We start from the raw sequence: 57671 nt of genomic DNA, 5'->3' as shown, positions 1-57671 counted from the left end.
CTTCTGGCTGGTCAAGCCCAAGGCCGCAAGCCTCAGGTCGCTGTTGTCCAGCACCATTGCCAACCCGCAATAAATGCCCGAGCGGGTGAGGTTTACGCCGTGCTGTGCACGCATAAAACCGCCCGCGCTATTTCAGAATTTGTTTGCAGCTTGGGCTTAGCGCTTGAAGCTGCGCCGTGAGGCGACCCAACATGTCCGAACGCTTGAGTAACGACTTCCAATTTATCGATGTCGGCCGCAAGGACCCCAAGAAAAAGACCCTGCGCCAGCGCAAAAAGGGCTTCGTGGAGATCTACGAGCCGCTCAAGCCGCAACAGGCGGGGGAGCAATCGCACCGCTGCCTGGGCTGCGGCAACCCGTACTGTGAATGGAAGTGCCCGGTCCATAACTACATTCCAAACTGGCTCAAGCTGGTGTCGGAAGGCAACATTCTGGCCGCGGCTGAACTGGCCCACCAAACCAACACGCTGCCTGAAGTGTGCGGGCGTGTTTGCCCACAGGATCGCCTCTGCGAGGGCGCTTGCACCCTCAACGACGGCTTTGGCGCGGTAACCATCGGCTCGGTAGAGAAGTACATTGCCGACACAGCGTTCGCCATGGGCTGGCGCCCAGACATGTCGAATGTCAAGCCGACCGGAAAGCGTGTCGCGATCATTGGTGCCGGGCCCGCTGGGCTGGGCTGTGCCGACGTGCTGGTGCGCGGTGGTGTGACCCCCGTAGTGTTCGACCGTAATCCGGAAATCGGCGGCCTGCTGACCTTTGGCATTCCTGAGTTCAAGCTCGAAAAAACCGTGCTGAGCAACCGCCGCGAAGTGTTTACCGGGATGGGGATTGAGTTCCGCCTCAACACTGAGGTGGGCAAGGACGTTACCCTTGAGCAACTGCTGGCCGACTACGATGCCGTGTTCATGGGTATGGGCACCTACACCTATATGAAGGGCGGCTTCCCCGGTGAAGACCTGCCTGGCGTACACGATGCACTCGATTTCCTGATTGCCAACGTCAACCGCAATTTGGGGTTCGAGAAGGCCCCGGAAGATTTTATTGACATGAAGGGCAAGCGCGTTGTCGTGCTGGGTGGTGGGGACACCGCCATGGATTGCAACCGCACCTCCATTCGCCAGGGCGCCCATATGGTGACCTGTGCCTACCGCCGTGACGAAGCCAACATGCCCGGTTCTCGACGGGAAGTGAAGAATGCCAAGGAGGAGGGCGTTAAGTTTTTGTATAACCGTCAGCCTATCGCCATTGTGGGCGAAGACAAGGTAGAAGGCGTGAAGGTGGTAGAGACTCGCCTGGGTGAGCCCGACGCCCGCGGGCGGCGTAGCCCAGAGCCTATTCCAGGCTCTGAGCAGATTCTGCCTGCCGATGCCGTAGTCATCGCGTTCGGCTTCCGCCCTAGCCCGGCGAGCTGGTTCGATGATCACAGCATCGCCCTGGATAGCCAGGGCCGTGTGGTGGCACCTGCCCAAGGTGGTACCTTCCGCCATCAGACCAGCCATCCGAAGATCTTCGCGGGTGGCGACATGGTGCGGGGTTCAGACCTTGTGGTAACCGCGATCTATGAAGGGCGCACTGCCGCTGAAGGGATCATGGATTACCTCCAGCTGTAAATTGGCTATCGGCTAAATAGGGCCGATAGATAAAAGGCACGGTGCAACGCCGTGCCTTTTGGCCCTGTGTCTGAGAAAATGCCCGCACTTTTCCTGCGGATGCACCCATGACTGTCCTGAAGAATGACCGTTTTCTGCGCGCCTTGCTCAAGCAGCCGGTAGACGTAACACCTGTATGGATGATGCGTCAGGCCGGGCGTTACCTGCCGGAATACCGGGCTAGCCGCGCCAAGGCCGGGGACTTCATGAGCTTGTGTAAGAATCCAGGGTTCGCGTGCGAAGTCACGCTGCAACCACTGGAGCGTTACCCACTGGACGCCGCCATCCTGTTCTCTGACATCCTGACTATCCCGGATGCCATGGGCCAGGGGCTGTACTTCGAAACCGGTGAAGGGCCTCGATTCCGCAAGGTGATTCATACTGCGGCAGACATCGATGCACTGCCCATCCCCGACCCGCACAAAGACCTGGGCTATGTGATGGATGCCGTGAGTACCATCCGTGGCGCGCTCAATGGCCGCGTGCCGCTGATTGGCTTCTCGGGTAGCCCCTGGACACTCGCCACTTATATGGTCGAGGGTGGTTCGTCAAAAGACTTCCGCAAGACCAAGGCCATGCTGTATGACCAGCCGGAGGCCATGCACCGGTTGCTGGATAAGCTGGCTAAATCAGTGATTGGTTACCTGAACGGGCAGATCGAGGCAGGCGCCCAAGCGGTGCAGATTTTCGATACTTGGGGCGGCAACCTGTCTTCGGATGCCTATCAAAGCTTCTCGCTGGCCTATATGAAGCAGATCGTGAACGGTTTGATCCGCGAGCGCGAGGGCCGCAAGGTGCCCGTTATTTTGTTCACTAAAAACGGCGGCCAGTGGCTTGAATCCATTGCCGAGGCCGGTGCCGACGCACTGGGCCTGGATTGGACGTGCGACATTGGCCAGGCGCGCCAGCGAGTAGGCGGCAAGGTGGCACTACAGGGCAATATGGACCCATCCGTGTTGTATGCAAAGCCTGCGGCGATCCGTCAGGAAGTAGCGCGCATCCTGGCCAGTTACGGGCATGGTGCCGGCCATGTGTTCAACTTGGGCCACGGCATCACACCCGAAGTCGACCCTGCTCATGCGGGCGCGTTTATCGAGGCCGTGCACGAGTTGTCCGCGCAATACCACTGCTAAGTCTGGCGACAGCGTCAGCGTAAAATTTGTTTCGGAGAAAGCCCTAGAGAAGTCAGGCGTACAAGAATTTAGAGTGCGCCTCCTCTGGCGGGACTGTCCGCTCGGAGCACTATGACGTCCGAGGACTTTTTTCATGAAAGGAATTTTGAAGCCCACTCAACTCGCGTTGGCCATCTGTGCCAGCATGGTTGCCGGGCAGGTAGTGGCGCACGGCTATTTGTCTTATCCACCTTCGCGCGCTGCGTTATGCCAGCAAGGCTTGAACGCCAATTGCGGGCCCGCTCAGTGGGAGCCGCAAAGCGTTGGCGAAACGGCCAAAGGGTTCCCGGCTTCGGGGCCCGCTGATGGTCAACTGGCTAGCGGCGGTAAATCCCTTGGCGCGGCGCTTGACGTTCAATCGGCTGAGCGTTGGACCAAGACTGAGCTTGCCGACCGTAATGTCACCTTCGATTGGCAGTTCCTGGCGGCCCATCCGGCTACCCGCTTTGAATACTACATCACCCGCCAGGGCTGGAATCCCAATGAGCCGCTAACCCGTGCGGCGCTGGACGCCGAGCCGTTCTGCAGCTTTGAAACCAATAACGTGATACCGATTGACGGTGCTGCCGGTGGCGTCGGTCCGCTCCAGCACAAGCATGCATGCACGCTGCCCGCCGACCGTTCTGGTTACCATGCGCTCTATGCCATCTGGACCGTGGGCGACACGGACAACGCGTTTTACAACGTAGCTGACATTGATATCACCGCTGAAACAGGCCCGGCGCCTATCGATGGATGGCAGGGCGTTGCCAACATCCCGGCTGTTCAGCTGTTGTTACCCGGCGATAAGGTAACGGCCCGTGCTTTCCGCAGCGGTACTGAAAGCCCCGAACATAGCGTAATGCTGGACATCCAGTCAGCCGAGCAGGGCCAACCTGCCAATTGGGCATTCGACTTGGCCACTAAGATCAATGCCACTCAGGCGCAGATCCGTGCGGGCGCACGTACCAGTGAAGGCCAAATCGAGCCCGTGCGCGGCGCTAACAGCATCTATGCCAAGGCGGACTCTGGCGTCACCAACTACCAGATGGCCTTCGAACTCAAGCCTGATACCGAGGCGCGGCTTTCGCTACAAAACCTGCAACCGTCCTATGAGTTAGTGAAAGGCCAAGCGGAACTGGGCTTAACGGTGCGCACCAACCGCCGCCTTAACATCGAAGCTGGCTTGTATGACGCCAACCATAAGGCGGTCGGCAGTGTTCGGCAGACTGTAGAACCTGGTGACAGCGTGATCAACCTTGAGGCACGCGGCATGCCAGGGGACTACAGCCTAAACATGATCGGCAGTACTGAAGATGGCCGTGCCAACCTTCAGGTCAGCGAGCCGGTTCAGCTTACTGGCGAGGGTGCTGCGGACTACGACCAAGTGTTCCCTAGCGGGCTAGGTACCTACAAGGCCGGTACGCGTGTTCTACAGCCCAAAGACGAGCGTGTGTACGAGTGCAAACCCTTCCCCGCAGAGGGCTGGTGCAACATTTACGACCTGAACGCTACCCAGTATGAGCCGGGTACCGGCAGTCACTGGGAAGACGCCTGGATCGCTCGCTAACAGCGGCCATAGCGAGGCTACCCCGGTGCATCTTGCCGGGTTAGCCGAAGGAAAGCTTCATGACTACTGAACCGTACTCGCAGGCTCAGAAGCTGCTTCACTGGCTCTCGGCCGCCGTTATCTTATGGACGCTATCTACCGGATTTTATGTGGCGCTTGTGGCCGTCGATCCAGACATCAAAGCCTGGGTTGGGTGGGTTAACGTCTCGCTGACTACCTTGTTCATCCCCCTGTTCATCTGGCGGTGCTGGTTGGCTTGGAGGCATCGAGTGACGCTGGTGGCACAGCGCCGCGCACCCATGGCTCGCTTGGCGAAAGTAGTGCACGCCATTATTTATCTGACCGTAGGGGTGGTGTTGCTAACCGGCGTGCTAATGATGGAACGCTCCATCGTGGTGTTTGATTGGTTCGCCCTGCCGCAGCCTTTGCAGGACCCTGCCCTTATCGGGCTGTTCCATACGGTGCACAGTGCTAGTTGCGCAGTGCTAGCTGTGCTGGTTGGGCTGCATATTGCCGCAGTCATCAAGCATGCGCTCAAGGGCCAGTCGGTACTGGGCCGTATGCTATGAGTAGCTTCAGCCCTTACGTGCTGTGGGTATTGCCGATCATTACGGTAATGGGTGGCGGTTGGGCTGTTCGCAATGCCTGGCAGATGCCGTTACCAGAAACGCCCGCCCCGCCGGTTGCCGCCCAGGCCGTATCAGAAGCGCCTATATTATCGCCTCACGCGCTCGTACGGTTATTCGATCTGCCTTCGACTTTGCCACCCGCGCAAGCGCAAACGGCGCTAAAGCTAAAAGCCAGTGTTGTGGCTGGGGCAGATTCCCGAATTCTTGTAGAGCACGCAAGCCAGGTACACGGGTACCAGGTGGGTGACACGCTCCCAGACGGCAGCCAGCTCCGCGAGGTGAATGCGCAGGGCGCGGTGTTGTGGCGGCGCGGCGAGGCAGTGTTACTGCCTTTTTCAAAAGCGACTGCCAGCCCTTTATATTTGAAAGCAATTGAAGGGCAGCCAGCCGCAGGCACAAAGCACCATCTGCGCCCCAGCCCCCTGGTAGATATCCAATCATGAAACCTGACAGGCTTGTGTTAGCCCTGGTGCTGGCCGCCCCGCTTCTGTTTAGCGCCTCGGGTTTGCGTGCCGATACCTGGATGCTTTCCATGGAAGATGCCGACGTTGCAGATGTTGCAACCGAAGTTGCCAGCATTCTCGGCCTGACTGCTATCGTCGATCCCAAGGCCAAGGCGCGTCTGACCGTGCGCTCAGACCAAGCGCTGGACCGGCACCAGGTGCGCGAACTCTTTTACACCGTACTCGAAAGCAGAGGGCTGGCAGCGGTGGAAGAAGAGGGGCATCTTTTAGTGGTCCCCGCCGCTGACGCTAAGGCGCGCGCCGCCAGCCGCACCGACTTGGGTATAACAACCCAAGTGTTGGCGCTCCATAGCGCACAAGCCAGTGATCTGGCGGCATTGCTTAAGCCTTTGGCCTCGGCCCAAGGCTACGTAGGGCCTTCTGCGTCTGCCAATGCACTGGTTATTACCGATACGGCAGCCAATGCACGCCGTCTTGCCAACCTGGCGCAAGCATTGGACAACGGTGAGCAAGCAGGCCATGACGTCCTAGCCCTGAAGTACGCCGACGCCAGCGAGCTGGCCACCTTGCTTGACCAGGCCAGCCATCGCAAGGGCGACGACACTCCCCGTGTCATTGCCGACCCTGCTGGCCGCAAGCTCGTACTGCTCGGCCCTCCGGCGCTGCGTGAGCGGCTGAAAGCGCTGGCCTTGAACCTGGACGTGCCACGAGCGACTGACCGTAATGCGGCAGTGATTCACCTTAGGCACGGCGATGCCAGGCAATTGGCTGAGGTACTTGACCCGTTAAGCCAGCAGGCAGGCGAGCCGGTTGATGGGTTGCCCCAGCAGCGTGGAGGGGCGGTGCAATCGGCGACGGTGCGCGCCGACGAAAGTCAAAACGCGCTGGTCATGATCGGGCCGTCCAAAGCTATTCGCACGTTGCAAGCCTTGGTTCATCAGCTCGACCAACCTCGCGCGCAGGTGATGATCGAGGCCGCCATCGTTGAAATCAGTGGCGATACCAGCGAGGCGTTGGGTGCACAGTGGGGGCTGCAGCGTGGAGACCTAGGCGGCTCGGCCAGCTTCCCCGGTACCGGCATCGCTCCGCTCGGTAGGCTGGCCGACGAGATCGAGTTACCTGACGGCGGTTTGCTGCGCCTGGGTAATGATCGTTTCAGGCTGCTGATATCAGCCCTCGCCAGTAATGTGAACAGCAACCTGTTGTCCACGCCCAGCCTGATGACCTTGGACAATCAGGAGGCGGAGATTCTGGTAGGCCAGAACGTTCCTTTCCTGACCGGGAGCTATGCCACCGGTAACAATGGTTCGGATAATCCATTCACCACGGTGGAGCGTCGGGATGTCGGGATCAAGCTCAAGATCCGCCCACATATCAACGACGGCGATGCCATGCGCCTGGAGATCGAGCAGGAGAACTCGGAGGTTGCGCCTACTACGGACCCCGCTGTGAAAGACCTGATCACCAACAAGCGCAGCCTGAAAAGCACCATCCTGGCTCGGGACGGGCAGATAATCGTACTGGGTGGCTTGATCAAAGACAGTGTCCGCCAGACTGAAAGCGGTGTGCCAGGGCTCAAGCGCCTGCCTTGGGTCGGCCGCCTGTTCACCTGGCGGCGTGATACTCAGGTCAAAACCAACCTGATGGTGTTCCTGCGGCCAACGGTAATGCGCGAGCCAGCAAGCCTGAGCGGTTTGGCTGAGCGGCAGCTGCAGCGGGCACGGCAGACCGAAACCGAAGTGATTGACGACCCACGTGGGCGCCGCGTGCCTAACGCTGCGCAAGCACTCTTCGAGGAGGCAAGGGGCGCTGATGAGTGAGCTGTTATTGCCTCAAGTACCGTTCCGCTACGCCTCGCACACGGGTGTTTTGCTTGAGGGCACTGCGAAATCGCCCATCCTGGTCTGCCGTGGCCAGCCCGCCTGGGAGGTTTGCGCGGAGGCCCGCCGCTGGCTAGGGCGCGAGCCTGGCCTGCACATCGTTGACGAAAGCACCTTTGCACAACGTTTGGCACATCATTATCAAGGCGACGATCAAGACGCGTTGCAAGTGGCTGAGCGCTTGAACGAAGACCAGGACCTTAATCGTTTGGCAGTGGAGCTGCCGCACAACTTGGATGTGCTTGAAGACCAGGCAGAGGCCCCGATAATCCGGCTGATCAACGCGCTGTTGGCGCAGGCAGTACGGGAGCGGGCATCCGACATCCATTTGGATACCGAGGAGCATGCCGTTGTAGTACGCCTTCGCGTAGATGGGCACCTTCGCGAGGTGTTACGTACGCGCCGTGAGGCCTCCTCGTCGCTCGTGTCCCGGCTGAAGGTAATGGCTGGGCTGGATATCGCGGAAAAGCGTATCCCGCAAGATGGGCGTATTGCCTTGCGCCTGGCAGGCCATGACATTGATATTCGGTTATCTACGCTGCCGTGTGTGCAGGGGGAACGGGTGGTGTTGCGGCTGTTGGACCGCAACGCAGTACCGGTCAGCCTCGCACACATCATGCCTGCCGGCCCTACCTTGGAGCGGCTACACCGAGTACTCGCAAAGCCACATGGTATTTTCTTGGTAACCGGGCCCACCGGCTCGGGCAAAACCACCAGCCTTTACGCGGCATTAGCTAGCCTGCGGGAGCAGGCGCGCAACATTCTCACCGTGGAAGACCCCGTGGAGTATCACCTGCCCGGGATTGGCCAGTCGCCCGTGAACACGGCAGCCGGCATGACCTTCGCGCGGGGGCTGCGCGCGATTCTCCGGCAGGATCCCGATGTGGTGATGGTGGGTGAAATTCGAGACAGGGAGACAGCCGAGGTGGCAATCCAGGCCGCGCTTACAGGCCATCTGGTTTTGTCTACCTTGCACACTAACAGCGCGGTAGGAGCGGTTATCAGGCTGCTGGACATGGGCGTGGATACGTATTTGCTAGCATCCAGCCTGACAGCCTTGCAATCCCAACGCTTGGTGAGGTTGTTGTGCCCGCACTGCAAACAGCCCGGTCAGAAGGGAGGGTTTGAGCCGGTAGGTTGCGAACACTGCCGCCATGGCTATCGTGGGCGTATGGCCCTGTACGAACTGGTAGAGGTTGACTCATCGCTCACGCTGGCTATCCATGATGCCGCCAGTGAGCAGCACCTTGAACAGCTGGCCCGCCAGCAAGCACCAGGCCTGGCAGCTGCAGGGTTAGAGGCAGTAGCGGCAGGCCTCACTAGCCTGACTGAAGTGCGCCGTGTGGTGCAGGTTGGGTCATGAATCGCTACCGCTTTCGCGCCGAAGACGCGCAGGGTCACACGCACCAAGGCGTAGAAAGCGCCGTCAGCCCGGCGGCATTACGCCAACAGCTGCGCTCACGCGGTTGGGTGCCCCGTCATATAGCGGCCGCTACTCGTAGCGCACGCACAAGGAAGGTTGCAGGAGCGGAGCTCGCTCTCGCGACTCGCCAACTCGCTACCTTGCTTCAAGCAGCGGTTCCACTGGCGGATGCCTTGGGAGCCGTGGTTAGGCAAGTGCCCGGCACCCCTATGGGCCGTGTATTCCAGGCGGTGCTCGGCGCGGTGATAGAAGGGCGCAGCCTCGCCTCGGCCATGGCCGCTGAGCCTGGGGTGTTTTCTAACCTTTACCGCACCACCGTGGAGGCGGGTGAGCAGTCAGGCCACCTTGGCCAGGTGCTAGAGCAACTCGCTGACCACTTGGAAGCACGCCAGCTTACGCGCCAGCGCCTCATTACAGCGCTGGTATACCCCGTGCTATTGCTGCTAGTGAGTGCACTGATCGTGGCGTTTTTGCTGGGTTACGTAGTGCCGGATATCCTTGCGCTGTTTACCGGAAGTGGGCAAGCACTGCCGTGGCCAACGCGGGTGTTAATGAGCTTTACAGGTTTTTTGGACAAGGCATGGCCCTGGCTCGCTGGGCTGTTGGCGTTTGCGGCTTTTACTACCCCAATCCTCTTGCGCAGGCCCAACGTGCAGCTTCGCGTAGATACCTTGTGCCTGCGGCTCCCCCTGCTGGGCTCGACCCTGCAAAATGCCGAGGCTGCTCGGTATATCAGCACGTTGGCGATCATGCTCGGCAGTGGAGTGCCGTTATTGGCGGCGTTGCGGATTGCAAACGCCGTGTTGGGCAATACCGCGCTTCGTATTCGCTTGGCCGGCGTGGCCGAACGTGTGGCCGAAGGCGGCGCACTGGCATCGGCACTTCAAGCGACCGGAACCCTCAGTGCCTTGATGCTGCAATTGATCACGAGTGGCGAGCAGTCCGGCAACCTCGCCGTCATGATGCACCGCGCCGCCGACCAGCAAGAAAAACTCCTTGCCAATCGCCTCGCCGTAATCCTCAGCCTCTTCGAGCCCCTGATGCTGGTCGGGATGGGGCTCGTGGTCATGTTTATCGTAATGGGCGTATTGCTGCCCATCCTCAGCCTTAACCAACTGGTAACTTGAATGCGCATAGTGCATCGGCACCTCGCTGCTCAGCGGGGCTTCACCCTGATCGAAATCATGATTGTGGTTGTAATCATTGGCGTGCTGGGCGCCTTGATCGTGCCCCAATTCATGGGCCGGCCCGAACAAGCCAAAATCACGGCGGCCCGCAGCGATCTCAAAGCCATCACCACAGCGATCGAAATGTACCGGCTGGATAACGGCCATTACCCCAGTACCGAACAAGGGCTGGCAGCGTTGGTAACACGGCCCCAAGGCGAGCCGCCGGCCATGAACTGGAGCCCCCAAGGTTACTTGCGGCAAGTGCCCGTGGACCCATGGGGCACACCCTACCAGTACGCTTTGGCCGGCAGTGTGTTCACGCTGCGTTCATTCGGTGCAGACAAACAACCGGGCGGTATCGACGGGGCTGCAGATATTGACGCGTGGGCGCCTTGAGTCGAGGCGCTCAACGCGGCTTTACGCTGCTTGAGCTTCTGGTAGTCATGGCTGTGATAGGCGCAGTGCTCGCTACGGCAAGCCTCGTTGTAGGCCCTGACCCTCAACGCCAAGGCCGTCACACGCTGATGGAGCTAGGGGCCCGCTTGAGTGCGCTGCGCGAGCAAGCGGTGTTGCTTGACCGCCACTATGGCGTTGCATTGAGTGAAGGGCGATGGCAGGCAATGGGGCTGCACGAAGGGGCGTGGGTGGCGCTTGAGCCTACAGGCGTTTTGGTTGACAACCTTGCCTGGCAGCTAAGGGTAGGTGGTCAGCCCGTGCCGCTGCCCACCACAGTGCCCGGCGCCCCTCAGCTACTGGCATTGGCCAGCGATGAGCTGAGCGAATTCGAGCTGAGCCTGCAAATGAACGCAGAGCGCATTGGGGTGCTGCACAGTGACGGTGCCCGTGACCCGGAGGTGAAACCTTGAAGGGGCAGCAAGGGTTTACCCTGCTGGAATTGCTGGTCGCTCTGGCGGTGTTTGCCACCCTGGCGGCGGCAGGGGTATCAGCTGCGAATTGGAGCGTGCTCAGTCAGCAGCGGTTGGAGGCACGCTGGTTCGCCAGCATTGCGCTAGATAACCACCTTCATCTCCTGAGTCTGGAGCCCGAATCTCTACGTGCCAACAGCATCGCGCTGACCTTTGCCGGTAACCAGTGGCGGCTGGAGCAACGCCTCGAAGCCTCTGGGGCTCACACCCTGAGTGTGAGTGAGGCGTCTAATGGCGAACGCCTGGCCTATTGGTCGAGCCACGCTGATGAGTAATAACCAGGCGGGTTTTACCTTGGTGGAGTTACTGATCGCCGTTGCCTTGTTTGCAGTGTTAGGCATCGCCTGTGCACGCCTTTTCGACATGATTTGGCGGGTAGAGCAAGGAGTATCTGCCCGCAGTCAGACACTACGTGAAGTACAGCGCACCTTCACCGCCGTGGAGCATGATGTTACGCATGCCGTCACCTGGTATGCGCCGTTTTATCTGGATCAGCAGCAACTGACTTTCGCCAGCGCAGGGTGGCGCAACCCTTTGGACCTGCCGCGCAGTGAATTGCAACAGGTGAGCTATCGGGTCGAAGGTAGTGAACTCTGGCGCCATGCACGAGGGGATAACGGTGCAGCTACTCAACGCCGGCTACTCGGTGAGCTTTTAAGTGCTCGCTGGCAGGTGTTGGCTGCCGACGGCCAGTGGTTGGACACGTGTGAAGCACACTGCCGCCCTCTCGCACTGCGCCTGACCCTTGAGCACAGCTTGTATGGTTCACTGACCCGCGTACTACGTTGGCCAGGGGCTGGTCATTGAGCCAACAGCGAGGAATGGCGCTGCTCAGCGTGCTGTTGATACTCACCCTGGTCCTGCTGCTGGTAGGAGGATTAATGCGCCAGCAGCGCGTGACCGTGGCGGCCACTGTCATGCAATTGGACACCCTGCAGCTACGCCAGGCCCTGCTGGAAGGGGAGGCGCGTCTATTGAAGCAGCTTCCCCGATGGGAGCGCGCACGGGCCGGGCCTGTCCACCTCGACGCGCCTTGGGCCCAACCGCGCACCTGGACATTAGAAAACGGTACGCGTTTACAGGGCAAAATCGTCGACTTGACGGGCCGCTTCAATCTGGCCTGGCTGGCACGTCCGACGGGTTCAGAACAGTTCCGACGCCTACTGCACGTGCTGGACCTGACGGAGGTCGCCCTGCCCGAGACGCCTCTGCCAGCCTGGCGTGATCTTAGCCAGGCCCGTCTTTTGCCCGGCGTCACACGGCCTTGGCTGGCGCGGCTGGATCCGCACGTTGCCTGGATGCCGACCGCTGCGCGGATCAACGTAAACACAGCCGAGGCGCCCTTGCTGGCAAGCCTGGGCGTACCCTTTGACATTGCAGTGCGCTTGGTAGGCGAGCGCCCACCGGGCGGATTTTCGACGGTACAGGCATGGCGCGACCAGCCTGGACTGCAAGGTGTTCCCTTGCAAGCTGGTGACCTGGCTGTGAATAGCCGTTGGTTTCGCCTGGAGGTAACTGCCCAATACCAGCAGCGAGGCCTGAGTTTGCGTTCGGATGTGGAATTGGCCACTGCTAACGGGCGCCCGCAGGTGCTTAGGCGCTGGATACGTGCCATCCATGAAGAGGCCTCAACCCCATGACCACCTGGCTGTATGTGCTACCGCAGCAAGCCTCTGACCTGGACGCTCAGCCGTGCTGGCTGATACGTGACACTGGCGAGGTGACCAACATCGTACTGGCTGACTGTACCCGCAAGCTTAAGGGCGAGCCGGTACAGGTACTTTTGCCGATGGAGCGCTTTGGCGTTCACCGCTGCGCGCCATGGCGGCACCGCCGTAAGCCAAGTGTCGAAACCCTGCTGTTTGAGCTAGAAGAGCATTTGCTGCAACCGCTCGAACAGCTTAAGGGCTGGCGCGGCAGTAAGGATGCAAGCGGCTGTTATGACGTATGGGTAACAGATGCAGAACACTACGACGCGATAGTGAGTTACCTGAGAGAGGTTTTACCTGGCATGGTCGGCGTGTACATCGATGCAGAGGCATGCACCCCTGCTCAACCAGGCGCCATGTGGCTGGGTGACCGCTGGCTGGTGGGCGGTGAGGGCTTGCCCAGGCTCGCTGCCAGTGATCCTTGGTTAAGCGCCCTAGAACAGGCTGGCGATCAACCTATCCCGCGGCTAGCGACGCCTTCTTCCTTATGGCAACTGTTAGAGCGTTCCAAGGGCCTGAACCTGCTCGACAGCCGCCGTAAACCGAGCGCATGGCCTTGGGCAGCCACGTGCGTGATAGCGCTTGGCGCTTTCGGGTTGGTAGGGGCTGCCGAATACCGTGTGGGCTCAACGCTGGCGGCCAGCAACTTTATTCTTGCTCAGCGCAATGAGCTGCGCCTCGCCCAGCTGTACCCAGGCCATCCATCAGGCCCTGAGCAACTAGCACACCTCTTTTCCTCCGGAGCATCCAAGCCTATGGCCTGGCTGCCTCAGCTAGCAGGCCTGCTGCATCAGTTGGATGCTATGCCTGGCGTACGTGTTCACACCATTGAGCGCGGGCCCGGTCAGCCATGGCGCCTTAGCGTAAGTACGGGCCGATTGGAAGACATTCATCTCGACCCTACCCAGTGGCGCCTGCTGAATATGACAGCCGAAGGTGGGCGTTGGCAGGGCACGTTGGAAGGGGTAAAGCCGTGAATGTAGGCGCGCGCTGGCAACAGTCCTCAAAACGCGAGCGGCTGGGGCTATTGCTCATGGCGGCCGTGCTTATTGCCGCCGCGTTAGGTCGCTTTGTATGGTCACCGCTGGTGGAGCGCAGTCAAGCGGCCTGGGCCGAGCAGGCCGAGCAGGTGTTGCTGGCGCGGCGCCTGGCCAGCGCAACGGTGGAGGCATTGCCTGAGCCACCGTTCACTGCCGACCAACTCCATGCGTATTTGATCGAGGTAGGGCTAGTGGTGAAGCGCATGGATGTAGCGGCAGCCCGTGTACAGATGACCGTGGAAGGCGACGCCGCTGCGGTATGGCAGTGCCTGGAGCGCTTGGACCGCTCTGCGCTGAGCCTTGAAGCCCTAAGGCTTGAAAGGGAGCAGTCTCGATTACGGCTGATCCTCACCGTGTCGGGCCTTGCTCGACCGGCTTAAGTTTGGCTTCAGCCAGGCGCGTTAGCCTGGCTCCATGTGATCGATAACCCATTGGAGAAACGCCCATGAAAGCCCTTATCGCTGCTGCTGGCCTTGCATCGTTGATGTCCGCTACTGCTTTTGCTGCCTATTCCGGCCCTAATGCCGAGCAGGGAGCTGCGGGCACTGCGCCGCAACAGGTTGAGACGGTCAAAGCCGCCCTTGCCGCCCCGGACGACGCGAAGGTGGTACTGGAAGGCCAGGTCACCAAGCGTATCAAAGGCGATCATTACGAGTTCACCGACGGTACCGGCACTGCAAACGTTGAAATCGACGACGACAAGTGGCCTGCTGGTGCTCAGGTCAACGAAAAGCAGCGGGTTCGCTTGATAGGCGACGTGGACAAAGACCACGGCAAGGTGGAAATCGACGTAGATCAGGTGCAGGTACTGAACTGATCGCTGCTCAAGAAACCGGCTTAGGCCGGTTTTTTATTGCCTGGTAATACAGGAAGCCGTGCCAGCTTGATAGCCACCGCCAAGGCAAGCACAAGCAAGGTACCGATAAACAACCCTATACCGTTCCAGCCACCCAGGTGCCAAGCCACACCGCCCAGGGTGCCTGCCAGGCTGGAGCCCAGGTAGTAGCTGAACAGGTACAGTGAGGAGGCTTGCCCCTTGGCTTGGGTAGCACGCCGCCCGATCCAACTGCTGGCCACCGAGTGGGCACCGAAGAAGCCGAAGGTGAATACCAGCATGCCCGCCAGAATAGCGCCTAGCGGTGGCAGCAAGGTGAGCACTAGCCCCACCAGCATCACGGCAATCGCCACCCAGAACATCTTGCGACGGCCATATTTATCGGCAAGGGCACCCACCTGTGCCGAGCTATAGATGCCCGCCAGGTAAACGATCGACAGTAGCCCCACCGCCGCTTGGCTGAGCGCATAAGGGTCGGCGAGCAAACGATAGCCAATGTAGTTGAACAGGGTGACGAAGCCGCCCATCAGCAGGAAGGCCTCCAAGAACAGCCATGGCAGGCCGGCATCCTTGAAATGGACCGTGAAGCCTTCGAGCAAGGTGCGTGGGTTGAGCGTACGGCTACGGAAGTTACGCGAAGGCGGCAGTATTTTCAGGAAGACCACGGCGGCACCCAAGGCCAGCCCGCCGATCACCAGCGTAGCGATGTGCCAACTTACGTAATCGATCAATACACCTAGGATCAGCCGCCCGGACATGCCGCCAATGGCATTGCCACCAATATACAAGCCCATGGCCAGGCCAATGTGCTCGGGGTGAATTTCCTCACTCAGGTATGTCATGGCCACGGCCGCCACGCCACTAAGCGAAAGGCCAAGCAGCGCGCGCATTAGAAGAATCCCGCCCCAATTCGGCATCAAGGCACTGGCGACTGTGAAGAAGGCTGCGCTGAATAGCGCCGTCACCATCACAGGCTTTCGCCCCACCCGGTCGGAAATAGGGCCCGTAATGAGCAGGCCGATGGCGAGCATACCGGTAGACACTGACAGAATCAGGCTGCTTTGCGCTGCATTGATGGAAAACTCACCGGACAGCAGCGGCATCATCGGTTGCACGCAGTACAGCAAGGCGAAGGTGGCAAACCCCCCGCAGAACAGCGCCAGAACAGTACGCAGGAACTGCGGCGTGCCTTTTTCGATCCAGCGGTCGGCGTCTGAACCGATAGGGGATGCAGGTGCGGTGCGGGCGGGGTCAGCCATGACGGTTTTCACAGGGTAGCTCTGAGGATAGGAGGCTTGGAAAAGCATATAGCTGGCTAAACATGACTTCCAATATATTATTCGACCTGTTTTATAGGTTTCGAGTATCGTTCATGGAGCTTCGTCACTTACGTTATTTCATCGCGGTTGCTGAACATTTGCACTTCGGCCGCGCCGCCGAGGCGCTTGGCATTAGCCAGCCACCGCTCAGCCAGCAGATCCAGGCGTTGGAGTTGGAAGTAGGCGCTCGGCTGTTTGACCGCACCAACCGGCGAGTTGCGCTAAGCGAAGCTGGCCGTCTGTTTCTGGACGAAGCCCGACATGTACTGGCCCAGGTCGATAAAGCCGCTGATGTAGCTCGCCGTGCTCAACTTGGGGAGTTGGGAGAACTCAAGATCGCGTTCACCTCTTCAGCCCCCTTCAATTCAAGTATCTCCAAAGCCATTCATGCGTTTCGTACAGCGTTCCCGGCGGTTCACTTGCATCTACGCGAAATGAGCAGCCAGGAAGTCGCCGATGCCTTGCAGGAGAACGCCGTCGAAATAGGGTTCATGCGCCCCTTGCCATTGCCGGAGACGCTGCACCCTGTGGAACTGTTCAGAGAACCCTTAGTGGCGGTGGTGAACGCCAGCCACCCATTGGCGGCATTACCGGAGGAAGCATTACCTTTGGCAGCGCTGGCCGAAGAGCCGTTTGTGTTCTTCCCGCGCAGTTACGGCAGTGGCCTGTATGCGCAGTTGCTGGCCCTCGCTCAAGCAGCGGGTTTTAGCCCTCATTTTGCTCAGGAAGCTTCCGAAGCCATGACCATCATTGGGCTGGTATCCGCCGGGCTTGGGGTGTCAGTGTTACCTGCTTCGTACCAGGCCATTCGTATTTCCGGCGTGGTATACAAGCCCTTACTGGATGAAGCCGCCGACTCAGCGGTGTGGCTGGTGCGCCGGTCGGGGCCAGGTTCGGCAATGGCGGAGGCCTTTACTCAATTGCTATTAGGGCATCGGTAGTCAATTCATAACGGAGGCACATATGCGAGCGCTTGGGATCATTGGCGGGATGAGTTGGGAGTCCACGGCTACCTACTACCGGTTGCTCAACGAAGGTGTACGCCAGCGTAAGGGCGGCTTGCATTCAGCGCCGCTGTTGCTTCATTCGGTGGACTTCGCCCAGGTTGCCGCCTTGCAGAAAGCGGGTGAATGGGAAGCTGCCGGCGCATTGTTGGGCGAGGTTGCTCAAGGCCTAGAGCGTGCCGGCGCTACGGCATTGCTGTTGGCCACCAATACCATGCACAAGGTCGCCCCCGCCATCGAGGGCGCGGTACAGATTCCGCTTTTACATATTGGCAACGCAGTAGGCAGTCGGCTCAAGGCCCAGGGCGTGCGCAAGGTCGCACTGCTGGGCACTCGATTTACCATGCGAGAGCCTTTTTATGGCGAGCGTCTAGCCCAACAGTTCGGCCTCGACGTGCTACTGCCTAGCGATGTGGAAATGGATGAAATCGACAGGGTGATCTTCACCGAGTTGTGCCTAGGCCACATTCGACCTGAGGCTAAAGCCTACTACTTGGCATGCCTGGCCCGCTTACACGCCGCTGGTGCCGAAGCCGCTATCTTAGGATGCACCGAGATTGGCTTGCTCATCCAGGCGCAGGATACTGACCTACCCCTAGTGGACAGCACGGAAGCGCATGTGGAAAGCGGCTTGGCGTGGATGTTGGGGTAGGCGTGGGCCTTAGCACACCTCTCCAGCCGCATGCCCGGACGCCCACGCCCATTGGAAGTTGAAACCACCTAAGTGGCCGGTAACGTCCAATACTTCGCCGATAAAGTACAACCCTGGGCTTTTGAGCGATTCCATGCTCTTGGAAGAGACTTCTCGGGTGTCCACGCCGCCCAGGGTGACTTCTGCGGTGCGGTAGCCTTCGGTGCCCGCCGGGGTCCAGCGCCATTCGCTCAGTTGGCTGGCCATCGCGTGCAACTGGCCGGGGGTGTATTGCTTCGTCGGCCGGGAGTCGAAGCCATGCTCGCACAGCAGCTGCGCCATCTTTCGGGTAAACACCTCCCCTAGCACGGTGCGAAGCTCTGCATTGGGGCGTTCAGCCTGCTGGGTAAGAAGCCAGGTCACCGCGTCGTGGTCCGGCAGCAGGTTGAGGGTCAGCGTGTCGCCTGGCTGCCAGAAGGACGACACCTGTAAGATCGCCGGCCCGCTCAAGCCCCGGTGAGTAAACAGCACATTCTCTCGAAAGCTGTGGCCGTTGCAGGTGGCGATGCAGTCCACCGAGGTGCCTGATAGCTCGGTACACAGGGATTTGAGCTGATCGGTGATGGTAAAAGGCACAAGGCCTGCGCGGGTGGGCAGCAGGGTATGGCCAAACTGCGCGGCCAGTTGGTAGCCAAACCCGGTAGCCCCGAGGGTGGGGATGGATAACCCACCCGTAGCGACCACCAATGATTCGCAGCTCAACAGGCCGGCGCTGGTGGTCAGGCGGTAGCCGCCGGTGATGGCCTCTACCTGCTCCACCCGGGTGTTCAGGCGCACTTCGGCGCCGGTACGCTCACACTCAGTAAGCAGCAGCGCCAGGATGTCGCTGGCCTTGTTGTCGCAGAACAACTGCCCGAGCTTTTTTTCGTGATAAGGCACGCCATGCGCTGCGACCAGGCCGATGAAGTCCCACTGGGTGTAACGGGCCAAGGCGGATTTACAGAAGTGCGGGTTCTGCGACAAGAAGTTCGCAGGCTCGGTGTACAGGTTGGTGAAGTTACAACGCCCACCCCCAGACATGAGGATTTTCTTGCCGGCTTTGTTGGCGTGGTCCAGCACCAGCACCTTGCGCCCTCGGGCAGCGGCAGTGACGGCGCACATAAGGCCCGCCGCGCCTGCACCAATGATGATGACGTCTGGTTTCACAGCAGGCGTACCCGAAGAGAACGGCCTTTGATCTTGCCCTTGTTGAGCCGGTCAAGCGCCTGCTTGGCCACGCCGCGCTCTACGGCTACGAACGCTTGGTAGTCGAAGATGGCGATCTTCCCAACCTGCGCGCCAGGGATACCCGCGTCGCCTGTGAGCGCACCGAGAATGTCGCCAGGGCGCACCTTGTCTTTCCGGCCTGCGGCAATGCATAAGGTCGCCATGGCCGGAACTAACGGCCCGTCACCCTGGTTGGTCAATTCTTCCAGGGGGCGCCAATTGACCTGAGACTTCTGCAGAGCCTCGATAGCTTGGGCACGGTGAGCCTCAGCCGGGGCTACCAGGCTTACCGCCATGCCGCTCTGGCCCGCGCGGCCTGTACGGCCTACGCGGTGGATATGGATTTCCGCATCCCGCGCCAGCTCTACGTTGATCACCAGGTCCAAGGCCTCGATGTCGATCCCCCGCGCGGCGACATCGGTCGCGACCATCACCGTGGTGGAGCGGTTAGCGAACAACGCCAGCACCTGGTCGCGGTCGCGTTGCTCCATGTCGCCGTGGAGTGCGTTGGCACTGATGCCCTTGCTTACCAGCAAGTCGGTGAGTTCCTGGCACTGCTGGCGCGTGAAGCAAAAGGCTACACAACTTTGAGGGCGGAAATGCCCCAGCACTTTAAGCACTGAACTCAAGCGTTGCTCGGCATCGACCTCGTAGAAGCGTTGCTCAATCTTGCGGTCGTCATGCAGCGCCGCCACTTTGACCGTGCGCGGGTTACGCATGAAACGGCCCGCCAGTGCCTCAATGCCCTTGGGGTAGGTGGCGGAAAACATCAACGTCTGCCGCCGGCTTGGCGTTTGCTCGATGATCGCAGCAATGGCATCCACGAAACCCATGTCCAGCATGCGGTCGGCTTCGTCCAGTACCAGCGTATTCAACCCGCTTAGCACCAGGGTGCTTTTGTCCAGGTGCTGCTGCACTCGGCCTGGCGTGCCTACGATGATGTGCGCGCCATGCTCCAGCGAACCCACCTGCGGGCCGAAGGGCACGCCACCGCACAAAGTAAGCACCTTGATGTTGTCTTCGGCACGGGCCAGGCGACGGATTTCCTTGGCGACTTGGTCCGCCAGCTCCCGCGTGGGGCATAGCACCAAGGCCTGGCAGCCAAAATAACGGGGGTTGATAGGGTTCAGTAGGCCAATACCGAAGGCGGCGGTTTTGCCGCTACCAGTGCTGGCCTGGGCAATCAGGTCTGTGCCTTCCAGAATGACCGGTAGGCTATGCGCCTGTATCGGTGTCATCTGGGCATAGCCAAGCGATGCGAGATTAGAGAGCAGGGCTGGCGACAGCGGCAAGGTTTCAAAAGCGGTGGCGGTCACGGCAAGGTCCTGCGCGAAAAAATGTGGCGCAGTTTAGCAGCCTGTGACCGATCCCCCTATGCGTCTGGCCCAGGCGGCGGACGAACTGCGCGCAGGCCTACCTGCGGTGACAGCTGTACGAAAATGGTGGCAGCAAACATGGCCATCAAACCAATGGTCAGGAAGGTGAGCTGGAAGGCGCCCAACACACTTTCGATACCATCCTGACCGATAGTGGACTCGAACCCTCCCAACAGTGCGCCTGCGCATGCCACCCCAAGGCTCATGGATAGCTGCGCCACCACTGCCAATAAGCTGTTGCCGCTACTGGCTTCCTGGTCACCCAGGTCAATCAATGTGACGGTGTTCATTGCCGTGAACTGCATGGAGTTGATGGCGCCCAGTACCGACAGGTGGGCCAGCAGCAGCGGATACGGGGTATCGGCACTTACCAGGCCCAGGCTTGCCAGCATTACACCTAGCGCGAGGGTGTTGCCGGTCAACAATTTGCGGTAGCCGAAGCGCTCGATCAGCGGGCGGGCCAGCGGCTTGGCCAACATGGCGGCGGCAGCCAGTGGGATCATACTCATGCCTGCCATGGAGGGGGAGTAGCCCATGCCCACTTGCAACAGCAAAGGTACCAGGAAGGGCAGCGCACCTGAGCCCAACCGGGCGAACAGGTTGCCTAGAATCCCCACTGCAAAGCTGCGCGTACGGAACAGGCTGGCAGCGAACAGGGGCGCTTCCATATGCACGGCCCGTAGCCAATAGGCAGCCAGGCAGGCCATGCCCGCGAACAACAACAGCATGACCCGCAGGTGCGGCAGGTTCAGCTCTCCAAGGCCTTCCATGGCGATCGTGATCAACACCATGGCGGCACCGAACAGCCCAAAGCCCAGGCCATCGAAGCGGGTGCGCTCGCCGCCGGGCAATTCGGGCAACAAGCGCCGAACGGCTACGCAGCCTAGAATCCCTACAGGCAGGTTAATCAGGAAGATCCAGTGCCAAGTGAGGTACTCCACCATCCAGCCGCCCAGGGTTGGGCCGATCAACGGCCCTAGCAGGCCTGGTACCGTAATGAAGCTAAGAATGCGTACCAACTCTGAACGAGGGTAGGCACGCAGCACCACGAGGCGGCCCACCGGCAGCAGCAGAGCACCGCCAAGGCCTTGAAGGATACGTGCCGCCACTAAGGTGGGCAGAGTGGGTGCAATCGCGCACAGCAGGGAGCCAAATGTGAACAACCCGATGGCATACGTGAACACCCGCTTTATGCCGAAGCGGTCCGCCACCCATCCCGATGCAGGGATCAGCAAAGCAACCGTGAGCATGTAGGCGATGACCACGGACTGCATGCGTAAAGGGTCTTCGGCCAGATCTCTGGCCATGGCAGGCAGAGCGGTATTGAGGATAGTGCCGTCCAGCGACTGCATGAAGAACGCGATGGCTACCACCCAGGGTATCCAGCGCGCAGTAGTGGGGTCGAGGTGGGCGTGAGTAGGCATAACCGCTCTTTTTAAGGTTCGGCCCGCGATCGAAAAGTACAGGCTAGCGACGGACTCGACGTTCTGACCATCCATGGTCGAGAAAGTCGCACGGGCGCTGCGATCAGATCGGGCAGCCCTTGGCGCGGAGAATCGCGTCGAAACGGTTAGGGTCCAACGTGCCGTTGGCAATACCCTCCAGGGTGGCGCGCTCACGGGCCAGCAAGTCGTTACAGCGCTGCACCAACTCAGGTAATTCAGCCCTGGCTGCTGCGACTACGCCGTCGCCGTCGCCGATCATCAAGTCCCCTGGCATGACCAGCATACCGGCACAGGAGATCGGAACATTGATTTCGCCACCGCCATCGGTGCTGGGGCCACGGTGCACGGCACCAATGGCGTACACCGGGAGTTCGCCGGTTTGCCATTCATCCACGTCGCGCAGGGCGCCGTTGATGACCACACCAGCAATGCCTGCCTTGAGCGCCATTGCCCGCATGATGCCGCCGAACACTGCGCGCGTGAGGTCGGCGCTGCCGTCAATGACCAGCACATCGCCAGGGTGGGCCATTTGCATGGCTTTGAGAATCATCAGGTTGTCGCCAGGGCGCACGCGAACCGTCAACGCGCTGCCCAGCATGGGCTTGTTGCCGTGAAACGCCTTGAGGCCAAGGCCGCCTACATTACGGCCGAGGCAGTCGCTTACGGCGGCGGCGGGGATTTTGCTGAACTCGCTCAACCACCTGGGATCGAGGGGCTGGACGTTGGGGTTGATCATGTAGCCTGCGGGCCATTTGCTCGAAGATACGACATCAAACATGAATAAAGCCTCGTTAAAACCGAGCAAGACCTTGCAAAGACCTTGGCGTCGGCGCTTGTCGGCGCAGTGGGAAAACCGTATTTGGGATAAGTAAGCTTAGGCCCGGGCTCCGGTTGCTCGCAAGCGTGACGCACGGGCTGGCTTAACAGTAGCTGAACCGTTGCAGCCCAGGGCTTGCTTGCGTGTCTGTGCGGCTTATAAGTCTCGCCACAGCGAGTCGAAGTCCTCTTCACGGCCGGTCGTTTCAGGGTGTGCCGAAGCGACAGGGGTCGTAGCCTGCTCGGCGAATTGGTATTCGAACTGATTGAAGCTGCCAGTGCTGGTCATTTGCTTCAATAGATGGGCGCGGTGTTCCTCACCATGGATATTGAGCACTACCCGGTGGCCTTCCTGAAAGGGCAGGCGTGGCGCCAGCAGGGTGGCGGGAATATCGATGGCGCGGATTTCCGGCAGCACCAGGCCGCGTAGGTATTCGCTGTGGGGCGCATCGTTACGGACCAGCTGCAACCCGCATGGCTGGGCATGAGGGGCGATCAATTCGATGCCCATCTGGGTACCACCCTCGCGGACCTGGCGAATCCAGCGTACTGCCGCCACGCTCCAGCCATGCGCAGGCGTGTCCTGAATGCCCACCAGTTCTCCCGCCTGCAACTGAGAAGGGACGTCCTTGCGCCATGCCAGGCAATAGCCGCCAGGGCTATGGTTAATGATTTGGAGGCTATAGGTAGGGAACTCAGGGGGTAGCGTGTGCTGCGTGGGCCCTTGAGTGTGGTACTCGATCTCTTCCACGGCAGGGACTTCCATCACTGGGCCCCATCCCGACTGTTTACCTAGCGCATTGAATTGCGCCGAAGTGCTACTGCCTGGCAGGCCGAGCTGTTCGCCGAAGGTTTGCTCGCTGCCCAGGTAATAATGCATGGCGCTCATACCGATACACACCGTGAGGTTGCCTTGCCCTGGTGTACGGTCGAAGGTGCGTTCGGCCACATTCCCCCAGGCGGCCGCCACGTGTTGCAATAAATCGATACCCACCCCTGTCGGCACAGTCAGCGGCGCCTGGGGCCGCTGCTCTATGGCAAGCTCAAGATAGGTGTGGATCTGCTGAACCAGTGGCGTGGTATCCAACCCTAGCAAGTCAGGAAGGTGTGCGTCTTCGAAGAGTGTCTTGTAGCGCGGCGGGCCATCGACGGTTGGGGCTACCGCAAACAAGCTGCTGGCTGCGAGCGCGGACTGAATGCGCACGAATTGACTCCAGCTTTCAAGCATCTCGGCCAAACGCATAATGGCGCTCTGGCGCATCTGGTTGCAGCGTGCGCTGCCAAGCAGTAAGGCTGCGGCATACGCCTGCTCTGACGTGAGCGCCTTGACATGGTGCGCCATTGGGTCTGCCACGGCGGTGTGCTGAACCTTATGTTCGCAGGCCACCAGGTAGAGGTTGTGAAGCTCAAGCCATAGCCGCTCGGGAACCGGGCAGTACAGCAGGCTGGCGCGCACCAATGGGCCGTACAGGCAATGAATGGCGCGCTGTACCGAGATGGCCATCGCCGTGGAGTGGTCGCGGCTTGCCGTGGCCATGCGTACCACGATGATCTTGTAGCCAGCGGCCAGATGGCTTTGCAAGGCCTGGCACAGGTTGGCTACTTTGCGCGCCCGCTCGTCAAGCACAATGGCCTGGTTTAGGAAGTGCCGCTCCAATTGCTTGCACACGTAATACACCTCTGGCCGAAACAGCTCCAGTAACTGCAGGCGGCTTTCGCTGGGTGTGATGAGTTGATTAAGCTCGGTCAGGCCCTGGTAGAGCAGGCGGGCCGTCTCACCGATATTGGCTTTGGGGAGCGCCGCTATCCAGTGTTTGAGGTCACGCGGATTCGCTTCGCAGAACGATAACGTGTTCTGCGAAGGGGTAGGCGCGCGTAACGACACATGGGGGCTGGGGCGAGGCATCCGTGATTCCTGGTCATCGTCCGAGGCATGGCGGCTTCAACCGGTATGCTTATGGCCGCGGGGCCGTCGTTAATCAGACTTTACCAGCAACCGGATTACATCGCACCCTGACGCAAAATACTTTAAGACGCACTGGTGGGCACGACCAAAGACGTGCTGATTGGCATGCCCAGGGCTTGCCCCATGCGTACGGGTGCAACCGCCGCCAGGGCGTGCCCCCAGGTAACTTGATCCGGCCCGAACAACAGGATTACCGTAGAGCCCAATTTGAAGCGACCCATCTCTGCGCCCTTTTCCAAATGGATAGGCCCGCGTGCCGCTTCGTCATAGCGCCAGCTCTTGAGTTCACGTTTGGGGGGCGTCACCAGCCCGGCCCAGACGGTTTCGATGGACGCCACGATCATCGCCCCCACCAATACCATTGCCATAGGCCCGCGCTCGGTGTCGAAGAGGCACACCACACGCTCGTTGCGTGCGAACAGTTCGGGGACGTTCTCGGCGGTGGTCTGGTTTACCGAGAAAATTCGCCCAGGCACGTAGATCATTTCACGCAATGTACCGGCCAAGGGCATGTGAACCCGGTGGTAGTCGCGAGGCGCCAGGTACACGGTTGCGAACTGACCACCCATGAAGGGCGCGGCGTGAGCAGGGTCGCCGCCCAACAGCTCCAGCACGCTGAAGCTGTGACCTTTAGCCTGGAATACGCGGCCGTGTTCGATTGGCCCCAACTGGCTGATTGCACCGTCTGCCGGGGCCAGCACTGCACCGGGGGTAGGGTCCAGCGGGCGTGCATCTGGCTTCAGCGCCCGGGTAAAGAACGCGTTGAAATGCTCGTAAGCGGCCAAGTCTTCTACCTGGGCCTCGCTCATGTCTACGTTGAAGCGTTTGGCGAACCAGCTGATGAAAGTGTTTTTCACCCAGCGTGCACGGCACTCCGCAAGGGAGCCTGCCAAGCGAGAAAGCAGGTGGTGGGGCAGCAGGTACTGAGAGAGGATAAACAGTCGATCTTTCATTGAGAGCCCTTAAACGTCGACAGGGGTGTCAGGCAGATTGCCCCATTCGCCCCAGGACCCGGCATAGGCCTTGACTCGGGGGTAGCCCAGCGCCTTGGCGGCCAGGTAGGTAAAGCCGGACCTGTGGTGGGTCTGGCAGTGTGTAATCACTTCTTTGTCAGGTGTAATGCCCAGACCTTCGAGTACCTGACGCAGGTCCGTGCGCATGCGCAACGAGCGTGAGGTGTCCATGCCGGCGGTCCATTCGAAGTTCACCGCGCCAGGGATATGACCGCCGCGGGCGGCTACGCGCTTTTGCCCAGAATACTCCAACGGCCCGCGGGCATCCCAGATAACGAGGTCCGGGGCGCCTAGCCGTTCACGGATGTAGTCGTGAGTCGCGGTAGGTGCCGAATGCACGGTGAGCTCAGGTTGGCCCGATAAAGTAGGCGGCAGCTCGATACTCAGCTCGCGGCCTTCAGCCTGCCATGCCAGCAAACCTCCATCCAGGTAGTGATAGCGTTTGTGCCCGATCACGTCCAGTAGCCAGATGAACCGGCCAGCCCAGCCGCCGCCTTCGTCGTCGTATACCACGTAAGTGACGTCTGGCCCATGGCCCAGTTCCCCAAATAATTGGCGAAGGGTGCTGATGTCGGGTAGCAGGCCTGGCGCAGGTGCCGTGCCCAGTTGGGTACGAGCCGGTGCAATAAAACGGGCGCCAGGGATATGCCCAGCGGCGTAGCGGGCTTCGCTGGTGAGGTCTACCAACACCAGCCCAGGCGCGTTCAGCCGCGCTGCCAGGTCGGCAGGTTCGATTACCAGCCCAAGGCCGGAGAAATCAGCCATCCAAGCGCCCTCCAGAGTCAATCAAAGGTCAGATTGTAGCGCAACCACTAACGCCTGCGCGTACTGAACACCGCCAAGGCCCGCTCGATACATTGCGCCGTTTTACCGAAGGCCTGCACGCTGGTGTCTGCCATGGGCAAACCACCCTGGTCTGCCAAGAGCAGCATCACCACACGGTCTTGGCCCGCAATGGAACGCAGGAGCAGGTGTTCACCCCTGAACATTACCCGCAGGCTGGCAGGGATCAGCCGTGACAGCGAGGCGTTGTTCTCAGGGGTAAGCCGTAGTTGGCCAGGGCGCTCAACCAGCCTTTGCAACAACGGCGCATGGCTTAGCACCATGCTGAGTTCGGCAGCTGCCTTAGGCAGCCCGGCAATCTGGTGGACGCGCAGGTTGGCTTGCGCCTTGTCTACCATCAGTAACGCAATCCGACGCATACCGCATGCTTGCAGCGCGTCTATGGCAACACCGGTCAGGTGCATGGCGTTATTGAAGGGGCTGGGCTCTGTCAGTAGCGTGGCGCAGTGACGCCGCCACAGCGCCAGTGCCTCGGTGTCAGGCCCTGCGACTGGCAGCAGGCCGGCATGCACGCGCCGTGTACCGGCAGGCCAGGGCAGGGTTACGGCCGGATGCCACAGGTGCGGCCCGCCGTGCGCGTGCGCGCTTTGCACGGCCTGTACGTGAGCCTGCTGTTGCACCTGCTCCAGCGGTGCCTGGGTATAGAGCGCCAGCAGTTGCTGCCAGCGTTCCACGTGAGGGGTGTACCAGCCCTGCTCGCACGCCAGGGCCATGCCATTGGCAAGCAGAATGGTGGTAGCGGGCTGGTTGAGCCAACGGTACAGCTCAGGGTTTGCATCAAGCTGGCGCTGCTGGCCAAGAGGGTCGTCTTCATGGCGGGCGATTAGCATGCTCTTGGCCAGCAGGCGGCGCTCTTGGGTCAGTGCCCGGTAGCCTCGCTGCACCCAGGCCGGCAGCCGCCAGTATTCGGCCAGGGCCTTGCACAGGTCGAGCATGCGCACCCCAAACAGCTCTCGCTCCACCTGGTCGGGGTTCTCGCCTTTATGAAGCACGCGCAAGTCCCACTCTTCGAACAGCTTGGGCTCGGTCATTGCCAAGGGCCACAGCGGTGCCAGGAACAGCAGGCTCCCCCAGTGAATTTCCTGCCACAGCCGTGCCAGCCGCGCCGCGAAAAAGCCACTGGCTTGTTGGGTCGCGTGCTGGCTCACCAATTGCAACTGGCGCAGGGGCAGGGGAATGGCCTCGGGTTCCAGTGCCGGTACGCGGGCCAACAATTCTTCAATGCGCTTGAGCCCTAGCCGGTTCAGAGCGATTTCCAGGCTCTCGGCGGGCTCGACCAGGTTGCTATTGGCTTGCAGGTTGGCCTCGCGTATCACGTTGAGTACCAGTGCCGGGCTGTCTTGCATGCATTCAGCGATGTCTCGCAGCGAGCTGCGGCTATCATTGAGCGCAGTGCATACGCGTTCGTGACTCAGGCGAGGCACAGGAATGCGGACATTACCAAGCGACTTGACCCATGCTTCGATGTTCTGCTGCCGGACTGCTGACATAGAGAAGGCGCACTCGCTGAACTGGTTTTTACGAATCGTCACTATAGTCTGGCGCAGGGCTGCCGATAGGTAGAAGCAGAGATTGAAGCGGCCTCGTGCCAGTTTTCCCACGTTTCGAAGTAGTCCAGACCTATGGCTAAAATTATCGGCATCATCGTCGTGTTCGCTAGCGTCCTTGGCGGATACGTACTTTCCCACGGTAAGATCGCTGCCCTGATCCAGCCTTTCGAGGTGTTGATCATCGGGGGCGCCTGCCTTGGTGCGTTCCTCCAGGCCAACCCTGGCTCCATGACGATGCACGTCCTCAAGAAGTCCTTGAAGATGTTCAAGTCCCGGTTCACCCACGCGTTCTACCTTGAGGTATTGGGCCTGGTCTACGAAATCCTCAACAAAAGCCGCCGCGAAGGCATGATGGCTATCGAGAGCGATATCGAAGACGCTGCAGCCAGCCCGATCTTCGCCAAGTACCCAGCCGTACTCAACGATGCACGCATGACAGCCTTCATCTGCGATTACTTGCGCATCATGTCCTCTGGCAACATGGCCCCCCATGAACTGGAAGGGTTGTTCGACATGGAGCTGCTGAGCATGAAAGAAGAGCTTGAGCATCCGTCTCACGCGGTGCAAGGCATCGCTGACGGCCTGCCAGGGTTCGGCATCGTGGCCGCAGTGCTGGGGATCGTGGTCACCATGGCCTCCCTGGGCGATGGCGACAAGGCGGCTATCGGGGGCCACGTGGGTGCGGCCCTGGTGGGTACCTTCTTCGGTATTCTCGCGGCTTATGGCTTCTTCGGCCCGCTGTCCACCACCTTGGGCCACGATGCCAAGGAAGAAATGAACGTATTCGAGGCTATCAAGGCGTCCTTGGTCGCGTCGGCTTCCGGCATGCCGCCTACCCTGGCGGTGGAGTTCGGGCGCAAGGTGCTGTATCCCGCGCACCGCCCCAGCTTCGCCGAGCTTGAACAAGCAGTGCGCGGGCGCTAACCCATGGAAAATAACCAGCCGATTATCGTCAAGCGTGTAAAGCGCTTTGGCGCCGGGCACCACGGGGGTGCCTGGAAAATTGCCTTCGCCGACTTCGCTACCGCGATGATGGCGTTCTTTCTGGTGTTGTGGCTGCTATCTGAGGCAACGCCTGAGCAGAAGCTGGCCATTGCCGGTTACTTCAAGGACCCAATCGGCTTCACGGAAAGCGGCTCACCCTATGTGATTGACTTGGGCGGGTCGCCACAGCTGGCACCAGACCATACGCTCAATCCAGAAACCAAAGACGCGCCGCCCAGGCCTGAAGCAGAGAGCCAGGTGACGCCGAACGAGGCTGAAAACATCGCAGAAAAGCTCGAAAAGGACCGCCTTGAGTTGCTGCTGCAAGAGCTACAGAACAAGGTGGACGAAAATCCGCAACTGCAGAAATTCAAAGACCAGATTTTGTTCGAGATTACTCAGGACGGCCTGCGCATCCAGATCATGGATGCAGAAAACCGGCCGATGTTTGACCTGGGCAGCGCGCGCCTCAAGTCGTATTTCGAGGATATCCTGCTGGCCATGGCGGATACCATCAAGGAAGTCCCCAACAAAGTGAGTATCAGTGGCCACACAGACGCCAAGCCCTATGCGGCCAGTGCTGACTTCGGCAATTGGGAACTGTCGTCCAACCGGGCTAACGCGGCACGTCGGGCATTGGTGGCAGGCAGCTACCCGGAAACGCAGATAGCCCGCGTGGTGGGGTATGGTTCGTCGTCATTGTTTGACCGCAAAGACCCGCTTAACCCGGTCAACCGGCGGATCGACATCATCGTGCTGACCAAAAAGGCCCAACGCGACATTGAAGGCGACCAAGCCACGCCGCCTGCAACACCGGCGCCTGCGCCTGGCGCACCTGGAAGCGCCGCTCCGGGAGCCGTCGCTCCTGCACCTGCCACGAACCCGGTGGCAGGGCAGAACCCTGTGGTTCAGCCGCGTGAGTTACGGGAAAAGCTCAACATCTTCGACAGCGGCGCCTTGAAGATGGACGCGCCGCAGGGCAAGCAGCTGTAGCCGCAACCTGCTGCTATCCTCCACGCAGGTAGGGGCCAACGGCAGGTGGCGAAAGCCCTCGCACCTTCTAACGTTTGCGGTGCGCGTATTCGCCAACTTTCGTTGGGCTCCTACATACAGGCCTCTCAGTACTTCTCTTCTGGCAAGCTGGCGAGGATTGCGCGGTAGCTGTGCATGCGCTGAGGGTGAATGCGGCCGTCTTCCAAGGCTTGCAGTAACGCACAGCCTGGCTCGCGGTCGTGCTTGCAGTCGCGAAAACGGCAATGGCCCAGCAAATCCGTAAATTCGATAAAACCCGCTTCCACGTCTTCGCGGCTTACATGTACCAAGCCAAACTCCCGTATGCCTGGCGAGTCGATCAAGTCCCCGCCTTCAGGGAAGTGAAACAACTTGGCCGTGGTGGTGGTGTGCTGGCCTTGCCCTGACCAATCCGACAACGCGCCTACCCTGGCATGCGCCTCGGGTAGCAACTGGTTAACCAACGACGATTTACCTACCCCGGACTGGCCCACGAATACACTGGTATGCCCCTTGAGCCGCTCCTTGAGCTGCTGCATGCCATCGCCCTCATGGGCTGACACTTCAAGCATTGGATAACCCAGCGGCCGATAGGCTTCGAGCAGGTCATTGAGTGCTGCTTCGTTGCCGGCGTTGATCAGGTCGGCTTTGTTGAGCAGCAACAGCGGCCGGATACCCGCGTGTTCTGCGGCAACCAAGTAACGGTCGATCAGGTTGGCATGTGGCTCGGGCGCAGGCGCGAAGACCACTACGATAAGGTCCACGTTGGCTGCGACAGGCTTGAGTTGCCCACGGTGGTCTGGCCGGCACAGCTCGGTACTGCGCGGCAGTTGCGCCACGATGACACCAATGCCTTGGTTGCCCGCGCGCCAGACCACGCGGTCGCCGGTGACCATGGCGGGCAGGTTGGCACGTAAGTGGCAGCGATAAACGTTGCCTGCACGCTCGCCTTGTTGCGCTTCTACCTCTACCTGCACGCCATAGTGAGCAATCACCAGGCCGGTTTCTTCCGGGCCCAGGTCGCCGCCCTCAAGCGCTTCAAGCGCGAGGGAGTCCCGTTTGGCGGCACGGTCTGCGCGTTCGTTCTGGATTTTATCGATGCGCCAGGCCTGGCGACGATTGAGCTGGCGTTTGGCCATGGACTTACCAAATAAAAGTACGAAAGGAGGCGCGCCTTGGCGGCCGAGGTCGTGATCGGCCGAGTCTACCATGCGCCCTTAAGCTACACTGCGCAGTCTTGTCGAGGAGATTGCAATGCTCAACCCCACCAACCTGATCTGGATCGATCTGGAAATGACCGGGCTGGACCCGGATACCGACGTCATCATCGAGATGGCAACCATCGTGACGGACAGCAACCTCCAAACGCTCGCCGAGGGCCCGGTCCTTGCTATCCATCACAGCGATGAAGTGCTGGCGCGGATGGACGAGTGGAATACGCGTCAGCATGGGGGCTCAGGGTTGACCGAGCGCGTGCGTAACAGCACGGTGAGTATGGCCGACGGCGAACGCGAGACTCTGGCGTTTCTGGAACAATGGGTGCCTGCAGGGAAATCACCCATTTGCGGCAACAGCATCTGCCAGGACCGGCGTTTCCTCTACCGTCACATGCCAGCGCTGGAAGGCTATTTCCACTACCGCAACCTAGACGTCTCTACCCTCAAGATTCTGGCAGGCTTGTGGGCGCCTGAGGTGCGCGACGCCCTCAAGAAAGGCGGTAGCCACTTGGCGCTGGACGACATCCGAGATTCCATTGCCGAGCTGCAGCACTACCGCACGCATTTCCTCAAGGTGTAACCACCCGCGGCGCCTCGCCGTGACGCGCCAGGGCCCATTCCACATGTTCGCGCACCAGGGCCGAGGGGTGTGTGCGGCGGGCTTTTAGCGCCTCCACCACCGCAATGGTGGTCGGGGCGTTGCCCAGGCCTACTGCCAAGTTACGCAACCATTGTTCAAAACCTGCTCGGCGCAGCGGGGAGCCTTCGGTATGGGCCAGAAAGGTCTCTTCGTCCCAGCGAAACAGCGCGGAGAGTTCGGCGTTATCCAACCCATGGCGTGGGCTGAAATCCTTCTCCTGAGTGGGGCGGGCGAACCGGTTCCAGGGGCATACCAGCTGACAGTCGTCGCACCCGAACACTCGGTTGCCGATCAAGGGCCGCAGGTCTGGCGGGATCGAGCCTTTGTATTCGATGGTGAGGTAGGAAATGCAGCGGCGCGCGTCCAGTTGGTACGGGCCTACAAAGGCATTGGTCGGGCAAATATCCAGGCACGCGTGGCAACGGCCACAGTGTTCGGTGACGTGAGGCGCATCCTCAGGCAGGGGGAGGTCTACGAACAGCTCCCCGAGAAAGAAATAGCTGCCGGCCTGGCGGTTGAGTACCAGCGTGTTTTTACCGATCCAGCCCAGCCCCGCCTGCTGCGCCATGGCTTTCTCAAGCACCGGGGCGCTGTCTACGAAAGCGCGATAACCGAAGGGGCCAATAGCTGCGCTGATACGCTCTGCCAACTGCTGCAGGCGCTTGCGCACCAGCTTGTGGTAGTCCCGGCCCAAGGCGTAGCGGGAAATATACGCCGTCTGCGGCTGGGCCAATCGCTCAGCCATGCGGGTATCGCCGGGCAGGTAGTCCATGCGCACGGACACCACCCGTAGCGTTCCGGGCACCAGCGCTTCGGGCCGCCAGCGCTTGCTGCCATGGGCGGCCATGTAGTCCATCTCGCCGTGGTGGCTTGCTTCTAGCCAGCGCTGTAGGTGCTGCGGATGATCACCCAAGTCCAGGCCGCTGATGCCCACCTGCTGGAAGCCCAGTTCGCGGCCCCAGGCCTTGATGGACGAGGCGAGTTCTACAAGGTCGATGGCGGCGGCATACATGAGGGGAGAAACCAAAGCATTGAAGGGTATAATTCTGCCAGACATCCAGGCCAATGGTTGAATGATGGCGCATCCTCTTACTGTTCTACCCGACGTACTGTACACCGCAGCCCAGGTTCGTGAGCTTGATGCCTCGATCATTGCAGCGGGCACACCAGGGCTTGAATTGATGCAACGGGCCGCTGCCGCCTGTTGGCAGGCGTTACGTAAATGCTGGCCAGACGCAAGTGCCCTGACCGTTTTCGCCGGCGCTGGCAACAACGCAGCCGATGGTTACCTGGTGGCCTCCTTGGCCAAGGGGGCGGGCTGGCAGGTAACCGTCTATACCCTGGCCGATACGAGCCACCTGACCGGCGACGTCAGCGTTGCGTTTACCGAGGCCCAGGCTGCCGGCGTCCTCTTTGAACCTTGGGCCGACGGCGCGCCGCTAAGTGGGGTCGTGGTAGATGCCTTGCTGGGCACTGGCTTAACGCGCGAGGTCAGTGGCGCCTACCAAGTGGCTATCGCAGCGATCAATGCCAGCGGCCTGCCCGTGTTGGCCGTGGATATTCCCTCTGGCCTGAGCGCGGACACCGGCCATGTACTGGGCTGCGCAGTACAGGCTGACCTCACAGTGACCTTCATAGGGCTGAAACTGGGTCTGTTTACAGGCCAGGCGCCAGCTCACGTAGGGCGCCTGGTGTTCAATGACCTGCAGGCGTTGCCTGAGATCATCACTCAAGTACCGCGCACCGCGACCCTGCTCAAGCTTGAGCGTTTGCCCCTGCCCGCGGCTCGTCAGGCCACCGCTCATAAAGGGCAATTTGGCCGCGTGTTGGTCATGGGCGGAGAGCAAGGTACAGGGGGCGCGGCTATCATGGCGGCCGAGGCAGCCTTGCGTAGCGGCGCTGGCATGGTGTCGATGGCCACCCGAGCGGTGAACCTGGCCGCAGCCTTGACCCGCTTGCCCGAGGTTATGACTGCGGCAGTGGAGTCAGCCAACCAAACCATGCCGCTCATCAAGGCGGCTTCGGTGCTGGTCGTGGGGCCAGGCTTGGGCACTTCTGCCTGGGGGCGCAGCTTGTTGTCCGTGGCCGCCAGCCACGACGCGCTACACGTATGGGACGCCGATGCGCTGAACCTGCTGGCCGAGGGTGTCGTCAGCCTGCCACCAAACGCTGTCATCACGCCGCATCCGGGCGAAGCGGCGCGGTTATTGGGCATCGACACCGCCAGCGTGCAAGCCGATCGCCCTGCAGCGGTCAAGGCACTTGTAGCGCGCTACCAGTGCGTGTGCGTACTGAAAGGCTCCGGCAGCCTGATCGCAAGCCCCCAGGGCACGTTGGCCGTATGCGACCGAGGTCACCCTGCCATGGCCACCGCTGGCCTGGGGGATGTGCTCTCCGGTGTGATCGGCGCACTCCTGGCCCAACACATGGCGCCGTTCGAAGCGGCCTGCCTGGGCGTCTGGTTGCATGCCCGTGCAGGAGAAATTCAGGGCGTCCACGGGCGAGGGTTGGCTGCCGTTGATCTGATTCCTTCCATTCGTCAGTTACTCGAGGAGCTGGCACCATGCTCAGCCTGACCCTATCACTGCCCGATGAAGACGCCATGACGGCGCTGGGTACTCAGTTGGCCAAGGCCTCTACCGGGCAAGGCACGGTGTTTCTGGAAGGCGATCTGGGCGCGGGTAAAACCACCCTGTCGCGGGGCATCATTCGCGGTTTCGGGCACATGGGCGCGGTCAAAAGCCCTACGTTTACATTGGTAGAGCCCTACGAGCTGAGTGCGGTGACGCTCTATCACTTCGACCTGTACCGCCTTGTCGACCCCGAGGAGCTAGAATTTTTAGGCATTCGCGATTACTTCGAGGGTAATGCCCTGTGCCTCATAGAGTGGCCCGCCAAGGGTGCAGGCTTTTTGCCAAAGCCGGACCTGACCATTACCATAAGCGCCGAAGAGCAAGGGCGCCGTGTTGAGCTGCGCGCTGACAGCTCGCGGGGTGAAACGTGGTTGGGCGCACTGGTGCCTGTTTATAGATGAAGGGGTAGGGAACATATGCGCATTCGCGCGCTGATCGCAGTCGTAGGACTCTGGCTTACGGCATTCGCGGTCGACGCCATGGCCGTCACGCAAGTCAAAAGCATGCGTTTGTGGCGAGCTCCGGATAACACTCGATTGGTTTTCGACCTGTCTGGCCCGGTAGAACACAGTGTGTTCACGCTGACGGCCCCGGATCGTCTGGTTATCGACATAAATGGGGCAACCCTGAACACCCCCCTGAAGGTGTCTACGGCCAATACACCTATCACCAGCGTACGCACGGCGCAGCGTACGCCCACGGACCTGCGCGTGGTGGTCGACCTTAAAAAAGCCCTCACGCCTAAAAGCTTTACCTTGGCCCCCAACCAGCAATACGGCAACAGGTTGGTAGTGGACCTCTTCGACCAGGCTTCAGACGCAGAGCCGCCCGCGCCGCCGCCTACCTTGGCAACCACGCCAGCGGTGCCGGTAACCCCTGCCAAGCCTGAGATCAAACTAGCGCCCGTGCCCAATGGCAAGCGCGACATCATCATTGCCATCGATGCCGGTCACGGGGGCGAAGACCCCGGCGCGTCCGGTTCGCGCGGCGAGCATGAAAAAGACGTCGTGCTGGCGATTGCCAAAGAGCTACAGCGGCAAATCAATCAAGAGAAGGGCTTCCGCGCCGAGCTTACCCGTACCGGCGACTATTTCATCCCGCTGCGTAAGCGCACGGAAATCGCACGTAAAAAAGGGGCTGACCTGTTCGTGTCGATTCATGCCGATGCCGCGCCATCGTCTGCCGCCTATGGCGCCTCTGTGTTCGCGTTGTCCGAGCGTGGAGCCACCTCAGAAACAGCGCGTTGGCTGGCCGATAGCGAAAACCGCTCCGACCTCATCGGCGGGGCTGGCAACGTGAGCCTGGACGACAAGGACAGGATGCTTGCTGGCGTACTGCTTGACTTGTCCATGACCGCTTCCCTCAGCTCCAGCCTGAACGTTGGCCAGAAAGTACTCAGCAATATTGGCCGCGTGACTACCTTGCACAAGAACCGGGTCGAGCAGGCTGCGTTCATGGTACTCAAGTCTCCCGATATTCCTTCGATCCTGGTCGAGACCGGTTTTATCTCGAACTCGGGCGAGTCCAGCAAATTGCGCTCCTCGGCGCATCAGCAAGCGCTGGCCCGTTCGATCCGTGCCGGGGTCAAGCAGTTCTTCGAACAAAACCCGCCGCCGGGCACCTACATTGCCTGGTTGCGCGACTCCGGCAAGCTGGCCCGTGCTGAGAGCGAACACACCGTACGGGGCGGCGAAACCCTGCCCATGATCGCCACCCGTTATCACGTGTCGGTCAGTGCGCTGCGCAGCGCCAATGACCTAGACAGCGACACCTTGAAGATTGGCCAGTTGCTGGTGGTGCCCTCTGCGCCGGTAGCCGTGCAATGACGGCCGCGCCAGCACGTATCGAGTTACTTGCCCCTCGGCTGGCCAACCAGATTGCCGCCGGGGAAGTGGTGGAACGGCCCGCGTCGGTTATCAAAGAGCTTTTAGAGAACAGCCTCGATTCAGGCGCAAGGCGCATTGATGTAGAGGTAGAGCAGGGTGGGGTCAAGTTGCTGAAGGTGCGCGATGACGGCTCTGGCATTGCCGCAGACGATCTGCCCCTCGCATTGGCGCGGCACGCGACCAGTAAAATCCGTGACCTCGAAGACCTTGAGCGGGTGATGAGCCTGGGCTTTCGCGGCGAAGCGCTGGCATCCATCAGCTCCGTTGCTCGCCTGGTGCTCACCTCGCGTACCTTGGAAGCAACGCAGGCCTGGCAAGTAGAAACCGAAGGCCGCGACATGGCCCCGCGTGTGCAGCCGGCGGCGCACCCTGTAGGCACTTCCGTAGAAGTGCGCGACCTATTCTTCAACACCCCTGCGCGGCGCAAGTTTCTCAAGAGCGAGAAAACCGAATTCGACCATCTTCAGGAAGTCATCAAGCGCTTGGCCCTGGCCCGCTTCGATGTCGCCTTTCACTTGCGCCACAACGGCAAAAGCGTGTTGAGCCTGCATGAGGCCGGCGACGAAGCGATGCGAGCACGGCGGGTTGGCGCTATCTGTGGGCCAGGCTTTCTGGAGCAGGCGCTGCCCGTTGATGTAGAGCGCAGTGGCCTTCGGTTGTGGGGCTGGGTAGGCTTGCCTACCTTCTCGCGCAGCCAGGCAGACATGCAGTATTTCTTCGTCAACGGTCGTGTTGTCCGTGACAAGCTGGTAGCGCATGCAGTACGGCAGGCCTACCGGGATGTGCTATTCAACGGCCGCCACCCCACCTTCGTGCTGTTCCTTGAGGCAGACCCCGCTGTAGTGGATGTTAACGTTCACCCTACCAAGCATGAGGTGCGCTTCCGCGACGGGCGGATGGTCCATGACTTCCTTTATGGCACCCTGCACCGCGCCCTGGCAGACGTACGGCCCGAGGCTCAGCTGGCGGCAGCGCCTGCCGCCATTGCTGCAACTATCAAACCCGCTGGGGCAGAAGTGGGGGAGTTTGGGCCTCAGGGGGAGATGCCGCTGGCAGCACGCCCCACTACCTTCGCGCCAACCCACACCTATCCCCCGGCGGCTCAAACCGCCTACACGGGCAATGGCACAGGTGGCGGTGTCGCCGGCGCTTGGTCTGGCGGGGCAGAGCGGCGAGGCCCTGGCGTGCCGCTGGCAGAAGCCAGTGGGGTCTATCAAGCGTTCTTCGCGCCCCTGCCCGATGCACAAGCTGCGCCAGCCGCGCTGCCCGAACAGCAGGACGAAATACCGCCGTTGGGCTTTGCCCTGGCGCAGCTCAAAGGCATTTATATCCTGGCTGAAAACGCCCACGGGTTGGTTCTGGTGGACATGCATGCGGCCCATGAGCGCATCATGTATGAACGCCTCAAAATTGCGATGGCCAGCGAGGGCTTGAGCGGCCAGCCGCTGCTGGTGCCCGAATCCTTGGCATTGAGCCAGCGCGAGGCGGACTGTGCAGAAGAACACGCTGCCTGGTTTTCGCGGCTTGGCTTCGAGCTTCAGCGCTTGGGCCCGGAAACCCTCGCTATTCGCCAGATTCCGGCATTGCTCAAGCAGGCCGAGGCCAACCGCCTGGTGGCGGACGTACTGGCCGACCTGATGGAATACGGTTCCAGTGACCGCATCCAGGCCCATCTCAATGAGCTGCTGGGCACCATGGCCTGCCACGGCGCCGTTCGCGCCAATCGCCGGTTGGCGGTACCAGAGATGAACGCTCTGTTACGCGATATGGAAACCACCGAGCGCAGCGGCCAGTGCAACCATGGCCGCCCGACCTGGACCCAACTGGGCATCGACGAACTCGACAAGCTGTTCCTGCGGGGCCGCTGAGATGAGCGCACACCCCCCGGCCATCTTCCTGATGGGGCCAACGGCATCCGGCAAAACCGACTTGGCAATGGCGTTGGCCCGCGCGCTGCCGTGCGAGCTGATCAGCGTGGACTCGGCATTGGTATATCGAGGCATGGACATCGGTACTGCCAAGCCCTCCAGGGCGCTGCTGGCTGAATTTCCCCATCGTTTGGTGGACATCCTTGACCCCGCTCATAGCTACTCGGCAGCCGACTTCCGCCGAGACGCGCTTCAGGCCATGGCCGAGATCACGACCCGCGGCAATATCCCCCTGTTGGTGGGCGGCACCATGTTGTACTTCAAGGCGCTCCTCAATGGGCTCGCAGACATGCCCCCGGCCGACCCCGCTGTACGTCAGGCCCTTGAGGCGCAAGCTGCTCAGGAAGGCTTGCACGCTTTGCATGCCGAGCTATCGCGTGTCGACCCGGTGTCGGCGGCCCGTATTCATCCAAACGACCCTCAGCGCGTGATGCGTGCCCTGGAAGTCTATCGCGTGAGTGGCCAGAGCATGACGGCGCTGCGAGCATTGCAAAATGTTCAAAAGGGCATGCCAGGCGCATCGGCGGCTTCGCAATTACCCTATACTGTCGCCAGTTTGGCCATTGCCCCTGCTCAGCGTTCCTGCCTCCACGACCGTATTGCAACACGCTTCGAGCAAATGCTTGAACAGGGCTTCGTAGATGAGGTCAGAGCATTGCGTGCCAGAGGAGACTTACACGCAGCGCTGCCGGCGATCAGGGCAGTGGGCTATCGACAAGTTTGGGAGCACCTCGATGGCACGCTGAGCGCAAGCGAGATGAAGGAACGCGGTGTTATCGCAACCCGTCAACTGGCCAAGCGGCAGTTTACCTGGCTACGCAGTTGGAACGGCCTACACTGGCTCGATAGCCTGGCCAGCGACAACTTGACGCAGTCCTTGAAATACCTCGGGTCGATCTCCATATTGAGCTGAGTCTTGCGTTGCCGTCTAACCTTGTGGTTGTACGGTAAACCACCATTTTGAAATTATTTATAGATCCTTAAAGGAGTGCGGCACATGTCAAAAGGGCATTCGCTACAAGACCCTTACTTGAACACCTTGCGTAAAGAAAAAGTGGGGGTTTCGATTTATCTCGTCAACGGCATCAAGCTTCAAGGCACTATCGAGTCCTTTGACCAGTTTGTCATTTTGCTGAAGAACACCGTCAGCCAGATGGTGTACAAGCATGCTATCTCTACTGTCGTGCCTGTCCGCCCGATTCGCCTGCCCACTGCCGGTGATGCAGAGCATGCGGACGGCGAGCCCGGCAACGCCTGAACCTGAATAGGAGCCTCCTTTGTTCTTTGAGCGCCACGGTGGTGGTGAGCGAGCGATCCTCGTTCATCTGGATGGACAAGACCCTGAGGCGCGCGAAGACCCGCAGGAGTTTCAGGAACTGGCAGCCTCGGCGGGCGCCGAGACCATCACGTTCGTCAGCGTGTCACGGCACCAGCCCACGGCCAGGTACCTGATCGGTACCGGCAAGGTCGATGAGCTGCGCGAGCAAGTCAAAGCCGGCGAAGTCGACCTGGTGATTTTCAATCACACCTTGACGCCCAGCCAGGAACGTAACCTGGAGCGCGCCTTCGAGTGTCGCGTATTGGACCGCACCGGCCTGATCCTTGACATTTTCGCCCAGCGTGCTCGCACGCACGAGGGCAAGCTGCAGGTCGAGCTTGCTCAGCTTGAGCACATGAGCACACGCCTTGTGCGCGGCTGGACTCACCTTGAGCGGCAAAAGGGCGGTATTGGCTTGCGGGGCCCTGGGGAAACCCAGCTCGAAACCGACCGCCGCTTGCTGCGGGTGCGGCTGAGGCAGATCAAGGCGCGCCTTGAGAAGGTTCGTAGCCAGCGCGAGCAGGCTCGGCGCGGGCGCAGGCGAGCCGATATTCCCTCCGTATCACTCGTGGGGTATACCAACGCCGGCAAATCTACCCTGTTCAACGCTATCACCCAATCAGACGTATACGCGGCTGACCAGCTTTTCGCGACCTTGGACCCTACCTTGCGGCGCCTTGAGCTGGCCGACATCGGGCCTATCGTGCTTGCCGATACCGTAGGGTTCATCCGTCACCTGCCCCACAAGCTGGTAGAAGCGTTCCGTGCCACCTTGGAAGAGTCTGCAAACTCCGACCTACTGTTGCATGTGATCGACGCCCATGAGCCCGAGCGCATGGCACAGGTTGAGCAGGTAATGGCCGTACTCACGGAGATTGGCGCGCAGGGCTTGCCTATCCTGGAGGTGTACAACAAGGTAGACCTGCTTGATGCCGTACAGCCGCACATTCAGCGCGGTGAAGATGGCAAGCCGCAGCGGGTATGGGTCTCGGCCCGCGACGGGCTGGGGCTGGAACTCATCGGCAAGGCAGTCTCCGAGCTATTGGGCGAAGACATGTTCGTGGCCACCCTGCGCTTGCCCCAGGCCCTTGGCAGGCTGCGCGCGCAGTTCTTCACGGCAGGCGCAGTGCAAGGCGAAACCCATGATGAAAGTGGTGCCAGCCTGTTGGATGTACGTATACCAAGAACCGAGTTGAACCGCCTGGTTAGCCGAGAAGGGTTAAAGCCCTTGGCGTTTATTCAGGAACACACTTTGCAATAAAAGCCCTTCGTGTTGATTTGGTCGGGAGGGCCGGCATTCTGTAGCATTGGCCGACGCGCCGCGGGTGCGTCTTAGCTTTATCTGATGGAGAGCGCTATGGCTTGGAATGAGCCGGGTGGTGGCAACTCGAACAACCAGGATCCCTGGGGTGGCCGTAAGGGCGGTGACCGTAAAGGCCCACCGGACTTGGACGAAGCCTTCCGCAAGCTACAAGAAAGCCTGAACGGCCTGTTTGGCGGTGGCAAGCGTCGCGGCACCGAGCCCACTGGTTCGAAAGGCGGTGGCCTGGGCCTGCTGAGCATCGGCCTTGCCGTATTGGCTGCCATCTGGCTGTACAGTGCGGTGTATGTGGTCGATGAACAAGAACAAGCCGTCATACTTCGGTTCGGTAAGTACCACGAAACCGTTGGGCCAGGCCTGAACATTTATTTCCCGCCGTTCGATCGCAAATACCTCGAAAACGTGACCCGTGAACGTGCGTATAGCAAGCAGGGGCAAATGCTTACCGAAGACGAAAACATCGTCGAGGTACCGCTTACGGTTCAGTACAAGATCGTCAACCTGCGAGACTTCGTGCTCAACGTGGACCAGCCTGAAATAAGCCTGCAACACGCAACCGACAGCGCCCTTCGTCATGTGGTCGGCTCCACTGCCATGGATCAGGTGCTAACCGAGGGCCGTGTGCAGATGGCTGGGGAAATCAAGGAGCGCCTGCAGCGCTTCCTCGACACCTACCGTACCGGTATCAGCGTCACCCAAGTGAACGTACAGAGCGCCGCCGCGCCGCGTGAAGTTCAAGAAGCTTTCGATGACGTCATTCGCGCTCGTGAAGACGAACAGCGTGCCCGCAATCAGGCCGAAACCTACGCGAACGGCGTAGTGCCCGAAGCCCGTGGTCAGGCCCAGCGAATCATCGAGGATGCTAATGGCTACCGTGACGAAGCCGTCTCGCGTGCCAAAGGTGAGGCGGATCGCTTCAGCAAGCTGCTAACTGAGTACCGCAAGGCACCAGATGTCACGCGCGAACGCTTGTACCTTGAAACCATGCAGCAGGTGTACAGCAATACCAGCAAGGTGCTCGTGTCTGGCAAGGGTCAAAACAACATGCTCTACCTGCCACTGGACAAGCTCATGGACAAAGGCCGCACTGCGTTGCCCGCCCAGCCGTCCAACGCACCGCCTTCAGACTCCGCTGGCCGTAGCGCTGGCGATCTGCAACAGCAGCAGCGTGAAATGCGTACGAGGGAGAGCCGCTGATGAGCAATAGATCAGTAGTCGCGCTTATTGCCGGCATTGTGGTGGTGATAGGGCTGTGGAACAGCTTCTACATCGTGTCGCAAACCGAGCGCGCGGTATTGTTGCGCTTCGGTCGTGTCGTGGAAGCAGATGTGCAGCCTGGCTTGCACATGAAAGTGCCTTACATGAACCAGGTACGCCGCTTCGATGCGCGCCTTATGACGCTGGATGCGCCTACTCAGCGCTTCCTTACCCTTGAAAAGAAAGCCGTGATGGTAGACGCCTATGCCAAATGGCGAGTAAAGGATGCAGATCGCTTCTACACCGCAACCGCGGGTATGAAGGCAACTGCTGACGAACGCCTTGCGCGCCGTTTGGAATCGGGCCTTCGTGACCAGTTCGGTAAGCGTACGCTGCATGAAGTGGTCTCGGGTGAGCGTGATGCGCTCATGGCAGATATCACGGCATCACTCAACCGTATGGCAGATCAGGAGCTTGGCATCGAGGTAGTGGACGTCCGCGTGAAGGCCATCGACCTGCCCAAGGAAGTCAACCGCAGCGTGTTCGAGCGCATGAGCACTGAGCGCGAGCGTGAAGCGCGTGAGCACCGTGCAAAGGGTAACGAGCTGGCTGAAGGCATCCGTGCCGATGCCGATCGTCAGCGCCGGGTATTGCTGGCAGAGGCGTACAGGGAGTCTGAAGAAGTCAGGGGTGACGGTGACGCGCAAGCAGCGTCTATCTATGCCAAGGCCTACGGTCAGGATCCAGAGTTCTATTCCTTTTACCGCAGCCTGCAGGCCTATAGGCAGGGGTTCACGTCCAAGGAGGATGTACTTGTGCTCGACCCAAGCAGTGAGTTCTTCCGCTTCATGGAGCGCCCCAAGCCATAAGGCCCGTGTGATTGACCCCGCTGAGCGGTTTGGCCGCCAGCGGGGTGATCCCAGGCTCAAACCTGTGTATCATGCGGCAGCCGGGAAATTCCCGGCTTTTTTGCGTCTGCGAGGTCCTTCGGCCTGGCAGGCTCCATGGCTTTACGAGGGTACTGCCCCGTAGCGCGGTTAGCACTACGGTTTTTGCCCCTGCGCGGCAGTATCTGCTTCACTCAAAGGCGCCCGTATGTGGGTAGCCGCCCGGAACAAAGGGGATGGGTAAAATGGCGACGGTAGACCGCTGGCTTTTGCCGGATGGTATCGAGGAAGTTCTGCCACCTGAGGCTGCACGCATCGAAGTGGCGCGGCGGCAGGTACTGGATCTGTTCCAGAGCTGGGGCTACGAGTTCGTTGTAACGCCACATATTGAATACTTGGAATCGCTCCTCGTTGGTGCCTCCCAGGACTTAGACTTGCGCACCTTCAAGGTGATAGATCCACTTTCAGGGCGGCAAATGGGGTTCCGTGCGGACATCACGCCACAGGTAGCCCGTATCGACGCCCACTCTCTACGCCGCGAAGGCCCAAGCCGCCTCTGCTACGCCGGGAGTGTTCTGCACGCCACTCCACGTGCCTTGTCGAACGCTCGTAGCCCGATCCAGCTGGGCGCAGAGCTGTACGGCGACGCCAGCACTGCCAGCGACCTTGAAGTCATCAGCCTGATGCTCGCCATGCTTGAGCTGTGGCAAGTGCCCCATGTGCACATGGACCTCGGTCATGTCGGTATCTACCGAGGCCTGGCTCGGGCAGCCGGGTTGTCTGGCGAGGCCGAGCAGCAGCTTTTCGACGCCCTGCAACGTAAGGCAGCGGACGAAGTCGCGGACCTTACCAAGCACCTGGCAGAGGGGCCGGCACGTATGCTTCGCGCCTTGGTCGACCTGTCCGGTGACCGCTCCGTCCTGGAGCGGGCCAGGGATGTACTGGGTAGCGCACCTGCAAGCGTCTTGGCAGCGCTGGATGAACTGCTAGAGTTGGCAGAGCGTTTGTCCGCGCGATTCCCAGGCTTGCCGTTGTATTTCGATCTGGGCGAGCTGCGTGGGTACCACTACCACACCGGCGTTGTCTTTGCCGCCTTTGTGCCAGGGGAAGGCCAGTCCATCGCCCAGGGTGGTCGCTATGATGATTTTGGCGCCGACTTCGGGCGTGCGCGGCCGGCCACAGGGTTTTCGACCGACCTCAAAACCCTGGTAACCCTGGGGCAGGCCGAGGTAGACCTGCCGCAAGGTGGTATCTGGATGCCAGACAGCACCGACTCTGCATTGTGGCAAGCAGCTTGCCGTTTACGTGCCCAAGCAGAGCGCGTGGTCCAGGCACTGCCTGGTCAGGCTGTTACAGCAGCTCTGGAGGCGGGCTGTGACCGCCAACTCATTCTTCAAGGCGGCCGCTGGCACGTAGCGCCGCTGGTTTCCTGAGTTCACGCCGGCCGCGGTCGGCACAAGTTTGCGCCAATGAGGACAAGTGTTATGGGTAAGAATGTCGTCGTCCTGGGCACCCAATGGGGTGATGAGGGCAAAGGCAAGATCGTCGATCTGCTCACCGAACATGCTGCCGCGGTCGTTCGTTACCAAGGGGGCCACAACGCTGGCCACACATTGGTAATCAACGGAGAGAAAACCGTGCTGCACCTGATCCCATCCGGTATTCTGCGCGATGGCGTGCAGTGCTTGATCGGTAACGGTGTAGTGGTAGCGCCCGATGCTTTGATGCGTGAAATCATCAAGCTGGAAGAAAAAGGTGTACCGGTGCGTGATCGATTGCGCATTAGCCCGTCCTGCCCACTGATCCTGTCGTATCACGTTGCGCTGGATCAGGCCCGCGAAAAAGCTCGCGGCGAGCATAAGATCGGTACAACCGGCCGTGGTATCGGCCCAGCCTACGAGGACAAGGTTGCACGCCGCGGTCTACGCGTGGGCGACCTGTTCCACCGCGAGCGCTTTGCCGCAAAACTGGGCGAGCTGTTGGATTACCACAACTTCGTGCTGGTCAATTACTACAAAGAGCCTGCTGTTGATTTCCAGTCCACGCTGGACGAGTGCATGGCGTATGCCGAGCAGCTGCAGCCGATGATGCTGGACGTAACCGCCGAGTTGCATGGCTTGCGTAAAGCCGGGAAGGACATCATGTTCGAAGGCGCCCAAGGCTCCCTTCTGGACATCGATCACGGTACCTACCCCTACGTCACCAGCTCCAACACCACTGCTGGCGGGATCGCCACCGGCTCGGGCTTTGGGCCGATGTACCTGGATTACATCCTGGGGATCACCAAGGCGTATACCACCCGTGTAGGTTCGGGGCCATTCCCCACGGAGCTGTTCGATGACGTGGGCGCTTTCCTGGCCAAGCGCGGTCATGAGTTCGGCGCCACTACCGGGCGTGCTCGTCGTTGTGGCTGGTTCGACGCGGTGATTCTGCGCCGTGCCATAGAGATCAACAGCATCTCTGGCCTATGCCTGACCAAGCTCGACGTGCTGGATGGGCTGGAAACCATCAACATCTGCGTGGGCTACAAAAACGAGCACGGTGCCGTGATCGAGGCCCCGACTGACGCAGACAGCTACATTGGGCTGCAGCCTGTGTACGAAGAAGTGCCAGGGTGGACAGAGTCTACCGTGGGCGCGAAGAGCCTTGAGGAACTGCCAGCTAACGCTCGCGCGTATATCAAGCGAGTAGAGGAGCTGGTAGGTGCGCCTATCGACATTATCTCGACTGGCCCTGACCGTAACGAAACCATCGTACTGCGCCACCCGTTCGCTTAACCTGGCGCTGTCACATGCAAAGGGCCCCTTATAGGGGCCCTTTGTCGTTGTAGCGCTGATGATGCAGGTAGCTTCAGTGCTTCAAGCCCGCCCAGGCTAGCGACGGTTGAGGTACATCCGAGTGGTAAGCAGGTAGACCGGCAAACCAGACACAAGGATCAACAGGGCAGCGAAAGGGGCGGCAGCAGCGAACTCCATGTTGGAGGTATGTGACCATACCTCTGTGGCCAAGGTGGTTGTGCCGGTCGGGCTAAGCAGCAGCGTAGCGGTTAGTTCTTTCATGGCATCGAGAAAGACCAAGGCAAACGCGGCGGCCAACGCAGGGAATATGATAGGCAAGGTAACTTTGCAGAAGGCCATGAAGGCTGTGGCGCCCAGAGTGCGCGCTGCTTCTTCGAGTTGAGGCGCGGCCTTGGTCAGTGCCGTGCGCACGGGCCCTTGGGCCAGGGGTAAGAACAGCAGGGCATAGGCGAGGATAAGCAAGCCTGTTGTTTGATACAGCGCCGGAACGTAGTGAAGTGCGAAATACACCAGCGTGAGGGCAATGACCAGCCCAGGCAGCGCATGTAATAAATACGGCAGGCGCTCGGCCCAGACAGCCAGCATGCCGCGGTGACGCACCACTAACAGGCTCACAGGCAGTGCAAACAGCAATGCAACTGCTGCGCCCGCCAGGGATAGGCCCAGCGATGAGAGTAGCGCCTGTGCGATGGCAAGCACCGGGAACGCGGCAGAGCTGCCTTGCACCAGCCAGTAACCCAGCATCACCAGCGGAACGCCGCTGCCCAGCACCGCTAATGCTACACAGAACCCCTGCCCAGCCACTACCGCCCACTGTGCCAAGCGTAGCGGAGATGCGCGCCGTGCGACGCCTTGGCCAATACGCACGTGACGGGCACGACCTCGCACCTTGAGCTCAAGCCAGAGAAACGCCATGCATAACACAAGCAGCACGGCCGACAGCATGGCCGCGTTGGCGTTGCTGAATTCCAGCTCGAACTGTTGATAGATCGCGGTCGTAAAGGTGCGGACGTTCAGGATCGATAATGCCCCGAACTCTACAAGCATGTGCAGGGCGATCAGCAGGCTGCCAGCGAGGATGGCGGGCCACAACAAGGGCAATGTAATAGAGAAGAAGAGCTTTCGCCGACTGGCACCTAGCAAGCGAGCGGACTCCTCCAGCGAGTGATCGAGGTTGCGCAAGGTAGCGGCCACTGGCAAAAACACCAGGGGGTATTTGGACAGGCTCATCACCAGAATGGCCCCGCTCAGCCCTTCGAAACTGGAACTGAGCGACACCCATGTAAAGCTGGACACGAATGAAGGCACCGCGAACGGCAAGCACAGCACCACGCCCCACGCGCGCCTGCCCCACAGGTTGGTGCGTTCGAGCAGCCACGCCAGCAATGTGCCGATGATTGCGCTGGCCAGGGTAACCCCAGCCAGCAGCATCAGGGTATTGCCGAGCAAGCTGTACACATAGGGGCGAAATAGCAGGCGGCTGATATCGTGCCACCCTGCTTCGGCGGTGCGAATGCTTACATACGCAAGCGGCAACAGGCTCAGTGCCACAAGCGCCAGCACCGGGGCGACCAGCCAGATAGAGGGCCGCCTGCTACTTACCTTGCGAGCGACTACCGGAGTAGGCAGTACTTGAGCCTGAGCGGTCATCAGTTCAGCCCGACGTCACGCTGCATGTCCAGTGCCTCGTCGGCGTTGCCAATATCGGCTGGGGTGATGTCCGGCGCTTCAAGCTCGTTGAAGGGCTTCAAGCCTTGGTCCGAGACCATACCCTTGCGTAATGGATACTCGGCCTGGGCGCGGGTAATCACACGCTGCCCTTCTTCGCTGGCCATCCAGGCCAACAATTGTTGGGCTTGCTGAGGGTGTTTGCTGGCTTTAACCACGGCCGCACTGGAAATGGTGACCAGCCCGCCCGGGTCTTTGTTTTTGAAATAGTACAGTTGCGACTGCAGGTCGCCTTTTTCACGCTTGAGGGCGTACCAGTAGTAATTGTTGACCAATACTGCTGCGATTTCGCCTTTTTCAACAGCTTTGATCGCCACCATGTTGTTGGCGTAGGTTTTGCCGTAAGCCTTCAGGCCCGTTAGCCACTCCTCGGCGGCTTCTTCACCCTTGAGCCGCAACACGGCAACGGCTTGCTCCTGGAACGCACCGCTGGTAGGCACAAAGCCGATCTTGCCGTTCCATTCAGGGCGGGCGAAATCCATGACCGAGGCAGGAAGGTCTTTTTCAGCGACCAGGCGCGGGTTATAGGCAGCCACGCGTACCCGGGCCGTGATGCCTATCCAGGTGCCATCTTTGGCAACGTATTCTGCCGGCAGCGCATCCAGTGTGGTTTTGTCGGTGACGGCCAGGAAGCCTTTTTCACCCAGCGCGTTCAATGGCGGCGACTCTTCGCTATAGATCACATCGGCAGGCGAGCGGTCGCCTTCTTCCATGATCTGGTTGGCAAGCTGGTTGCTGCTGCCTTTGCGCACGTTGACATGAATACCGGTAGCGGCTTCGAAGGCCTTGGCCACGGCCTCGCCCAGCTCTTTATGCTGGCCATTGTAGAGGGTGAGGGTAGGGGTATCTGCAGCCTGGGCGGTGCCGATGGATAAGGCCATTGCCAAAGCGGGCAGGGCACACAGGCGCAGTAAGGCTGTTCGCACTGACATCCGGGCGTCTCTCCTTGGGAAAAAAGTGGCGCCAAGTATAAAGGAGATTGTTTCTCGAATGCGGGCGTATTTGGTTGTCAGTACGTTTCTGTCGCCCACAAAAAAAGCCCGCGATTAGCAGGCTTCTTGCAGCGTTACGCTTGATTTGGTGCCCAGGAGAAGACTCGAACTTCCACGGCCGTAAAGCCACCAACACCTGAAGCTGGCGTGTCTACCAATTTCACCACCTGGGCAAATCGAAAACTCACGCTTTCGATGGCGCGCACTATACGGCGGGCATTTAGAGCTGTAAAGCCCCCGGATAAAAAAAGGAGCGACACACCCACGACAGTGGGTGTACACGCGCATGCACGCTGCGGAAACGAAAAAGCCCGCTTTCGCGGGCTTTTGGAACGCGACGGACTGATGTAGTCTCGCGCTTGAATATGGTGCCCAGAAGAAGACTCGAACTTCCACGGCCGTAAGGCCACCAACACCTGAAGCTGGCGTGTCTACCAATTTCACCATCTGGGCAAATCGACCACTTGCGTCGTCGATGGCGCGCACTATACGGGCGCTGTATTGCACTGTAAACCCCTGACCGTAAAAATGTTTATAGTCAATTGCGGCGGCTTCTGGCAGGCACTTGCCGCTGGAATTTCCCGTTTTAACAGGGGTATGCCAAACTAACTTGCATATGACACAAGGTGAACACTCTCTAATGGCCGATTGGCAGTCCCTCGATCCCGAGGCCGCTCGTGAAGCGGAAAAATACGAAAATCCTATTCCCAGCCGTGAATTGATCCTGCACCACCTCGCTGAGCGTGGGTCTCCGGCAAGCCGCGAACAGCTGGTAGAGGAGTTCGGGCTGGGGACCGAGGACCAAGTCGAAGCCCTGCGCCGCCGTTTGCGGGCAATGGAGCGCGACGCCCAGTTGATCTACACGCGCCGTGGTACGTACGCGCCGGTCGATAAGCTGGACTTGATTGCCGGCCGGGTAAGCGGGCATCGAGATGGTTTCGGCTTCCTGATGCCTGACGACGGTAGCGACGACCTGTTCCTTAGCCCGGCCCAGATGCGTCTGGTTTTTGATGGGGACCGTGCCTTGGCACGCGTTTCAGGTCTTGACCGTCGTGGTCGTCGCGAAGGCGCCTTGGTCGAGGTGGTCAGTCGTGCGCATGAAAGCATCGTAGGTCGCTACTTCGAAGAAGGCGGCATCGGCTTTGTGCAGGCGGACAACCCCAAGGTGCAACAGGAGGTCCTGGTCACTCCAGGCCGGAACGGCGGCGCACGCGTAGGGCAGTTCGTCGAAATCAAGATTACCCACTGGCCGACTGCGCGCTTCCAGCCTCAGGGCGATGTCATGGAGGTGCTGGGCAACTACATGGCCCCCGGCATGGAAATCGACGTTGCCTTGCGCAGCTATGACATTCCTCACACGTGGCCAGACGCCGTCGAGAAGGAAGCGGCCCGGCTAAAGCCGGAGGTAGAGGAAAAGCACAAGGCCAACCGTGTTGACCTGCGCCACCTGCCATTCGTGACCATCGACGGTGAAGATGCTCGTGACTTCGACGACGCGGTGTACTGCGAACCCAAGGGCCGGATCAAGATGTTCTCCGGCGGCTGGCGTTTGTACGTGGCTATCGCGGACGTTTCCAGCTACGTGAAAATTGACTCTGCACTGGACGCAGAGGCCCAGGTGCGTGGCAACTCGGTGTACTTCCCCGAGCGTGTTGTGCCAATGCTGCCGGAGCAGTTGTCCAACGGCCTATGCTCGCTGAATCCACAGGTGGATCGCCTGGCCATGGTCTGTGAAATGACCATCTCCAAAAACGGTCAAATGGTGGACTACAAGTTTTGCGAGGCAGTCATTCATTCTCATGCTCGCCTGACCTATAACAAAGTCAGCACCATGCTTGAGCATTCGCGCACCGCCGAAGCCAAGGCTCTACGCGGTGAGTACGGTGAGGTACTGCCTCATCTCAAGCAGCTGTACGCGCTGTACCAGGTGCTGTTGGCAGCGCGTCATGCGCGTGGCGCCATCGATTTCGAGACGCAGGAAACCCGAATCATCTTCGGGAACGAGCGTAAGATTGCTGAAATACGCCCTACTACACGCAACGATGCGCACAAACTGATCGAGGAATGCATGCTGGCGGCCAACGTTGCCACGGCGGAGTTTCTCAATAAGCACGAAGTACCCACCCTGTATCGCGTCCACGATGGGCCACCGCCAGAGCGGCTGGAAAAATTACGTGCATTCCTGGGCGAGCTTGGCTTGTCCCTGAATAAGGGCAAGGATGGCCCCAGCCCGAAGGACTACCAGGCCTTGCTGGAAACCATCAAGGACCGGCCGGATTTCCACTTGATCCAGACGGTGATGCTGCGCTCGTTGAGCCAGGCGGTGTATACCTCCGAGAACAACGGCCACTTTGGCCTGAACTACCCGGCGTATACCCACTTCACGTCGCCGATTCGCCGCTATCCCGACCTGCTCGTGCACCGTGCGATCCGCAGTGTTATCCGCTCCAAGCGTGAAACGCCCCATGTGGTGCGTGCAGGCGCTGCCGCTATCCCTAAAGCGCGCATCTACCCCTACGACGAAGCAGCGCTGGAGCAGTTTGGCGAGCAGTGTTCCATGACGGAGCGGCGCGCTGACGAGGCGACTCGCGATGTGGTGAACTGGCTCAAGTGCGAGTACATGAAAGACCGCGTGGGCGAGGTGTTCCCGGGCGTGATTACCGCCGCTACAGGGTTCGGTATTTTTGTAGAGCTAACCGACATTTATGTAGAAGGGCTGGTGCATGTATCCGCCTTGCCGGGCGACTATTACCACTATGACCAGTTACATCATCGCCTCACGGGTGAGCGCACTGGCCGCAGTTTCCGTCTTGGCGACACCGTTCAGGTGCGCGTCATGCGTGTGGACCTGGACGAGCGCAAGATCGATTTCGAGCTGGCTGACATAGGCGCGGACAAGAGCACAACCCCACGCAAGTCGCGTAAAACGACTGAAAAAACCTCAGCATCCGATGCGCGCAGCGCCGGCAAGGGCGAGGCGGCTTCTGCCACAGCCCAGCCCAGTGCAGCACTTGCCGCCCCGCGCAAGCGTAAGGCAGGCAAGGACGCGGCCGGGGAGGATGCCTACCGGGCCTCGCATGCCACGGCCAACAATGCTGAAGTGCGTAAAAGCCGAGAAATGAAGAAGGCCCTGATGGGGGAGGCCAGGCAGACCCCTGCTCAGGCTGATGCGAGCAAGCCGACGCGGCATCGCAAGGGCACTTCCAAAACAGGCGCGCGCAGCAAGACCAAGGCAAAATCATGAGTCAGTTGGAAAAAGTCTACGGTGTGCACGCAGTCGAGGCGCTATTGCGCCACCATCCGCGGCGCGTCAAGCAGATATGGTTGTCTGAGGGGCGTAGCGAGCCACGGCTTCAGGGTTTGCTTGAACTGGCGGGGCAGCACCGTGTAGCCATCGGCGCCGCTGAGCGCCGCGAGCTTGATGCCTGGGTCGAAGGCGTGCATCAAGGCGTGGTAGCGGATGTCAGCCCGAGCCAGGTATGGGGCGAGGCGATGCTCGAGGAGCTACTCGATCGCCACGAAGGGCCACCGTTGCTGTTGGTGCTGGATGGTGTGACTGACCCTCACAACTTGGGCGCCTGCCTGCGCACGGCCGATGCCGCCGGTGCCCTTGCCGTCATCATTCCAAAGGACAAGGCCGCAACCTTGACGCCTGTCGTGCGCAAGGTTGCCTGCGGCGCGGCAGAGGTCATTCCCCTGGTGGCCGTTACCAACCTTGCCCGAAGCCTGGAAAAACTCCAGCAACGGGGATTATGGATCGTCGGTACTGCGGGCGAGGCAGACAAAAACATTTATCAGCAAGACCTTACCGGGCCTCTGGTACTGGTCATGGGCGCCGAAGGCAAAGGCATGCGCCGGCTTACTCGTGAGCACTGCGATCACTTGGTCAAGCTTCCTATGGGCGGCAGCGTTAGTAGCCTTAATGTCTCGGTTGCCACGGGTGTTTGCCTGTTTGAAGCGGTACGCCAGCGTACTGGGCGCTGACACGCGTTGGGCCTGGTCAAATATTCACCAATTGCCTTGCGCTACACCAGGCCCTTCTCTACAATTGCGCCCCTTGCCCAGGCGGTAGGCCTCGCGGCACTCGTCTGAGCAGGTAAAAAGCACTATTCACTCCTTGTCTGACCGGTTTTCGGCAGGCTACAACCCGTAAGGAGCATTCATGCGTCATTACGAAATCATCTTTCTGGTCCACCCGGATCAGAGCGAACAAGTCGGCGGCATGGTCGAACGTTATACCAAGCTGATCGAAGAAGACGGTGGCAAGATTCACCGCCTGGAAGACTGGGGCCGTCGTCAACTGGCCTACGCTATCAACAATGTTCACAAGGCTCACTACGTGATGCTGAACGTTGAATGCACTGGCAAGGCCCTGGCCGAGCTGGAAGACAGCTTCCGCTACAACGATGCCGTTATCCGTAACCTTGTCATCCGTCGCGACGAAGCCGTTATTGGCCAGTCCGAAATGCTCAAGGCTGAAGAGAACCGCAGCGAGCGCCGTGAGCGTCGTGACCGTCCTGAGCAAGCTGACAGCGCCGACGGCGACGACAGCGACAGCGACAGCGACAGCAGTGACAACAGCGACAACGCTGACGAGTAATTCACGGATCTTTAGAGGAGCCTGTTAAATGGCACGTTTCTTCCGTCGTCGTAAATTCTGCCGTTTCACCGCAGAAAACGTTAAAGAGATCGATTACAAAGATCTCAACACCCTGAAAGCTTACGTCTCTGAAACCGGCAAGATCGTTCCAAGCCGTATCACGGGTACCAAGGCTCGTTATCAGCGTCAGCTGGCTACCGCTATCAAGCGCGCCCGCTTCCTGGCCCTGCTGCCTTACACCGACAGCCACGGCCGCTGATACGGGCTTCGTCGACAGCAGTAAAGGATAGAGCGCATGCGTGCCTTGGCTGATTTCATCATGCGGGGTCGTATGCAGGCCACCCTTGTGGTGGCTGGATGTGCGGCATTGCCGTTGTTGTTCTGGTTGAGTGCCGCCGCGGGTTGCCTCGTGCTTCTGCGGCGTGGGTTGAGCGACGCCATCGGCGTGCTTGCCTGGGGTGTACTACCAGCGTTGGTCTGGTGGTATTTCGGAGAACCGCGCACCTTGATGGTGTTGCTGGGCTCCTTGGGGCTTGCCGCGTTACTGCGTGCAGGCTGGTCCTGGAACAAGCTGCTACTGGCAAGTATTGGCCTGGGTATGGTGTATGGCATAGCGCTTGGGGTCGTGTTTGGCGAAACCCTGCGGCAGTTGGCAGTAGCCATGGCCCGACACTTGCCCGATCTGCTCGGAGCGGTTTACCAGCGCCTGTCGCTGGAAGAGCAGGCACACCTGGAGGCATTGATTGCTCCCGTACTCACCGGATTGATAGCGGCACTGCTGCAAGCCGTCAGCCTGTTGGCCCTGATGCTGGGGCGCTACTGGCAGGGCGTGCTGTATAACCCGGGCGGCTTCGGGCGCGAGTTTCGCGCTACGAGAATTCCCGGGCCGGTGGCACTGGGCTTGTTTGCATGCATGTTGATAGGGCCACAATTTGGCCCGCAGGTGGCGATGTTGACGCCTATCTGCAGCGTGCCGCTAGTGTTTGCAGGCTTTGCCCTGGTTCATGGGTTGGCCGCGCGTGGCAAGCTTGGGCGCTTCTGGGTGGTAGGGTTATACGTCACGTTCCTGTTGTTCATACAGCTGGCCTATCTGGTGCTGGTGGTTGTGGCCATTGTCGACGGCCTGATTGATTTTCGCGGCCGCCTGCCCCCTGAAAAGGGGAACGATCAGGGGTCTGCGAACGGTGAAGGTTAAAAGTTAAGAGGTTAATACCAAATGGAACTGATCCTGCTGGAAAAAATCGCCAACCTGGGCAACCTGGGCGACAAGGTAAACGTGAAGGCTGGCTACGGGCGTAACTTCCTGCTGCCAAAGGGCAAAGCTACCGCCGCGACCGCCGCCAACCTGGCTGCGTTCGAAGCACGTCGCGCCGACCTGGAAAAGGCCGCTGCCGACAAGAAAGCCTCGGCTGAAAGCCGTGCTGCTCAGTTGGCTGAACTGGAAGTCACCATCACTGCTACCGCAGGCGATGAGGGCAAGCTGTTCGGTTCGATCGGTACGCACGACATCGCTGACGCACTGACCGCCTCTGGCGTTGAAGTGGCCAAGGCTGAAGTACGTTTGCCGAACGGCACCATCCGTAACGTTGGTGAGTACGACGTTGCCGTGCACCTGCACAGCGACGTTGAAGCCACCGTCCGCGTTGTGGTTGTAGCCGCTTAAGCGGATTGGCTGGCAGCTCGCCAGCCACCCGTTTAACATCGGGCACGGTCCTGCCAGGCAGGCCGTGCCCTTTGTCTTTCTATTGAGTACCACGCAGATTCCGTTGGTTATGAACGACATTTCCACTCCCGAACAATACGACCTGCAAACGGCCTCGCTTAAAGTCCCGCCGCACTCCATCGAAGCCGAGCAGGCTGTCCTCGGGGGGTTGATGCTGGACAACAACGCATGGGAGCGGGTGCTGGATCAAGTCTCGGATGGCGATTTCTACCGTCACGACCATCGTTTGATTTTCCGCGCCATTGCCCGCCTGGCTGACCAGAACATCCCGTTCGATGTGGTCACGCTGCACGAGCAATTGGATAAAGAAGGGCAGAGCAGCCAAGTAGGCGGTTTGGGCTACCTGGGCGAGCTGGCCAAGAACATTCCGTCAGTTGCCAACATCAAGGCTTACGCGCAGATCGTGCGTGAACGCGCCACGTTGCGCCAACTGATCAGCATCAGTAATGAAATCGCCGACAGCGCGTTCAATCCCCAGGGGCGTAACGCAGCGGAGATTTTGGACGAGGCTGAGCGGCAGATCTTCCAGATTGCTGAGGCCCGGCCGAAGACAGGCGGCCCTGTCGGGGTAAATGACCTGCTGACCAAGGCCATTGACCGCATCGATACCTTGTTCAATACCGACCAGGCCATCACAGGCTTGTCGACCGGTTATGCCGACCTCGACGATAAAACCAGTGGGCTACAGCCTTCAGACCTGGTGATCGTGGCGGGGCGCCCGTCCATGGGTAAAACCACCTTCGCCATGAACCTGGTAGAAAACGCCGTACTGCGCAGCGACAAAGTAGTGCTGGTGTATTCGCTGGAAATGCCTGGCGACTCCCTGATCATGCGTATGCTGTCCTCGTTGGGTCGGATCGACCAAACCAAGGTGCGCAGTGGCCGTCTGGACGATGACGACTGGCCCCGCCTGACGTCCGCGGTCAACCTGCTTAACGACCGCAAGTTGTTCATCGACGATACGGCAGGTATCAGCCCGTCAGAGATGCGTGCCCGTACTCGCCGTATTGTGCGCGAGCATGGCGACTTGGCCATGATCATGATCGACTACCTTCAGTTGATGCAGATACCTGGCTCCAGCGGTGACAACCGTACCAACGAAATCTCCGAGATTTCTCGCTCTCTGAAAGCGTTGGCCAAGGAGTTTGGTTGCCCGGTCGTTGCGCTGTCCCAGCTTAACCGGTCGCTTGAGCAGCGGCCCAACAAGCGACCGGTCAACTCCGACCTTCGAGAGTCCGGCGCCATCGAACAGGACGCCGACGTCATCATGTTCGTATACCGGGATGAGGTGTATCACCCGGAAACCGAGCACAAGGGGATTGCTGAGATCATTATCGGCAAGCAGCGGAACGGCCCTATCGGCACCGTGCGCCTGGCGTTCATTGGCAAGTACACGCGGTTTGAGAACTTGGCACCAGGCAGCTACCAGTTCGACGACGAGTAATGCTACCCAGGCTCTGCTACAGGCCTCCGCCATATCACTGTGCCGGGCGTGGCGTTCGCCAACTGTCGTTGGCTATCACAAGGGATTGGCTGCATCGATGCTATGGGATCTATGCCCAAGCGCGCCTCGCTAAATCCGACAAAGGTCGTCGGATTTGGTTATTTTTTGTGCTATTCTCCGCGACCGCGAATTCACGCGGGTCTCCGCCATTCATACGGTTATCGCCATGCAAGCAGCCAAGCCGCTATTCGACTACCCAAAGTACTGGGCCGAGTGTTTCGGGCCAGCGCCTTTCCTGCCTATGAGCCGGGAAGAAATGGACCAACTGGGCTGGGACTCGTGCGACATCATCATTGTGAGCGGCGATGCCTACGTGGATCACCCGTCTTTCGGCATGGCCATTATTGGCCGGTTGCTGGAAGCCCAAGGCTTCCGCGTGGGCATCATTGCTCAGCCCGACTGGACCAACAAAGACGACTTCATGAAGCTGGGCGAGCCGAACCTGTTCTTCGGCGTGGCAGCGGGCAACATGGACTCGATGATCAACCGCTACACCGCGGACAAGAAAATTCGCTCCGATGACGCCTACACGCCCGGTGGGTTGGCGGGCAAGCGGCCCGACCGTGCGAGCCTGGTGTACAGCCAGCGCTGCAAGGAGGCCTACCGCAACGTGCCCATCGTGCTCGGCGGCATTGAAGCGTCGCTGCGGCGTATTGCGCACTATGACTATTGGCAGGACAAGGTTCGTCATTCCATCCTGATTGACGCCTGCGCTGATATTCTCCTGTACGGCAATGCCGAGCGAGCCGTAGTTGAAGTGGCCCAGCGGCTGGCGGCTGGCGAGCCGGTGACCAGCATCACGGATATCCGCGGCACGGCATTCGTGCGGCGTGACACACCCCAAGGGTGGTACGAGGTGGACTCCACCCGTATCGATCGACCAGGCAAGGTCGACAAGATCATTAACCCGTACGTGAATACCCAAGACACGCAAGCGTGCGCGATTGAGCAGGAAAAGGGGCCGGTTGACGATCCCTCCGAAGCCAAGGTCGTGCAGATTCTCGAAAGCCCGCGCATGACCCGTGACAAGACGGTCATTCGCTTGCCTTCGTTCGAGAAAGTGCGTAACGACGCTGTGTTATATGCGCATGCCAACCGCGTACTTCATCTGGAGACCAACCCAGGTAACGCCCGGGCGCTGGTGCAGAAACACGGCGAGGTCGACGTCTGGTTCAACCCGCCGCCCATCCCCATGACCACCGAAGAGATGGACTACGTGTTCGGGATGCCCTACGCGCGCATTCCCCACCCGGTCTACGGCAAGGAAAAAATCCCCGCCTATGACATGATCCGTTTCTCCGTGAACATCATGCGGGGCTGCTTCGGCGGCTGTACCTTCTGCTCCATTACCGAACACGAAGGCCGCATCATCCAGAACCGGTCAGAAGAGTCGATCATTCGCGAGATCGAAGAAATCCGTGACCGGGTGCCCGGCTTCACGGGGGTGATTTCTGACCTGGGTGGGCCGACCGCCAACATGTACCGCATCGCCTGCAAGAGCCCGGAAATCGAATCCGCATGCCGCAAGCCATCGTGTGTGTTCCCCGGCATCTGCCCCAACCTCAATACCGATCACTCGGCCCTGATCCAGCTGTACCGTAGTGCTCGTGCCTTGCCGGGGGTGAAG

At 60.1% G+C, this 57671-nt stretch carries 53 protein-coding genes and 2 tRNA genes (2 of these 55 only partly in view); 40 read left to right on the top strand and 15 right to left on the bottom strand.

The features are described from left to right. From gltB to AC4LE2_RS19380, 16 genes are all read left to right on the top strand, one after another. Positions 1 to 73, top strand: partial view of a glutamate synthase large subunit gene (gltB, locus tag AC4LE2_RS19455; RefSeq protein WP_491827569.1) — the 3' portion only. It extends 4376 nt beyond the left edge of the window; only the last 73 of its 4449 coding nucleotides appear in the window; its start codon lies beyond the left edge, outside the window; the stop codon is at positions 71 to 73. Between the two features lie 118 nt (positions 74 to 191). After that, positions 192 to 1613 (top strand): FAD-dependent oxidoreductase, encoded by a 1422-nt coding sequence (locus AC4LE2_RS19450; RefSeq protein WP_491827567.1) that lies wholly within the window; start codon positions 192 to 194, stop codon positions 1611 to 1613. 107 nt (positions 1614 to 1720) lie between these two features. Continuing rightward, positions 1721 to 2785, top strand: a complete 1065-nt coding sequence (gene hemE / locus AC4LE2_RS19445; protein ID WP_491827565.1) for a uroporphyrinogen decarboxylase — start codon at positions 1721 to 1723, stop codon at positions 2783 to 2785. 133 nt (positions 2786 to 2918) lie between these two features. After that, complete coding sequence (gene gbpA / locus AC4LE2_RS19440) at positions 2919 to 4373, top strand: N-acetylglucosamine-binding protein GbpA (RefSeq protein WP_491827563.1); 1455 nt, start codon at positions 2919 to 2921, stop codon at positions 4371 to 4373. A 59-nt stretch (positions 4374 to 4432) separates the two neighbouring features. Then, positions 4433 to 4942 carry a cytochrome b gene (locus AC4LE2_RS19435; protein WP_491827561.1) on the top strand — a complete coding sequence of 170 codons (510 nt, stop codon included), beginning with the start codon at positions 4433 to 4435 and terminating at the stop codon, positions 4940 to 4942. A 499-nt stretch (positions 4943 to 5441) separates the two neighbouring features. Beyond that, on the top strand, positions 5442 to 7286 hold the full coding sequence (gspD, locus tag AC4LE2_RS19430; RefSeq protein ID WP_491827560.1) for a type II secretion system secretin GspD: 1845 nt from the start codon (positions 5442 to 5444) through the stop codon (positions 7284 to 7286). Then, on the top strand, positions 7279 to 8709 hold the full coding sequence (locus tag AC4LE2_RS19425) for a GspE/PulE family protein (RefSeq protein ID WP_491827558.1): 1431 nt from the start codon (positions 7279 to 7281) through the stop codon (positions 8707 to 8709). Before gspD ends, AC4LE2_RS19425 begins: the two co-directional genes overlap by 8 nt. Further along, positions 8706 to 9896, top strand: a complete 1191-nt coding sequence (locus AC4LE2_RS19420; RefSeq protein ID WP_491827556.1) for a type II secretion system F family protein — start codon at positions 8706 to 8708, stop codon at positions 9894 to 9896. The genes AC4LE2_RS19425 and AC4LE2_RS19420 overlap by 4 nt, the downstream gene beginning before the upstream one ends. Then, positions 9897 to 10334, top strand: coding sequence for a type II secretion system major pseudopilin GspG (gene gspG, locus AC4LE2_RS19415; RefSeq protein ID WP_491827554.1), 438 nt, complete (start codon positions 9897 to 9899; stop codon positions 10332 to 10334). Beyond that, complete coding sequence (locus AC4LE2_RS19410) at positions 10322 to 10804, top strand: prepilin-type N-terminal cleavage/methylation domain-containing protein (RefSeq protein ID WP_491827552.1); 483 nt, start codon at positions 10322 to 10324, stop codon at positions 10802 to 10804. Before gspG ends, AC4LE2_RS19410 begins: the two co-directional genes overlap by 13 nt. Next, positions 10801 to 11139 (top strand): type II secretion system minor pseudopilin GspI, encoded by a 339-nt coding sequence (gene gspI / locus AC4LE2_RS19405; protein ID WP_491827550.1) that lies wholly within the window; start codon positions 10801 to 10803, stop codon positions 11137 to 11139. The genes AC4LE2_RS19410 and gspI overlap by 4 nt, the downstream gene beginning before the upstream one ends. After that, entirely contained in the window at positions 11132 to 11671 is a 540-nt protein-coding gene (locus AC4LE2_RS19400; protein WP_491827548.1) for a type II secretion system protein GspJ, read from the top strand. Before gspI ends, AC4LE2_RS19400 begins: the two co-directional genes overlap by 8 nt. After that, on the top strand, positions 11668 to 12504 hold the full coding sequence (locus AC4LE2_RS19395) for a type II secretion system minor pseudopilin (RefSeq protein ID WP_491827546.1): 837 nt from the start codon (positions 11668 to 11670) through the stop codon (positions 12502 to 12504). Before AC4LE2_RS19400 ends, AC4LE2_RS19395 begins: the two co-directional genes overlap by 4 nt. Beyond that, complete coding sequence (locus tag AC4LE2_RS19390) at positions 12501 to 13550, top strand: hypothetical protein (protein WP_491827544.1); 1050 nt, start codon at positions 12501 to 12503, stop codon at positions 13548 to 13550. The genes AC4LE2_RS19395 and AC4LE2_RS19390 overlap by 4 nt, the downstream gene beginning before the upstream one ends. Then, positions 13547 to 13993: a type II secretion system protein M gene (locus AC4LE2_RS19385; RefSeq protein ID WP_491827542.1), complete on the top strand. Its 447-nt coding sequence runs from the start codon at positions 13547 to 13549 to the stop codon at positions 13991 to 13993. The genes AC4LE2_RS19390 and AC4LE2_RS19385 overlap by 4 nt, the downstream gene beginning before the upstream one ends. A 65-nt stretch (positions 13994 to 14058) precedes the next feature. Continuing rightward, the gene (locus AC4LE2_RS19380; RefSeq protein WP_491827541.1) at positions 14059 to 14430 is read left to right on the top strand and encodes a YgiW/YdeI family stress tolerance OB fold protein; all 372 of its coding nucleotides are present in this window, start codon (positions 14059 to 14061) and stop codon (positions 14428 to 14430) included. 20 nt (positions 14431 to 14450) lie between these two features. Here the strand turns inward: AC4LE2_RS19380 and AC4LE2_RS19375 are convergent, their stop codons facing one another. Further along, entirely contained in the window at positions 14451 to 15707 is a 1257-nt protein-coding gene (locus tag AC4LE2_RS19375; protein ID WP_491827539.1) for an MFS transporter, read from the bottom strand. A 113-nt stretch (positions 15708 to 15820) separates the two neighbouring features. Between AC4LE2_RS19375 and AC4LE2_RS19370 the strand changes: the two genes are divergently transcribed. Beyond that, complete coding sequence (locus AC4LE2_RS19370) at positions 15821 to 16708, top strand: LysR family transcriptional regulator (RefSeq protein ID WP_491827537.1); 888 nt, start codon at positions 15821 to 15823, stop codon at positions 16706 to 16708. Positions 16709 to 16730: 22 nt separating this feature from the next. After that, positions 16731 to 17423: an aspartate/glutamate racemase family protein gene (locus AC4LE2_RS19365; protein WP_491827535.1), complete on the top strand. Its 693-nt coding sequence runs from the start codon at positions 16731 to 16733 to the stop codon at positions 17421 to 17423. 9 nt (positions 17424 to 17432) lie between these two features. Here AC4LE2_RS19365 and AC4LE2_RS19360 read toward each other — a convergent pair whose 3' ends face one another. The 8 genes from AC4LE2_RS19360 to AC4LE2_RS19325 all read right to left on the bottom strand — a co-directional run bounded on the left by AC4LE2_RS19360 (position 17433) and on the right by AC4LE2_RS19325 (position 27617). Next, positions 17433 to 18608 carry a BaiN/RdsA family NAD(P)/FAD-dependent oxidoreductase gene (locus AC4LE2_RS19360; protein WP_491827533.1) on the bottom strand — a complete coding sequence of 392 codons (1176 nt, stop codon included), beginning with the start codon at positions 18606 to 18608 and terminating at the stop codon, positions 17433 to 17435. Then, complete coding sequence (gene dbpA, locus AC4LE2_RS19355; protein ID WP_491827532.1) at positions 18605 to 19984, bottom strand: ATP-dependent RNA helicase DbpA; 1380 nt, start codon at positions 19982 to 19984, stop codon at positions 18605 to 18607. Before dbpA ends, AC4LE2_RS19360 begins: the two co-directional genes overlap by 4 nt. Before the next feature lie 56 nt (positions 19985 to 20040). Beyond that, positions 20041 to 21468, bottom strand: a complete 1428-nt coding sequence (mdtD, locus tag AC4LE2_RS19350; RefSeq protein ID WP_491827530.1) for a multidrug transporter subunit MdtD — start codon at positions 21466 to 21468, stop codon at positions 20041 to 20043. Between the two features lie 103 nt (positions 21469 to 21571). Continuing rightward, the gene (locus AC4LE2_RS19345; RefSeq protein ID WP_491827528.1) at positions 21572 to 22267 is read right to left on the bottom strand and encodes an RraA family protein; all 696 of its coding nucleotides are present in this window, start codon (positions 22265 to 22267) and stop codon (positions 21572 to 21574) included. 195 nt (positions 22268 to 22462) lie between these two features. Next, positions 22463 to 24211, bottom strand: a complete 1749-nt coding sequence (locus tag AC4LE2_RS19340; RefSeq protein ID WP_491827526.1) for a cyclic-di-GMP receptor FimW-related protein — start codon at positions 24209 to 24211, stop codon at positions 22463 to 22465. A gap of 122 nt (positions 24212 to 24333) precedes the next feature. Then, positions 24334 to 25224: an archaetidylserine decarboxylase gene (gene asd / locus AC4LE2_RS19335; protein WP_491827524.1), complete on the bottom strand. Its 891-nt coding sequence runs from the start codon at positions 25222 to 25224 to the stop codon at positions 24334 to 24336. Between the two features lie 9 nt (positions 25225 to 25233). Continuing rightward, positions 25234 to 26049, bottom strand: a complete 816-nt coding sequence (locus AC4LE2_RS19330) for a rhodanese-like domain-containing protein (RefSeq protein WP_491827522.1) — start codon at positions 26047 to 26049, stop codon at positions 25234 to 25236. A gap of 47 nt (positions 26050 to 26096) precedes the next feature. Further along, complete coding sequence (locus tag AC4LE2_RS19325) at positions 26097 to 27617, bottom strand: HDOD domain-containing protein (protein ID WP_491827521.1); 1521 nt, start codon at positions 27615 to 27617, stop codon at positions 26097 to 26099. 132 nt (positions 27618 to 27749) lie between these two features. Between AC4LE2_RS19325 and motA the strand changes: the two genes are divergently transcribed. Both motA and motB read left to right on the top strand, forming a co-directional pair. Beyond that, a complete protein-coding gene (gene motA / locus AC4LE2_RS19320; protein ID WP_491827519.1) occupies positions 27750 to 28601 on the top strand; it encodes a flagellar motor stator protein MotA in 852 nt (283 codons plus the stop codon). Positions 28602 to 28604: 3 nt separating this feature from the next. After that, on the top strand, positions 28605 to 29654 hold the full coding sequence (motB, locus tag AC4LE2_RS19315) for a flagellar motor protein MotB (protein ID WP_491827517.1): 1050 nt from the start codon (positions 28605 to 28607) through the stop codon (positions 29652 to 29654). A 125-nt stretch (positions 29655 to 29779) separates the two neighbouring features. Here motB and rsgA read toward each other — a convergent pair whose 3' ends face one another. Further along, complete coding sequence (rsgA, locus tag AC4LE2_RS19310; RefSeq protein WP_491827515.1) at positions 29780 to 30811, bottom strand: small ribosomal subunit biogenesis GTPase RsgA; 1032 nt, start codon at positions 30809 to 30811, stop codon at positions 29780 to 29782. A 115-nt stretch (positions 30812 to 30926) separates the two neighbouring features. On the opposite strand from rsgA, the gene orn reads away from it, so the two are divergent. Then, positions 30927 to 31469: an oligoribonuclease gene (gene orn, locus AC4LE2_RS19305; RefSeq protein WP_491827513.1), complete on the top strand. Its 543-nt coding sequence runs from the start codon at positions 30927 to 30929 to the stop codon at positions 31467 to 31469. Here orn and queG read toward each other — a convergent pair. Beyond that, the gene (queG, locus tag AC4LE2_RS19300; RefSeq protein WP_491827511.1) at positions 31459 to 32541 is read right to left on the bottom strand and encodes a tRNA epoxyqueuosine(34) reductase QueG; all 1083 of its coding nucleotides are present in this window, start codon (positions 32539 to 32541) and stop codon (positions 31459 to 31461) included. The two genes, orn and queG, sit on opposite strands and share 11 nt — an antisense overlap. A gap of 64 nt (positions 32542 to 32605) precedes the next feature. Here queG and AC4LE2_RS19295 point away from each other — a divergent pair, with 64 nt between their 5' ends. The 11 genes from AC4LE2_RS19295 to AC4LE2_RS19245 all read left to right on the top strand — a co-directional run bounded on the left by AC4LE2_RS19295 (position 32606) and on the right by AC4LE2_RS19245 (position 45476). Beyond that, complete coding sequence (locus tag AC4LE2_RS19295) at positions 32606 to 34105, top strand: NAD(P)H-hydrate dehydratase (protein ID WP_491828183.1); 1500 nt, start codon at positions 32606 to 32608, stop codon at positions 34103 to 34105. Continuing rightward, positions 34093 to 34563: a tRNA (adenosine(37)-N6)-threonylcarbamoyltransferase complex ATPase subunit type 1 TsaE gene (gene tsaE, locus AC4LE2_RS19290; protein ID WP_491827509.1), complete on the top strand. Its 471-nt coding sequence runs from the start codon at positions 34093 to 34095 to the stop codon at positions 34561 to 34563. The genes AC4LE2_RS19295 and tsaE overlap by 13 nt, the downstream gene beginning before the upstream one ends. A gap of 15 nt (positions 34564 to 34578) precedes the next feature. Next, entirely contained in the window at positions 34579 to 35988 is a 1410-nt protein-coding gene (locus tag AC4LE2_RS19285) for an N-acetylmuramoyl-L-alanine amidase (RefSeq protein WP_491827507.1), read from the top strand. After that, complete coding sequence (gene mutL, locus AC4LE2_RS19280) at positions 35985 to 37916, top strand: DNA mismatch repair endonuclease MutL (RefSeq protein ID WP_491827505.1); 1932 nt, start codon at positions 35985 to 35987, stop codon at positions 37914 to 37916. Before AC4LE2_RS19285 ends, mutL begins: the two co-directional genes overlap by 4 nt. Before the next feature lies 1 nt (position 37917). After that, entirely contained in the window at positions 37918 to 38889 is a 972-nt protein-coding gene (gene miaA, locus AC4LE2_RS19275; RefSeq protein ID WP_491827503.1) for a tRNA (adenosine(37)-N6)-dimethylallyltransferase MiaA, read from the top strand. Between the two features lie 84 nt (positions 38890 to 38973). Then, the gene (gene hfq / locus AC4LE2_RS19270) at positions 38974 to 39234 is read left to right on the top strand and encodes an RNA chaperone Hfq (protein WP_491827501.1); all 261 of its coding nucleotides are present in this window, start codon (positions 38974 to 38976) and stop codon (positions 39232 to 39234) included. Between the two features lie 19 nt (positions 39235 to 39253). Then, a complete protein-coding gene (hflX, locus tag AC4LE2_RS19265; RefSeq protein WP_491827499.1) occupies positions 39254 to 40555 on the top strand; it encodes a ribosome rescue GTPase HflX in 1302 nt (433 codons plus the stop codon). Positions 40556 to 40651: 96 nt separating this feature from the next. Continuing rightward, positions 40652 to 41812, top strand: coding sequence for an FtsH protease activity modulator HflK (gene hflK / locus AC4LE2_RS19260; protein ID WP_491827497.1), 1161 nt, complete (start codon positions 40652 to 40654; stop codon positions 41810 to 41812). Further along, positions 41812 to 42681 (top strand): protease modulator HflC, encoded by an 870-nt coding sequence (gene hflC / locus AC4LE2_RS19255; RefSeq protein WP_491827495.1) that lies wholly within the window; start codon positions 41812 to 41814, stop codon positions 42679 to 42681. The genes hflK and hflC overlap by 1 nt, the downstream gene beginning before the upstream one ends. 263 nt (positions 42682 to 42944) lie before the next feature. After that, entirely contained in the window at positions 42945 to 44132 is a 1188-nt protein-coding gene (locus AC4LE2_RS19250; RefSeq protein WP_491827493.1) for an ATP phosphoribosyltransferase regulatory subunit, read from the top strand. Between the two features lie 51 nt (positions 44133 to 44183). Further along, positions 44184 to 45476 carry an adenylosuccinate synthase gene (locus AC4LE2_RS19245; RefSeq protein ID WP_491827492.1) on the top strand — a complete coding sequence of 431 codons (1293 nt, stop codon included), beginning with the start codon at positions 44184 to 44186 and terminating at the stop codon, positions 45474 to 45476. A gap of 96 nt (positions 45477 to 45572) precedes the next feature. On the opposite strand, the gene AC4LE2_RS19240 is transcribed toward AC4LE2_RS19245, so the two are convergent. From AC4LE2_RS19240 to AC4LE2_RS19225, 4 genes are all read right to left on the bottom strand, one after another. Beyond that, on the bottom strand, positions 45573 to 47147 hold the full coding sequence (locus tag AC4LE2_RS19240; RefSeq protein WP_491827491.1) for an ABC transporter permease: 1575 nt from the start codon (positions 47145 to 47147) through the stop codon (positions 45573 to 45575). Then, complete coding sequence (locus AC4LE2_RS19235; RefSeq protein WP_491828182.1) at positions 47147 to 48106, bottom strand: iron ABC transporter substrate-binding protein; 960 nt, start codon at positions 48104 to 48106, stop codon at positions 47147 to 47149. The genes AC4LE2_RS19240 and AC4LE2_RS19235 overlap by 1 nt, the downstream gene beginning before the upstream one ends. A 197-nt stretch (positions 48107 to 48303) precedes the next feature. Then, a tRNA-Leu gene (locus AC4LE2_RS19230) sits at positions 48304 to 48390 on the bottom strand. A 193-nt stretch (positions 48391 to 48583) separates the two neighbouring features. Further along, positions 48584 to 48670 (bottom strand) — tRNA-Leu (locus AC4LE2_RS19225). 187 nt (positions 48671 to 48857) lie between these two features. Here AC4LE2_RS19225 and rnr point away from each other — a divergent pair. From rnr to AC4LE2_RS19185, 8 genes are all read left to right on the top strand, one after another. Beyond that, on the top strand, positions 48858 to 51461 hold the full coding sequence (rnr, locus tag AC4LE2_RS19220; RefSeq protein WP_491827489.1) for a ribonuclease R: 2604 nt from the start codon (positions 48858 to 48860) through the stop codon (positions 51459 to 51461). Next, positions 51458 to 52201, top strand: coding sequence for a 23S rRNA (guanosine(2251)-2'-O)-methyltransferase RlmB (gene rlmB, locus AC4LE2_RS19215; RefSeq protein ID WP_491827487.1), 744 nt, complete (start codon positions 51458 to 51460; stop codon positions 52199 to 52201). The genes rnr and rlmB overlap by 4 nt, the downstream gene beginning before the upstream one ends. A 178-nt stretch (positions 52202 to 52379) precedes the next feature. Continuing rightward, a complete protein-coding gene (gene rpsF / locus AC4LE2_RS19210; protein WP_491827486.1) occupies positions 52380 to 52817 on the top strand; it encodes a 30S ribosomal protein S6 in 438 nt (145 codons plus the stop codon). Between the two features lie 28 nt (positions 52818 to 52845). Beyond that, a complete protein-coding gene (rpsR, locus tag AC4LE2_RS19205; RefSeq protein WP_040260021.1) occupies positions 52846 to 53076 on the top strand; it encodes a 30S ribosomal protein S18 in 231 nt (76 codons plus the stop codon). Positions 53077 to 53112: 36 nt separating this feature from the next. Further along, the gene (locus tag AC4LE2_RS19200; RefSeq protein WP_491827483.1) at positions 53113 to 54012 is read left to right on the top strand and encodes a hypothetical protein; all 900 of its coding nucleotides are present in this window, start codon (positions 53113 to 53115) and stop codon (positions 54010 to 54012) included. 21 nt (positions 54013 to 54033) lie between these two features. Then, a complete protein-coding gene (gene rplI, locus AC4LE2_RS19195; RefSeq protein ID WP_491827482.1) occupies positions 54034 to 54480 on the top strand; it encodes a 50S ribosomal protein L9 in 447 nt (148 codons plus the stop codon). 109 nt (positions 54481 to 54589) lie between these two features. Beyond that, a complete protein-coding gene (gene dnaB / locus AC4LE2_RS19190) occupies positions 54590 to 55984 on the top strand; it encodes a replicative DNA helicase (protein WP_491827480.1) in 1395 nt (464 codons plus the stop codon). 226 nt (positions 55985 to 56210) lie between these two features. Continuing rightward, positions 56211 to 57671 carry the 5' portion of a YgiQ family radical SAM protein gene (locus AC4LE2_RS19185; protein ID WP_491827478.1) on the top strand. It continues 834 nt past the right edge of the window, so 1461 of the gene's 2295 nt are visible here — the first part of the coding sequence; it begins with the start codon at positions 56211 to 56213; its stop codon lies beyond the right edge, outside the window.

Source organism: Pseudomonas sp. 9.3L (assembly GCF_058536285.1).
This window is presented reverse-complemented; position numbering and strand designations above follow the sequence as displayed.

Coding starts and splice junctions, on each gene's coding strand:
- AC4LE2_RS19450 (WP_491827567.1), top strand. CDS start 192: ATGTCCGAACGCTTGAGTAACGACTTCCAATTTATCGATGTCGGCCGC.
- hemE (WP_491827565.1), top strand. CDS start 1,721: ATGACTGTCCTGAAGAATGACCGTTTTCTGCGCGCCTTGCTCAAGCAG.
- gbpA (WP_491827563.1), top strand. CDS start 2,919: ATGAAAGGAATTTTGAAGCCCACTCAACTCGCGTTGGCCATCTGTGCC.
- AC4LE2_RS19435 (WP_491827561.1), top strand. CDS start 4,433: ATGACTACTGAACCGTACTCGCAGGCTCAGAAGCTGCTTCACTGGCTC.
- gspD (WP_491827560.1), top strand. CDS start 5,442: ATGAAACCTGACAGGCTTGTGTTAGCCCTGGTGCTGGCCGCCCCGCTT.
- AC4LE2_RS19425 (WP_491827558.1), top strand. CDS start 7,279: ATGAGTGAGCTGTTATTGCCTCAAGTACCGTTCCGCTACGCCTCGCAC.
- AC4LE2_RS19420 (WP_491827556.1), top strand. CDS start 8,706: ATGAATCGCTACCGCTTTCGCGCCGAAGACGCGCAGGGTCACACGCAC.
- gspG (WP_491827554.1), top strand. CDS start 9,897: ATGCGCATAGTGCATCGGCACCTCGCTGCTCAGCGGGGCTTCACCCTG.
- AC4LE2_RS19400 (WP_491827548.1), top strand. CDS start 11,132: ATGAGTAATAACCAGGCGGGTTTTACCTTGGTGGAGTTACTGATCGCC.
- AC4LE2_RS19390 (WP_491827544.1), top strand. CDS start 12,501: ATGACCACCTGGCTGTATGTGCTACCGCAGCAAGCCTCTGACCTGGAC.
- AC4LE2_RS19380 (WP_491827541.1), top strand. CDS start 14,059: ATGAAAGCCCTTATCGCTGCTGCTGGCCTTGCATCGTTGATGTCCGCT.
- AC4LE2_RS19375 (WP_491827539.1), bottom strand. CDS start 15,707: ATGGCTGACCCCGCCCGCACCGCACCTGCATCCCCTATCGGTTCAGAC.
- AC4LE2_RS19370 (WP_491827537.1), top strand. CDS start 15,821: ATGGAGCTTCGTCACTTACGTTATTTCATCGCGGTTGCTGAACATTTG.
- AC4LE2_RS19365 (WP_491827535.1), top strand. CDS start 16,731: ATGCGAGCGCTTGGGATCATTGGCGGGATGAGTTGGGAGTCCACGGCT.
- mdtD (WP_491827530.1), bottom strand. CDS start 21,468: ATGCCTACTCACGCCCACCTCGACCCCACTACTGCGCGCTGGATACCC.
- AC4LE2_RS19345 (WP_491827528.1), bottom strand. CDS start 22,267: ATGTTTGATGTCGTATCTTCGAGCAAATGGCCCGCAGGCTACATGATC.
- AC4LE2_RS19340 (WP_491827526.1), bottom strand. CDS start 24,211: ATGCCTCGCCCCAGCCCCCATGTGTCGTTACGCGCGCCTACCCCTTCG.
- asd (WP_491827524.1), bottom strand. CDS start 25,224: ATGAAAGATCGACTGTTTATCCTCTCTCAGTACCTGCTGCCCCACCAC.
- AC4LE2_RS19330 (WP_491827522.1), bottom strand. CDS start 26,049: ATGGCTGATTTCTCCGGCCTTGGGCTGGTAATCGAACCTGCCGACCTG.
- AC4LE2_RS19325 (WP_491827521.1), bottom strand. CDS start 27,617: ATGTCAGCAGTCCGGCAGCAGAACATCGAAGCATGGGTCAAGTCGCTT.
- motA (WP_491827519.1), top strand. CDS start 27,750: ATGGCTAAAATTATCGGCATCATCGTCGTGTTCGCTAGCGTCCTTGGC.
- motB (WP_491827517.1), top strand. CDS start 28,605: ATGGAAAATAACCAGCCGATTATCGTCAAGCGTGTAAAGCGCTTTGGC.
- rsgA (WP_491827515.1), bottom strand. CDS start 30,811: ATGGCCAAACGCCAGCTCAATCGTCGCCAGGCCTGGCGCATCGATAAA.
- orn (WP_491827513.1), top strand. CDS start 30,927: ATGCTCAACCCCACCAACCTGATCTGGATCGATCTGGAAATGACCGGG.
- queG (WP_491827511.1), bottom strand. CDS start 32,541: ATGTATGCCGCCGCCATCGACCTTGTAGAACTCGCCTCGTCCATCAAG.
- AC4LE2_RS19295 (WP_491828183.1), top strand. CDS start 32,606: ATGGCGCATCCTCTTACTGTTCTACCCGACGTACTGTACACCGCAGCC.
- tsaE (WP_491827509.1), top strand. CDS start 34,093: ATGCTCAGCCTGACCCTATCACTGCCCGATGAAGACGCCATGACGGCG.
- AC4LE2_RS19285 (WP_491827507.1), top strand. CDS start 34,579: ATGCGCATTCGCGCGCTGATCGCAGTCGTAGGACTCTGGCTTACGGCA.
- mutL (WP_491827505.1), top strand. CDS start 35,985: ATGACGGCCGCGCCAGCACGTATCGAGTTACTTGCCCCTCGGCTGGCC.
- miaA (WP_491827503.1), top strand. CDS start 37,918: ATGAGCGCACACCCCCCGGCCATCTTCCTGATGGGGCCAACGGCATCC.
- hfq (WP_491827501.1), top strand. CDS start 38,974: ATGTCAAAAGGGCATTCGCTACAAGACCCTTACTTGAACACCTTGCGT.
- hflK (WP_491827497.1), top strand. CDS start 40,652: ATGGCTTGGAATGAGCCGGGTGGTGGCAACTCGAACAACCAGGATCCC.
- hflC (WP_491827495.1), top strand. CDS start 41,812: ATGAGCAATAGATCAGTAGTCGCGCTTATTGCCGGCATTGTGGTGGTG.
- AC4LE2_RS19250 (WP_491827493.1), top strand. CDS start 42,945: ATGGCGACGGTAGACCGCTGGCTTTTGCCGGATGGTATCGAGGAAGTT.
- AC4LE2_RS19245 (WP_491827492.1), top strand. CDS start 44,184: ATGGGTAAGAATGTCGTCGTCCTGGGCACCCAATGGGGTGATGAGGGC.
- AC4LE2_RS19240 (WP_491827491.1), bottom strand. CDS start 47,147: ATGACCGCTCAGGCTCAAGTACTGCCTACTCCGGTAGTCGCTCGCAAG.
- AC4LE2_RS19235 (WP_491828182.1), bottom strand. CDS start 48,106: ATGGCCTTATCCATCGGCACCGCCCAGGCTGCAGATACCCCTACCCTC.
- rnr (WP_491827489.1), top strand. CDS start 48,858: ATGGCCGATTGGCAGTCCCTCGATCCCGAGGCCGCTCGTGAAGCGGAA.
- rlmB (WP_491827487.1), top strand. CDS start 51,458: ATGAGTCAGTTGGAAAAAGTCTACGGTGTGCACGCAGTCGAGGCGCTA.
- rpsF (WP_491827486.1), top strand. CDS start 52,380: ATGCGTCATTACGAAATCATCTTTCTGGTCCACCCGGATCAGAGCGAA.
- rpsR (WP_040260021.1), top strand. CDS start 52,846: ATGGCACGTTTCTTCCGTCGTCGTAAATTCTGCCGTTTCACCGCAGAA.
- AC4LE2_RS19200 (WP_491827483.1), top strand. CDS start 53,113: ATGCGTGCCTTGGCTGATTTCATCATGCGGGGTCGTATGCAGGCCACC.
- rplI (WP_491827482.1), top strand. CDS start 54,034: ATGGAACTGATCCTGCTGGAAAAAATCGCCAACCTGGGCAACCTGGGC.
- dnaB (WP_491827480.1), top strand. CDS start 54,590: ATGAACGACATTTCCACTCCCGAACAATACGACCTGCAAACGGCCTCG.